Source organism: Micrococcus sp. PSi08, assembly GCF_054960655.1.
Genome location: NZ_JBHNYP010000002.1, coordinates 54,862 through 111,233, shown reverse-complemented (window position 1 = coordinate 111,233; position 56,372 = coordinate 54,862). Strand labels below are relative to the sequence as shown.

Sequence of the window (56,372 nt, the reverse complement as noted above, 5' to 3'; positions counted from 1 at the left end):
AAGGAGGTCCCCGCCGCGATCCAGAAGGCCGTGGAGGAGGCCAAGAAGTCCTTCTTCCGCGTCCCCCGCGTCGGCTCCACCATCCCGCACCTGGTGCAGGGTGAGGACGCCGCCGGCGTCGTGCTGCTCCGCCCGGCCTCCCCGGGTACCGGCGTGATCGCCGGCGGTCCGGTGCGCGCCGTGCTCGAGTGCGCCGGCATCCACGACGTGCTGTCCAAGTCCATGGGCTCCGTGAACGCGATCAACATCGTGCGCGGCACCGTGGACGCACTCAAGAAGCTGGAAGAGCCCCAGGCCGTCGCCGCCCGCCGCGGCAAGGCCCTGGACGAGATCGCCCCCCATGCGATGCTGCGCACCATGGAGAACGATCGCGCCCAGAAGAGCGCGAAGGCAGGTGCGTGAGCCGTGTTTGAGCCCACCCGCAAGAACATCCAGCCCTCGGACGCCACCCTGGTCATCACCCAGACCCGCGGCGTCACGGGCTCCAAGCAGAACCATCGGGACACCCTGCGCTCGCTGGGCCTGAAGCGGATCGGCCACCAGGTCACCCGCAAGGCCGATGCGGTGACGGTCGGCATGGTCAACACCGTGCCGCACCTGGTGTCCGTGGAGGAGGTCAACAATGGCTGACAACGACGCCATCAAGGTCCACGACCTGCGTCCGGCCCCCGGTGCCAAGACCGCCAAGACCCGCGTGGGTCGCGGTGAGGCGTCGAAGGGCAAGACCGCCGGTCGCGGCACCAAGGGCACCAAGGCCCGTTACCAGGTCCGTGCGGGCTTCGAGGGCGGCCAGCTGCCCCTGCAGATGCGTCTGCCGAAGCTCCGCGGCTTCAAGAACCCGTTCCGCACGGAGTACCAGGTCGTGAACCTGGACAAGCTCTCCGCGCACTTCCCCGAGGGCGGTGAGGTCACCGTGGACGCGCTCGTGTCCAAGGGCCTCGTCCGTCGCGGTCAGCCCGTGAAGGTGCTGGGCACGGGGGAGATCACCGCGGCCGTGCAGGTGAAGGCGAACGCCTTCTCCTCGTCCGCCGTGGAGAAGATCCAGGCCGCCGGCGGGTCCACCGAGACCCTCTGACACGCCGACCCATCGACCGAGGGCCCTGGCCCGGAGCAGGAGCTCCGGACCAGGGCCCTCGGTCCGTCCGTGTAGACTCGCACAGCGGCCGCCCCGGTGTGGCCGCCGTCTCGTGCCCCGCCCCGCGGCCGGCGCGCGCCCCACAGGACCACCGCAGGAGGACTCGTGCTCAAGGCCATCGCCCGGATCGTCCGGACGCCTGACCTGTTGCGGAAGATCGCCTTCACGCTCGGGCTCATCGCCGTCTACCGGATGGGCGCCTTCGTGCCGGCCCCCGGGGTGGACTACCCGGCGGTGCAGCAGTGTCTGGCAGCGGGCAACGCCCAGGGCGGCCTGTACTCCTTCGTGAACATGTTCTCGGGCGGGGCGCTCCTGCAGGTGTCCGTCTTCGCGCTCGGCATCATGCCCTACATCACGGCGTCGATCATCGTGCAGCTGCTGCGGGTGGTGATCCCGCGCTTCGAGCAGCTCCACCAGGAGGGCCCGCAGGGCCAGGCGACGCTGACGCAGTACACCCGCTACCTGACCCTCGCCCTCGCCCTGCTGCAGGCGACCACGATGGCCTCGCTGGCCCGCACCGGGGCCCTGCTCGGATGCAGCCTGCCGCTGCTGCGCGACGGCTCCATCCTCACGGTGCTGCTCGTGGTCATCGCCCTGACCACCGGATGTCTCATCGTCATGTGGTTCGGCGAGCGGATCACCGAGAACGGCGTGGGCAACGGCATGTCCCTGCTGATCTTCACCTCCATCGCGGCGGGCTTCCCGGCCGGCCTCGGCCAGGTGGTCCAGACGCAGGGCTGGCGCGTTTTCGCGATCGTCATGGGGATCGGCCTGCTCACCATGCTGGCCATCGTCTTCGTGGAGGAGTCGCAGCGCCGGATCCCGGTCCAGTACGCCAAGCGGCAGATCGGCTCGCGGACCGTGGGCGGGTCGAGCACCTACATCCCGGTCAAGGTGAACATGGCCAACGTCATCCCGGTCATCTTCGCCTCCTCCGTGTTGATGCTCCCGGGCATCCTCATCCAGTTCAACACGCCGCAGGACGGCAGTGCGCCGGCCCCGTGGATCACGTGGCTGAGCCGGTACTTCGGCTCCGGCGACCACCCGGTGTACATGGCACTGTACTTCCTGCTCATCATCGGCTTCACGTACTTCTACGTGTCCATCACGTTCAACCCGGTGGAGATCTCGGACAACATGAAGCGCTATGGCGGCTTCATCCCCGGCGTCCGCGCCGGACGGCCCACCGAGCGTTACCTGCAGTACGTCATCAGCCGCATCACGTTCGTGGGCGCCCTCTACCTCGGTATCGTGGCCATGATCCCGCTGATCGCCTTCGCGGTGATCGGCACCAGCCAGAACTTCCCGCTCGGCGGCACGTCCATCCTCATCATGGTGGGCGTCGGCCTCCAGACCGTGAAGCAGGTCAGCGCACAGATGGAGCAGCGCCACTACGAGGGCCTGCTGCGCTGAGCCCCGACCCGATCCCGCAACGCCGTCCGTATCGACAGTGAGGAACACACGATGACCCGCATGCTGCTCATGGGCCCTCCCGGTTCCGGCAAGGGCACCCAGGCCACTCGGATCGCCGACAAGCTGGGGATCGTCCCGATCTCCACCGGTGACATCTTCCGCCACAACGTGAAGTCGATGACGCCGCTCGGCGTCGAGGCCAAGAAGTACATCGACAACGGCGACTTCGTCCCCGATGAGGTCACGAACCGCATGGTCGCGGACCGCATCGCCCAGGCCGATGCGGAGCACGGTTTCCTGTTGGACGGCTACCCGCGCACGAAGGGCCAGGTCGAGGCGCTGGACGCCATGCTCGCCGAGTCCGGCCTGTCGCTGTCCGCCGTCGTCGAGCTGGAGGTGCCCGACGAGGAGCTCGTGGAGCGTCTGCTCAAGCGTGCCGAGATCGAGGGCCGCGCGGACGACACCCAGGAGGTCATCGAGCACCGCCTGGACCTGTACCACCGCGAGACCGAGTCCGTCATCCAGGAGTACGTGGAGCGCGGCATCGTCGCCCGCGTGGACGGCACCGGGCAGATCGACGACGTCACCGAGCGCCTGCTGCAGGCCGTGTACTCCGTGCGCGCCGCCACGGGCTCCCTGCCCGTGATCCAGCCGGGCGCGGAGTCCTGACCCCGTGATCGGCCGCCGCTCGCTCGAGCTCAAGACCGCCCCCCAGCTGCAGGCCATGCAGCGCGCGGGGGTGGTCCTGTCCGAGGCCCTGGACGCCACGTTGGCTGCGGCCGCGCCGGGCGTCACCACCGCGGAGCTGGACGCCGTGTTCGCGGGCGTGCTGGCCGAACGCGGTGCGACCTCCAACTTCTTGGGCTACTACGACTTCCCGGCCTCGATCTGCACCTCGGTCAACGACGAGGTCGTGCACGGCATCCCCGGGGACCGGGTCCTGCAGACCGGCGACGTGCTCAAGGTCGACGGGGGCGCGATCGTGGATGGCTGGCACGCCGACTCGGCCCGCACGGTGATCCTGGGCTCCTCCGAGGCCGGCACCGCAGACCCGGCCGACGAGCGCCTCTCGGCGATCACGCGGGAGGCACTCTGGGTCGGCATCGCGGCCTTCGCCTCCGCCACCCACGTCGGGGACATCGGGGACGCCATCGACGACTTCGTCTCCGCGCAGCCGGGTGAGGAGCTCGGCATCCTCGAGGAGTACGTGGGGCACGGCATCGGCTCGGCCATGCACCTGCCGCCGGACGTGTTCAACTACCGCACCGGCCACCAGGGGCCCAAGATCCGCCCCGGTCTGGCGCTCGCCATCGAGCCGATGCTGGTGCGCGGCTCCATCGACACCAAGGTGCTCGAGGACGACTGGACCGTGGTGACCCTCGACGGCGCCCGCGCGAGCCAGTGGGAGCACTCGGTCTGTCGGCATGACGGCGGCCTGTGGGTGCTCACCGCGCCCGACGGCGGCGCCTCCGAGCTCGCCCGGTTCGGCGTGGTCCCGGTTCCGCCGGGGGAGTGAGGGGGCCTGATCTGCCGGCCGTCCGTCCCGCCCGTCCGGCGGGCCGGGCGGCCGTCGTCGTCCGTGCTGGTTCTCAGACCGAGAATGCGGTATCATCGAACGTTGTTCGTGTGCGCGCACTCGTGTGCGCCCGCGAGCAGACCCGTTCCCGCCCCCTGACCGGCCCTCCGTGGCCGTGACCGGGGCATGACGATTGTGGAGGACATGGCTAAGAAGGAAGGTGTCATCGAGGTCGAGGGCACGGTGTCGGAGGCATTGCCGAACGCGATGTTCCGGGTCCGTCTGCAGAACGAGCACGTCGTGCTCGCCACGATCTCCGGAAAGATGCGTCAGCACTACATCCGCATCCTCCCCGAGGATCGCGTCGTGGTGGAGCTTAGCCCGTACGACCTCAACCGGGGTCGGATCGTGTACCGATACAAGTAAGAACCCCCGTCCAAGCGAGCGCAGGAGGAAGAGCCGTGAAGGTTCAGCCGAGCGTGAAGCGGATTTGTGACAAGTGCCAGGTCGTGCGCCGTAAGGGCCGCGTGCTGGTGATCTGCTCGAACCCGCGCCACAAGCAGCGCCAGGGCTGATCGCCTCCCCGGGAGCCCGGGGAGCGACGCCGTCGCGTTGACCACACCACCCACCGGCCATCAGGCCGAACAGCAGGGACAGCGGTCCACCCCGTGAGGGGAGGGCCCCCACCTCCGGCCGCAGGGGCCGGAGACCGACGACGGCGGACGCCCGCCGCGGAGCACGCCGGATCTTCCCCGGCGCCGCGACGACGGGTCCGCGTGGCCGAGTGCCGCGTCGTACGGGACGTCCCTGGTGCAGACCCCTGCTGCAGAAGAACAGGAGGACGGCCACATGGCTCGTCTTGCAGGCGTTGACATTCCGCGCGAGAAGCGCGTGATCATCGCACTCACGTACATCTACGGTGTGGGCAAGACCCGCGCTGAGGAGACCCTCGCCGCCACGGGCATCGACCCGAACGTCCGCGTGAAGGACCTCTCCGACGAGCAGCTGGTGCAGCTGCGCGACCACATCGAGGGCAACTACAAGGTGGAGGGCGACCTCCGCCGCGAGGTGGCCGCCGACATCCGTCGCAAGGTGGAGATCGGCTCCTACGAGGGCCTGCGCCATCGCCGCGGTCTGCCGGTGCGCGGCCAGCGCACGAAGACCAACGCCCGTACCCGCAAGGGCCCCAAGAAGACGGTCGCCGGCAAGAAGAAGTGATCCTGCACCGGCGGTGACCGCGTCCACGTCCGGACGCCCCGCCTGCAGCATCAGCACCAGCAGCTTTCCCGGAGGAGAATCACATGCCCCCCAAGACTCGCGCATCGGCTGCCCGCAAGCCGCGTCGCAAGGCCAACAAGAACATCACCGTGGGCCAGGCCCACATCAAGAGCACGTTCAACAACACCATCGTGTCCATCACGGACACCACGGGTGCCGTCATCTCCTGGGCCTCGTCCGGCGAGGTCGGCTTCAAGGGATCGCGCAAGTCGACCCCGTACGCCGCGCAGATGGCCGCCGAGCAGGCCGCCAAGCGTGCGCAGGAGCACGGCATGAAGAAGGTGGACGTCTTCGTGAAGGGTCCGGGCTCGGGCCGCGAGACCGCCATCCGCTCCCTGCAGGCCGCCGGCCTCGAGGTGGGGTCCATCCAGGACGTCACCCCCATGGCCCACAACGGCGCTCGCCCGGCGAAGCGCCGCCGCGTCTGACCTGAGCGCTGTGTCCGCGTCCGTCCCCGCCCGGGGCGGGCGCGGACAGGTCTGCGGACCTGCCCCCACCCCGTCCTCGTTTCCACCCACCGCGTGCGTCATATGGCGGACGCTCGCCGAAAGGAAATGTCCGTGCTCATTGCACAGCGCCCCACGCTGACCGAAGAGGTCGTCTCCGACCGTCGTTCCCGGTTCGTCATCGAGCCCCTGGAGCCCGGCTTCGGCTACACCCTCGGCAACTCCCTGCGCCGCACTCTGCTCTCGTCGATCCCCGGTGCTGCCGTGACCAGCATCCGCGTGGACGGCGTGCTGCACGAGTTCAGCTCCGTCAACGGAGTCAAGGAGGATGTCACCGAGATCATCCTCAACATCAAGAAGCTCTCCGTCTCCTCGGAGAACGACGAGCCCGTGGTGGCCTACCTGCGCAAGCAGGGGGCCGGCGTCGTCACCGCCGCGGACATCACCGCGCCGGCCGGCGTCGAGATCCACAACCCGGACCTGCACATCGCGACCCTGAACGCGAAGGGCAAGTTCGACATGGAGCTGACCATCGAGCGCGGTCGCGGCTACGTGACCGCCGCCCAGAACAAGTCCGCGGACGCGGAGATCGGCCGTATCCCGGTCGACTCCATCTACTCGCCGGTCCTCAAGGTGACCTTCAAGGTCGAGGCCACCCGTGTGGAGCAGCGCACCGACTTCGACCGTCTGATCCTGGACGTGGAGACCAAGGAGAACATGCTGCCGCGTGACGCGGTGGCCTCTGCCGGCTCCACCCTGGTCGAGCTGTTCGGCCTGGCCCGCTCGCTCAACGTCGAGGCCGAGGGCATCGACCTGGGTGACGAGCCCGAGGTCGTCGAGGGCTCCGCCGACCTGGCCCAGCCGATCGAGGAGCTCGAGCTCACCGTGCGCTCGTACAACTGCCTCAAGCGCGAGGGCATCCACACCGTGGGCGAGCTCGTGGGCCGTTCCGAGGCCGACCTGATGGACATCCGCAACTTCGGCGCGAAGTCCATCGACGAGGTCAAGGAGAAGCTCCAGGAGCTGGGCCTGTCCCTCAAGGACTCGCCGGCCGGCTACGACCCGCAGGCGCACGCGCGCCAGATGGACGACGACCCGTTCTCGGACTTCTGAGCCGATTCCGCACCACCTGACATCTTCGACCCGACGCCGCAGCCGGCTGAAGGGTCCCACCCGAGGAGAAACACCATGCCTACCCCCACCAAGGGTCCGCGTCTGGGCGGCAGCCCGGCCCACGAGCGCATCATGCTGGCGAACATGTCCGCCCAGCTGTTCGAGCACAAGTCGATCACCACGACGCTCACCCGCGCCAAGCGCCTGCGCCCGTACGCCGAGCGCCTGATCACCTTCGCCAAGAAGGGCGATCTGCCGGCCCGCCGCAAGGTGCAGGGTCTCATCGCCGCCAAGAACCGCACTAACAAGGCGGTCGTGCACGAGCTGTTCACCGTGATCGGCCCGGCGATGGCCGAGCGCAACGGCGGCTACACCCGCATCACCAAGATCGGCAACCGCCAGGGCGACAACGCGCCCATGGCCGTGATCGAGCTGATCATGGACCCGATCTCCGGCAAGCAGGCCGTGGTGCGTGAGGCCGAGCAGGCCGCCGCGTCCGCGCCGGCCGCGCCGGCCGAGTCCACCCCGGTGGAGGCCGTCGACCCGGCCGCCACCGAGGAGGTCACCGTGGCCGAGTCGCAGGAGGCCGCCGCCGAGATCGACGGCGCCGTGCCCACCAACGAGGACGGCTCGGCTCCGGCCGAGGCCACCATCAAGGGCAACGCCAGCTCGAAGAAGTACCACGTCCCCGGCTCGCGCTGGTACGACCAGACCACCGCCGAGGTCTGGTTCTCCACCGTCGAGGAGGCCAAGGCCGCGGGCTTCGAGCCCGCCGGTGGCGAGGCCGCCCAGAAGATGGCCTGACGCCATCGCGTGAGTCCGCGTCCGTCCCCGTGACGACGCCCCGGCGAGGGCCGTCCACCACCCGGTGGGCGGCCCTTCGCCGTCCCCGGCCCCGCCCCGACCCGCTTGAGGAGCAGCATGAGCGAGCAGCACCGCCCGGACGTCCCGCCGGCACCCGGGGATCCCGCATCCGTGCGAGTCCGCCTGGACCTGGCCTACGACGGCGGCGCCTTCCACGGCTGGGCTCGCCAGCCCGGTCTCGACTCGGTCCAGGGTGCGCTGGAGGACGGGCTCGAGCGGATCCTGCGCCGGCCCGTGCGCACGGTGGTCGCCGGCCGCACCGACGCGGGGGTGCACGCGCGCGGCCAGGTCGTCCACCTCGACCTGACCGAGACGGAGTGGGCGGGCCTGACCCGCGGCCGGCCCGGCCTGGAGCCGGCCACCTCCCTCACCCGCCGCCTCGGCGGGGTGCTCTCCGGGTGGGGCGGGGCCGTCGTCGTGCACGGGGCGCGGCGGGCTCCCGCGGGCTTCGACGCGCGGTTCAGCGCGCTGTGGCGCGAGTACGAGTATCGGATCGACGACGCTCCCACCGCGCGTGATCCGCGCACGCGGGGCTTCACCCACTGGCACGGCGCCGCCCTGGACGATCGCCTCATGGCCCTGGAGGCCGACGCCGTCCTCGGACTGCACGACTTCCTGTCCTTCTGCCGGCCCCGCGAGGGCGCCACGACCATCCGCGAGGTCCAGCACCTGGAGGTGCGACGCGATGAGGACGGCGTCGTGGGCATCCGGATCCGGGCCGACGCGTTCTGCCACAACATGGTCCGGGCGATCGTCGGGGCGCTGCTGCAGGTGGGGGAGGGGGCCCGCGAGCCCGGCTGGCTCGCGCACCGGGTGGCGAGGCCGGCCCGCGACTCCGAGGTGCGCCTCGCCCCGCCCGGGGGGCTGACGCTGCTCGCCGTCGGCTATCCCGACGAGGCGGAGGAGCTGCGCCGGCGCGCCGAGGGCACCCGGGCGAAGCGGACCCTGTGAGCCGGGGTCGCCCGCGGCGGCGGCTTTTGGCTCCGGGGCCCGCGTTCGGTAGGATGGGTGGACGTTGCGCATGCCCGCACCCGGATGCGTCGTGCCGCGAGTGGCTCAGTTGCATGGCCTTCAGCTCGCGCCGCACCCCCGGGGCATCGGGCCCGGACGCCTTCCAGCCCTCACCTGGGGGACCGGCGCGCACGGAGAACTGACAGCGCGAGCGCGCCGGAATCACGACCCGGCGGGCAGGTGCTGTGGACCACCACCGACCCTGAAGGCAGACAACGTGCGTACGTACTCTCCCAAGCCTGGTGACGCCGACCGTCAGTGGCACATCATCGATGCCACCGACGTCGTCCTCGGCCGCCTGGCCTCCCACACCGCCGCCCTCCTGCGCGGCAAGCACAAGCCGACGTTCGCCCCCCACATGGACATGGGCGACTACGTCATCATCGTGAACGCCGAGAAGGTCGCCCTCACCGGCGCCAAGCTCGAGAAGAAGCGCGCCTACCGCCACTCGGGCTACCCGGGCGGCCTGAAGTCGCAGTCCTACGCCGAGCTGCTCGAGACCAACCCGGTCCGCGCCGTGGAGAAGGCCGTCAAGGGCATGCTCCCGAAGAACTCGCTGGCCGCCCAGCAGCTCTCCAAGCTGAAGGTGTACAAGGGCGCCGAGCACCCGCACACCGCCCAGCAGCCCCAGACCTTCGAGATCGGCCAGGTCGCCCAGTGACCCCGGCGGGCCACTGACGCAGACCTTCCCTGAGGAGAACCATGAGCATCAACGAGAACGACGACGTGGAGCTGACGAGCTACACCTCTGAGTCCACCGCCACCGCCGAGGCCCCCGTCGCCTCCGAGCGCCCGGCCCTGACCGTGCCCGGCTCCGCCGTCGGCCGCCGCAAGGAGGCCGTGGCCCGCGTGCGCCTCGTCCCCGGCTCCGGCCAGTGGACCATCAACGGTCGCGCCCTGGAGAACTACTTCCCGAACAAGCTGCACCAGCAGGAGGTCTCCGACCCCTTCACGCTGCTGGAGCTGACCGGCGCCTACGACGTGATCGCCCGCATCCACGGCGGCGGTCCCTCCGGCCAGGCCGGTGCGCTGCGCCTGGGCATCTCCCGCGCCCTCAACGAGATCGACCGCGAGCACAACCGCCCGGCGCTCAAGAAGGCCGGCTTCCTGACCCGTGACGCCCGCGTCATCGAGCGCAAGAAGGCCGGCCTCAAGAAGGCCCGCAAGGCCTCGCAGTTCTCGAAGCGCTGATCCTGCGCCGCACGGTGTCCCCACCGTGCCCCCGCCGACGCCCCGTCCCGCTCCTCACGAGCGGGGCGGGGCGTTCGCCGTCTCCGTGGGCCGGCGGCACCTGACCCAGAGGCAAAACGATGACGCATGGCGACGACGCCTGACGGGCCGCTCGCCCGTCCGGTGCGCGGTCCGGTCGAAGACACCCTCAGGAGCCGCCGTGGCCGAGAACATGAGTCCTACGCCTGACCCCGCACCCGTGGCGAGCACGGCGTGGAGCACGCCGCGCAGGACCCCTTCGCCGTGACCCGTGACGACGCCGCCGAGGTGGACGAGATCCGGGAGCTCGGCCGCACGCTCGGCGGGGAGAAGAAGACCCCACCCCGGACCCGCAGGCCTGGCGTGAGGGCTACCCGTACAAGCCCAAGCTCAGCCTCAAGAGCGACGAGCGACGCAAGCGTGAGCTGCAGATCGAGCTGCTGAAGATGCAGCTCTGGGTCAAGCAGACCGGCCAGAAGGTCCTGATCATCGTCGAGGGCCGCGACGCCGCCGGCAAGGGCGGCGCCATCAAGCGCTTCAACGAGCACCTCAACCCCCGCGGCGCCCGGACCGTGACCCTGGAGAAGCCCACGGAGGAGGCCCCGCAGTGGTACTTCCAGCGCTACATCCAGCACCTCGAGTTCATGCGCGAGACCCCTGAGCTGGAGCGCATGCTCGTCAACTCCGGCGTGCACATCATCAAGTTCTGGTTCTCCGTGTCCCAGCGTGAGCAGCTCAATCGCTTCGCCGCGCGGGAGACCGACCCCGTGCGTCGCTGGAAGCTCTCGCCCACCGACCTGGCCTCCCTGGACAAGTGGGACGACTCCACGAACGCGAAGGAGGCCATGTTCTTCTACACGCACACGGCCGACGCCCCGTGGACCGTCGTGAAGTCGAACGACGAGAAGCGCGCCCGCCTCGAGGCCATCCGCCATGTGCGGCACACGCTGCCCTACCCGGACAAGGACGAGCGCATCGTCCACCGCCCCGCCCCGCAGGTCTGCGGCCCGGCCAACGAGCTGGCCGAGTACGGGGAGGTCTTCGGCGGATCGTTCCCGCGCGTGCGCTGACCGGGCCGCACACGACGGCGCCCCTCATCTTCCGGTGAGGGGCGCCGTCGTGTGCGGGGCGGGTGCGGGTTCAGCCGCGCTCCTCCTCCAGGTACTCCGGGGTGACGTGTGCGTCGTCGAAGAGGTTGTCCGCCCCGAAGTCCTCCGAGACGTGGTACTCGCCCGAGGCCAGGGAGAGGCGGACGTCCTCGCGCAGGATCGGCAGCTTGGCGTAGAACGCGTCGCCGCAGCAGCTGGTGGCGGTGACGTCGCGGTGGCCGATGATGCGGGACGGCGGCAGCTCGTACTGCTGGCAGATGTAGGCGGCGAGCGGCACCAGGCCGGCGTAGAGGCTCTGCGGCGGCGGGTTGAGCATGTACAGCCCCTCGCACTCGATGCCGAGCGCATACGCGTTGAAACCGAGCGCGTGGACGCCGAGCATGAACGTCTGTCCGCCCTCGAGCGCGTGCCGGGAGCCGTGGCGGCCCTCCATCGCGAAGCCGCCGCGGGAGACGGTGAAGTGCTGCCCGGTGTCGCCCCAGTCGTTCGCGGAGCCCATGTGCGCGTTCTGGATCACCTGCGCGATGCTCTCCGCCGCCTCCCGGGAGCCGTCCGTGACGTTCGGAGTGGTGGTGTGGTGGATCACCAGGTAGGAGGGGCGCTCGTTCAGGGTCTGCAGGTAGTAGTTGGGCTGCATGGCGCCCCACTGCGCGGTGGTGATGATGTCCGGGGCGGGCAGGCGGGTGGCCTGCTCGTCGCCCTCCGAGCTCTGCTCGGCCTGCTCATCACGCCCGCAGCCGGCCACGCCGGCGGCGATCGCCAGGCCCGTGCCGCCCAGCACGCTGCGGCGCGTCCAGGAACGGGAGGGCGGGGGCGGGGTCACGTCGGGCATGGATCGAGGTCCTTCGGGTTCGGGGCGGGGCCTCCCGGGCGGGTGTGAGCGGACGGGCGCGCGGCCGCGGGGGCTCGACCGGTTCGATGCTACCGCCCCCCGGCCCGTTTCGTGACCCTCCCGTGATGCAGGCCGCAGGGGTGGCCCCTACACTGACTGATCATGTCGAGATTGTTCGGAACCGATGGCGTCCGTGGCCTGGCCAACGAGACCCTCACCGTGGAGTTGTCCGTCCAGCTGGCCCAGGCCGCCTCGCCCGTCCTCGGCGCGGAGGCCTTCGACGCCGGCCGACGCCCGGTCGCCGTCGTGGCCCGGGACCCGCGCATCAGCGGTGAGTTCATCGCGGCCGCCGTGCAGGCGGGCCTGGCGTCCTCCGGCGTGGACGTGTGGGATGCGGGTGTGCTGCCGACCCCCGCCGCCGCCTATCTCGTGGGGGACCTGGACGCCGACTTCGGTGTGATGATCTCCGCCTCCCACAACCCGGCCCCGGACAACGGCATCAAGTTCCTCGCGCGCGGCGGCGAGAAGCTGACCGACGCGCAGGAGGACGAGATCATCCGTCACCTCGAGGGCGTGACGCCGCGGCGGCCCCAGGGCGCGGACGTGGGCCGCGTGCGCGTCTTCGCGGATGCCGAGGACCGCTACGTCCTCCACCTCCTGCAGACCCTCCCGCACCGGCTGGACGGGCTCAAGGTCGTCCTGGACTGCGCACACGGCGCGGCCGCCGGCTGCTCGCCCGAGGCGTTCCGCGCCGCCGGCGCGGAGGTCGTGGTGATCGGCGCGTCCCCGGACGGGCTCAACATCAACGACGGCTACGGCTCCACCCACCTCGAGAAGCTCCAGGCGGCCGTGCGCGAGCACGGCGCGGACCTGGGCATCGCGCACGACGGCGACGCCGACCGGTGCCTCGCCGTGGACGAGCGCGGCGAGGTCGTCGACGGCGACCAGATCATGGGCGTCATGGCCGTGGCCCTCAAGGACCGCGGCGTCCTGCGGGATGACACCCTGGTCGTGACCGTCATGTCCAACCTGGGCCTGAAGCTGGCCATGGGCCGGGAGGGCGTCCAGCTCGTCGAGACCCAGGTGGGCGACCGCTACGTCCTGGCCGGCATGAAGCTCGGCGACTACTCGCTCGGCGGCGAGCAGTCCGGCCACGTGATCTTCTCGGACCACGCCACCACCGGTGACGGTGTCCTCACCGGCCTGCAGCTCGCCTCGCGCGTCGCCGAGACCGGCACCCCGCTCTCCGAGCTGGCCGCGGTGATGGACCGGCTGCCCCAGGTCCTCGTGAACGTGCGCGGCGTGGACAAGTCCCGCGCCGCCGAGGACGAGGCCGTCCAGGCGGCGGTGGCCGAGGCGGAGGCCCGCCTCGGCGAGACCGGCCGCGTGCTGCTGCGCCCGTCGGGCACGGAGCCGGTCGTGCGCGTCATGGTCGAGGCCCCGGACGAGGAGACCGCCGGCCGGGAGGCCCAGGTGCTGGCCGACGTCGTGCAGCGCGAGCTGCGCCTGCACGACTGACCGGACCGATGACGTCGGACGCGGCCCCCCGGCCCCGCCGCTGGACCCTGTTCGCGGGGCTGCTCGCGGGGCTGGCGGTCCTGTGGTCGGCCGCGTTCCTCGCCGTGGACGCGCCCGTGTGCGCGCGGCAGAGCGCCCCCGTGGAGTGGTTGCCGTGCCTGGATCCGGACCGGCAGGACTCGGAGGTCGCCCCGGACGCCGGGTCCAGCGCGGACCGGACGACGTCGCGGCCCTGAGGGCACGGCCCCCGCGCTGCCGAGGGCATGAAGGAAGGGCCCGGGGCGACTCGTGTGAGTCGTCCCGGGCCCTTCGGCGTCGGACAGGGGGAGATCAGAGGGTGGTGGTCCCGGAGGTGGGGCCGCCGCGGCGCTCGGCGAGCAGGTCGCGGATCTCGGTGAGCACGGCGACGTCGGCGGCCACCTCCTCCTCGGCGGGGTCGATGCCGAGGCGGCGGTTGCGGGCCTCGATCATCTTGTTCATCGGCATCACGATGGCGAAGTACACGGCCGCGGCGATGAGCAGGAAGTTGACGATCGCGGTGAGCAGCACGCCGAACTTCACGTCGTTGCCGTTGACCGTCAGCACGGCGAACGAGTCGAAGTTCGGCGAGCCCACGGCGGCGGCGATGAGCGGCATGAGGACCGCCTCGACGAGCGCGTTCACGATCTTGCCGAAGGCGGCGCCGATGATGACGGCGACGGCAAGGTCGAGGACGTTGCCCTTCATGATGAAGTCTTTGAATCCCTGGAGCATGGGGAGAATCCCACGTGTCACGAAGGCGGCGCGGTACACCGTCGAGCGAGTCGTGCGTCTCAGTCCGCGTAGTCCGGCGCCGGCGGCAGACCCCGCGCGGTCTCGAGGACGCCGCCGGCCGCCTCGACCCGGGCCGCCTCCGCGGACCCGACGTAGCGCAGATGCCAGGGCTCGTGGGCGAAGCCCGTCACGTCCTCGGCTCCGGCGGGATAGCGGATGACGAACCCGTACTCGGCGGCGTGCGCGGCCACCCAACGGCCCGCGGCGGTGTCGCCGAAGCACGCTTCCAGGTCACACGCGGGGGTCGCGGCGTCGCCCACGTCCCAGGCCAGGCCGGTCTGGTGCTCGGAGTACCCCGGACGAGCGGAGACGCGGTCGGCCTCGGCGTGGCCCAGCTCGTCGACCCAGTGGCCGTACGTCCGGACCTGGTAGTCGTACGAGCGGTAGGCGCTCAGGGTGGTGAGGCGGTGACCCGCCGCCGCGGCGGCATCCAGCAGGTCACCGGCCGCCGTCGCGGCCTCCGCCCGCAGGGGCAGCTCGCTGCCGGGCACGGCCACCAGATCCGAGGGCGCCCAGTCGGGCGGGGCCACGGGGCGGGTCTTGTTCACGACGACGTCGAGGGCGGCCGGGTCGGCGTGCGTGCCCGACGACGGCGCCGTGCTCGAGGCGGCGCGGGACGACGCGGCCGCGCTCGAGGAGCCGGAAGCCGGCGTCGCCGAGGACGGGCCCGCGGCGGGCGTGCCGCAACCGGCCACGAGCAGCGCGAGCGCGGCCAGCGCGGCGAGAGGGAGGGTGCGACGCATGGATCAGACCTTCCTCAGCAGCACGCGGGTCACCTCGTGTTGCGCGTTCTTCGTGAGCACCAGCCGGGCGCGCCCGCGGGTCGGGCGCACGTTCTGCTCGAGGTTCGGGCCGTTGATGGAGTCCCAGATGGACTCGGCCGTCGCCTGAGCCTCGGCGTCCGACAGGGAGGAGTACCGGTGGAAGTAGCTGCGCGGGTCGGCGAAGGCCCCCGAGCGCAGACCCATGAACCGGTCGATGTACCAGGACCGGATCCAGGACGCGCGCGCGTCCACGTACACCGAGAAGTCGAAGAAGTCGGAGACGGAGAGCCCGGCGGTGCCGTCGGCCCGGGTGCGCGGCGGGGCCAGCACGTTGAGTCCCTCCACGATCAGCACGTCGGGACGGTGCACCACCTGTTCCTCGCCCGGCACGATGTCGTAGGTGATGTGCGAGTACACGGGCGCGCGCACCTCCTGCGCCCCGGACTTGACGTCCGCCATGAAGCGCAGCAGCGCGCGGCGGTCGTAGGACTCGGGGAAGCCCTTGCGGGACATGATGCCGCGCTCGTGCAGCACCGCGTTGGGGTGCAGGAAGCCGTCCGTGGTGACCAGCTCGACGCGCGGTGTGGTCGGCCAGCGGCGCAGCATCTCCTGGAGCACGCGCGCCGTCGTCGACTTGCCGACGGCGACCGACCCGGCCACCCCGATCACGTACGGGGTGCGCCCCGTCCGCTCGCCGAGGAACGCGTTGGTCGCGCTGCGCAGGGCCGCGGAGGCCTCCACGTTGATGCTCAGCAGGCGCGAGAGCGGAAGGTAGACCTCGGCAACCTCGCGCAGGGACAGATGCTCGCCGAGGCCGCGCAGACGCTCCACGTCCGCCTGGTCGAAGGGCTGCGCCATCTCCGAGGCGAGACGGGCCCAGGTCTGGCGGTCCAGCTCCACGAAGGGGGAGCGCTGGTGGCCGTCGGGCACGGCGTCCGCGGGCTCCTCGGGGCCCACGAGGGGCAGCTCGGAGGTCGGGGGGGTGTAGGTCACCCGATCCATTATGGCCGCGGCCCGCCCGGAGCGGGCCCCCGCGTGACGTCACAGGGCCCGGATAGGATCGGCCCATGCGCGTTCTCGTGACCGGCGGTGCCGGATACCTCGGATCCCACACCGTGCTCACGCTGCTCGAGGCGGGCCACGACGTCCTCGTCCTGGACAGCCTGGTCACGGCGACGACGACGTCGCTGGAGCGCGTCGCCGAGCTCGCCGGAACGCGTCTGGGCGGGTCGCGGCTGCGCCTGCACGTGGCCGACATCCGCCGCCCCGAGGACTACCGCGGGGCGCTCGCGGACTTCGGCCCGGCCGCACTCGTGCACTTCGCCGGGCTGAAGTCGCCCACCGAGTCGATGACCCGCCCCGCCGCCTACTACGACGTGAACGTGGGCGGCACGGCCGCCGTCGCCGAGGCCGCGCTCGCGGCCGGCGCCCGCACGGTCCTGTTCTCCTCCTCCGCGACCGTGTACGGCGACCGCGCGCCGGTGCCGGTCGCCGAGGACGCCGCCACAGACCCGGTCTCGCCCTACGGGCACTCCAAGCTCATGGCGGAGCAGGTGCTGCGCGACGTCTGCGCCACGGTCGACGGCGGCGGGCTGGCGATGCTGCGCTACTTCAACCCGGTCGGCGCGCATCCCTCCGGGCGGCTGGGCGAGGACCCGAGCGGGGTGCCGGCGAACCTCATGCCCTTCGTGGCGCGGGTGGCCTCCGGCGCGTACCCCGAGCTGCGGGTGTTCGGCGCGGACTTCGACACGCGCGACGGGAGCGCCGTGCGCGACTTCATCCACGTGATGGACCTCGCGGAGGCGCACGTGGCCGGGCTCGAATGGCTCGCGGCCCGCGTGGCGACCGGGGGCGGTACGACGACCCGGGTCTGGAACATCGGCCGGGGCGAGGGCGTCACCGTGTTCGAGATGGTGCGCGCCTTCGAGGCGGTCACGGGCGGCCGCATCCCCTACCGCGTGGTCGAGCGCCGGCCCGGGGACATCGCCGAGTCGTGCGCCGCCGTGGACGCGATCGGCGCCGAGGTGGGCTGGCACGCCCGGCGCGATGTGACCGCGATGGTGCGGGACCTCTGGGCCTGGCAGGAGGCCAATCCCGCGGGGTTCTCGTCCCGGACGGAGTGAGCCGGCCCGCCGTGCGCGGAAGACGGGTCCGGCCCGGTATTCTCATGCGCATGTGCGGAATCGTCGGATACATCGGCCAGCCCCAGTCGGATCGTGAGCACGGCGCTCTCGACGTCCTGATGGAGGGCCTGCGCCGTCTCGAATACCGCGGATACGACTCCGCCGGTGTGGCCGTGGTGGACGGCGGTCAGCTGTACCACCGGAAGAAGGCGGGCAAGCTCGCCAACCTCGCCGAGGAGCTCGCCGAGCACCCCATCCCCACCGGCCTCGTCGGCATCGGCCACACCCGGTGGGCCACCCACGGCGGCCCCACCGACCGCAACGCCCACCCGCAGGTGGCGGACGAGGGCCGCCTGGCGCTGATCCACAACGGCATCATCGAGAACTACGCCGAGCTGCGCGAGGAGCTGCTCGCCAAGGGCGTCGAGTTCCTCTCCGAGACGGACACCGAGGTGGCCGCCCACCTCCTCGCCGACGTCTACCGGAACGCGGCCGGCCAGGACCTGACCCGCGCCATGCAGCTGGCCTCCCAGCGCCTCGAGGGCGCCTTCACCCTGCTGGCCGTGCACGTGGACCACCCGGACCGCGTGGTGGCCTCGCGCCGCAACTCGCCGCTCGTCGTCGGCCTGGGCGAGGGGGAGAACTTCCTCGGCTCGGACGTCTCCGGCTTCATCGACTTCACCCGCGAGGCCATCGAGCTCGAGCAGGACCAGGTCGTGACGATCACGGCCGACGCCGTCGAGATCTCGGACTTCCGGGGCGGCCCCGCCGACGGCAAGCGCTTCACCGTGGACTGGGACGCCTCGGCCGCGGAGAAGGGCGGCTTCGAGACCTTCATGGAGAAGGAGATCCACGACCAGCCCCAGGCCGTGCAGGACACCCTGCTGGGCCGCACGGACGCCGCCGGCGCCCTGATGCTGGACGAGCTGCGGATCGACCCCGAGGAGCTCAAGGCCGTCGACAAGATCATCGTCCTGGCGTGCGGCACGTCCGCCTACGCGGGCACGGTGGCCAAGTACGCCATCGAGCATTGGTGCCGGATCCCCGTGGAGGTGGAGCTCTCCCACGAGTTCCGCTACCGCGACCCGATCATCGACCCGCACACCCTCGTGGTGTCCATCTCCCAGTCCGGCGAGACCATGGACACCCTCATGGCGGTCCGCTACGCCAAGGAGCAGGGCGCCCGCACCGTGTCCATCTGCAACACCAACGGCTCCACGATCCCGCGCGAGTCGGACGCCGTGCTCTACACGCACGCCGGCCCGGAGATCGCCGTCGCCTCCACCAAGGCGTTCCTGGCGCAGATCACCGCCGCCTACCTGCTGGGCCTGTACCTGGCCCAGCTGAACAAGAAGCTGTTCAGCGGCCAGATCAAGGACATCCTGGCGGACCTCGGGGCGATCCCCGGCAAGATCGAGGAGATCCTCGCCGGCAAGGACCAGGTCAAGGAGCTCGCCCGCTCGATGGCCGACGCCACCTCCGTCCTGTTCCTCGGCCGCAACGTCGGCTACCCGGTGGCCATGGAGGGCGCGCTCAAGCTCAAGGAGCTCGCCTACATCCACGCCGAGGGCTTCGCCGCGGGCGAGCTCAAGCACGGCCCGATCGCCCTGATCGACGACGGCCAGCCGGTCTTCGTGGTCATGCCCTCGCCCCTGGACCGTCACTCGCTGCACGCCAAGGTGGTCTCGAACATCCAGGAGGTCCGCGCCCGCGGCGCCCGCACCTTCGCCGTCGCCGAGCGCGGCGACGCGGCCGTGCGCGGCCAGGCCGAGGTCGTCTTCGAGGTCCCCGAGACCCAGCCGATGCTCATGCCGCTGCTGACCACGGTCCCGCTGCAGATCTTCGCCCTCGAGCTCGCCACGGCGAAGGGCTACGACGTGGACCAGCCGCGCAACCTCGCCAAGTCCGTCACGGTGGAGTGATCCGCTCCGGCTGAACGACGACGGCGCCCGCCCCCTCTCCGGGGACGGGCGCCGTCCGCTTTCTGGGTTCCTGCCCCCGGCGCCCGGGTCCCCGTCGCTGTGGCGTCGCGGGCTAGAGTGTGACCACACCCGCCTGGGTGACCGCCGTCACACTTCTCGAAAGGACGCCTCGATGCGCCCCACCCGCCGCCAGTTCGCCCAGGGCATGGCCGTCGGTCTCGCCGGCCTCGTGCTGCCCCCCGCCGTCGCCTCCTCCGCCGTCGCCGCCCCGCAGGGTCCGAACCCGCGCTCCGGCCGCGGCCTGGACGAACGGGCGATCCAGGACGCCCTCGACGCCGTCGTGCAGTGGCCTGCCGTCGGCGCCGTCTGCTCCGTGGTGGGCCCGGCCGGCCGCTTCGACACCGCCTCCGGCACCCGCGGCCTGCACGCGAACGCCCCGGCGCGGGCGAACTCCGTGGCCCGGATCGCCTCGGTCACCAAGGGCATGGTCGCCACCGTCGCCCTGCAGGAGGTCGAGCACGGCACCCTGTCCTTGGACTCCACGATCGGCGACGTCCTCCCGGGCCTGTGGCCTGACATCGAGGACCGGGTCACCCTCTCGATGCTCCTGAACCACACCTCCGGCATGCCGGACGCCATCTGGGTGATCATGCGCGGCCAGTCCCTCTTCGAGCTGGACTTCGACGAGCTCGCGGACGTCGTCTCCCGCTCCTACGGCCAGCGTGAGCTCGTCGAGCTGGCGAAGCAGGCCGACTGGTGGTTCGAGCCCGGCACCGACTACGGCTACTCCAACACGGGCTACGTCGTGGTGGAGATGATGGTCGAGGCCGTCACCGGTCGCCGGATGCCCGAGCTCATCCGGGACCGCGTCTTCCGCCCGGCCGGCATGCACCGCACCCGCCTCGAGCACGGCACCCTCGTCCGCGGCGCGGAGATGCAGGACGCGGCCGTGCGTCCGCACGAGGCCAAGGCCCTCGAGACCATCGATCAGTCGATCTTCGCCTCCGCCGCCGCGGTGAACACCACCGCCGCGGACGTCACCCGCTTCTATCAGGCCCTCATGCGGGGCGAGCTGGTCTCGCAGCAGACCGTGGACCTCATGGTCACCCCCGTCGGCCCGGCCGCCCAGGCCGGCTACGGCTACGGCCTGTTCCTGGTCGCGGACCCGGCGCCGGAGCACGCCGGCGAGGTGCTGGTCGGCCACGACGGCGCCGGCTTCGGCTCCGTCTCCCTGGCCCTGTGCTCCCGCGCCGGCGAGCGTGCGTTCGCGTTCACCTACATCGGCCGGCCGTACTGGCAGGAGGGCTGGGACGAGGTGTTCGCGAAGGAGCTGGCGCTGATGCGCACCGCGTTCGTGGTCAATGCCGCAGACGCCCCGGCCTCCCGCGACCGCCTGGTCCGCGGCGGCGCAGCCGCCTCGCGCCGTGCCGTGGCGGACATGGCCGCCCGCGGAGCCCGACTCGTCTGAGCGGATCGACGTCCCGGCATGGTGTCTGCCCGCGCCAGTAGACTCCCCGAGGAGGCCCGCCGCACCCGGCGGGCCGCACGACGAGACCCCGGAGAGTCATGCACACAGTGGAGATCGGCCAGCCGTACCCCCTCGGGGCCACCGTGGACGAGACCGGCACCAACTTCGCCCTCGCGGTCTCCCGCGAGGTGGAGGCGGTCGAGCTGTGCCTCGTCGCCGACGACGGCACGGAGACGCGCATCCCTCTCGAGGAGCGGCACGGCACCACATGGCACGCCCACGTGGCGGGCATCGGCCACGGGCAGCGCTACGGCTACCGCGTGCACGGCCCCTGGGACCCCGCCCGCGGCCTGTGGCACAACCCGGCCAAGATCCTCGTGGACCCGTACGCGCGGGCGTTCACCGGCGACTACGAGTGGGGCCAGCAGCACCACTCGTACGACTTCGACGAGCCGGACCGCATCGACACCTCGGACAACCTGGGCACGAGCATGCTCGGCGTCGTCGTCGCCGAGGACTTCGACTGGGGCGATGACGCCCCACCCGCCGTCGAGCTCACGGACACGGTGATCTACGAGACCCACGTCAAGGGCATGACCAAGCTGCACCCCGCCGTCCCCGAGGAGCTGCGCGGCACCTACGCGGGCATGGCCCACCCGGAGGTGGTCCGCCACCTGACCGAGCTCGGGGTGACCGCCGTCGAGCTGATGCCCGTGCACCAGTTCGTCAACGACGCCACCCTGCAGGAGAAGGGGCTGAGCAACTACTGGGGCTACAACACGCTCGGCTTCTTCGCCCCGCACGCCGCCTACGCCTCCTCCTCGGAGGTGGGCGGCCAGGTCCGCGAGTTCAAGCAGATGGTGAAGGACCTGCACGCCGCTGGTCTCGAGGTGATCCTCGACGTGGTCTACAACCACACGGCCGAGGGCAACGACAAGGGCCCCATGCTCAGCCTGCGCGGGCTGGACAACGCCGGCTACTACCACCTCGTCGAGGGCGACGAGCGGCACTACATGGACTACACGGGCACCGGGAACTCGGTGGACCTCTCCAGCCCCAAGGCCCTCCAGCTGGTCATGGACTCCCTGCGCTACTGGGTCACCGAGATGCACGTGGACGGCTTCCGGTTCGACCTGGCCACCACCCTCACCCGGGTGGAGGGGGAGCAGGGCCCGGACATGTTCTCCGGGTTCTTCGACGTGGTCCGCCAGGACCCGGTGCTGCGCACCGTCAAGCTCATCGCCGAGCCGTGGGACGTGGGCTGGGGCGGCTACCAGGTGGGCAACTTCCCCGGCCTCTGGTCCGAGTGGAACGGCATGTACCGGGACGCGGTACGCGACTTCTGGCGCGGCGAGCCCGGCACCCTCGGCGAGTTCGCCACCCGCCTGACCGGCTCGGCCGACCTCTATGAGGGGGACGGGCGCGGCCCCGGTGCGTCCGTGAACTTCGTCACGGCCCACGACGGCTTCACGCTGCGCGACCTCGTCTCCTACAACGAGAAGCACAACGAGGCCAACGGCGAGGACAACAACGACGGCGAGGCGCACAACCGCTCGTGGAACTGCGGCGTGGAGGGGGAGACCGACGACCCCGAGGTCGTGACGCTCCGCGCCCGCCAGCGCCGCAACTTCCTGGCCACCCTGCTGATCAGCCAGGGCGTGCCCATGATCAGCCACGGCGACGAGCTGGGCCGCACCCAGGGCGGCAACAACAACGTCTACTGCCAGGACAACGAGATCTCGTGGATCGACTGGTCCGCCATGGACGACTCGCTCGTGGCGTTCACCCGCGACCTGATCGCGCTGCGCCGTGACCACGCGGTGTTCCGCCGTCGCCACCACTTCGACGGTCGCCCCGCGGCCCGCGACATCGAGGCGCCCCTGCCGGACATCGTGTGGCTCGAGCCGGACGCGACCGCCAAGACGGAGGACGACTGGGGCGCCGAGGCCCGGTCGATCGGCTTCTACCTCAACGGGCACACGCTCCCCCGCGGGGACGAGGAAGGGGAGGAGCCCTACCGGGACTTCTACGTCCTCATGAACGCGTGGTGGGAGCCCGTGCCGTACACCCTGCCCGGGCCCACGTTCCCGGCCGAGTGGGAGGTCGTCGTGGACACCTCGTCCCACGTCGCCCCGAGCGGCTCGCACCCCCGCGTGCGTGCCGGGGACGTGCTTGAGCTCCCGGCCCGCTCCACCGTCGTGCTGCGGCAGGTCCCCGAGGGCGCATGAACGAGCGGGTCGACCGGGGGCGCGTCCGCCGTGGCCTGCCGCGGTGGGCGCGGGCCCTCTGCGCCACCGTGGCGACCCTGGCGGCGCTGGGACTGGCCTTCGGCGCGGGATGGGCCACGCACGCCGTGACGGACCCGCACCCGGACGACGCACCGCGCGTGGACGCCCTCCTCGTCCTCTACAGCCAGCCCCGCGTCTACGACGCCGCGATCGAGCTCGCCGCGTCCGGTGTCACCGACCGGCTCTTCGTCTCCGCGTACCTGGGGCCGGACGGGCACGAGAAGCTGTGCGGCGGCCCGGAGGAGCGCGACCCGCGGCTGGAAGGCGTCACCGTCGAGTGCTTCGCGCCCGATCCGGTGACCACCCAGGGCGAGGTCGTCCACGCGGCCGACCGCATGCGCGAGCTGGGCCTGCACCACCTGGGCGTGCTCACCTTCCACCAGCACGTGGAGCGTGCGCGGCTGCTGGCGGAGCGGTGCCTCACACTCGAGGAGGGCCGTGTGTCCCTGTACGCGTTCGACGCCGGCTTCGACCGGCTCGGCCGCCTGCAGCACGGCGTCTACGGCGTGCTGGCCTACGGGAAGGCGATGCTCACGCCGGGCTGCGACCAGCAGCTGCCCGGCGTGCTGCAGTGGCCGCTCGACCTGGCCAAGCGACTGCGCGGGCAGCCCGTCGGGGACGAGGCCGGCGCCGTCGTCGTGGGCGCCCGGCGGGCGGGGGCGGCGTGATCGTCGGCGTGGGGGTGGACGTGGTGGACGTCCCGCGGTTCCGGGCGCAGCTCGAGCGCACCCCGGCGCTGCGCGCACGCCTGTTCACCGAGGACGAGCGGGACCTGCCGCTGCGCTCGCTGGCCGCGCGCTTCGCCGCCAAGGAGGCGATCGCCAAGGCCATGGGCGCCCCGCCCGGGATGATGTGGCACCACTGCTGGATCCCGCGCCCGGACCACGGCGACGGCCGCCCCACCGTGCACCTGACCGGCACCGTGCAGGCCCAGGCCGAGGCCCTGGGCATCACCCACTGGCACCTCTCCCTCAGCCATGACGGGGACGTCGCCACCGCCTACGTGGTCGCCGAACGCCGCGCGGCCGAGGAGGAGTCCGCATGACCGCCGATGACCTGACCCGCATCGCCGTGACCGGCTCGGCCGTGCGCACGGCCGAGGAGCCCCTGCTCGCGGCCGGGCGCGGCCCGGAGCTGATGCGCGCCGCCGCCTGGGCCCTGGCCGAGCACGCCGCCGCCCTGCTGCGTGAGCGCGGCCCCGTGGCCGGGGCGACCGTGGCCGCCCTCGTCGGCCCCGGCAACAACGGCGGGGACGCGCTGTTCGCCCTCGCCTTCCTGCGCCGCCGGGGCGTGGCCGCGGTCGCCGTGCCCGTCCGCCGGGACGACGACGGCGCCCCGCGCTGGCACGCCGAGGGCTGGGCTGCGCTGCGGGCGGCCGGGGGACGACGTGCCGACGCGGTGCCGCCCGAGGCCGCGCTCGTGGTGGACGGCGTGCTCGGCACGGGCTTCACCGGCGAGTATGAGCTGCCCGCCGCGGCGCGCGCCCTGCCGGCGGACGCGCTCGTGCTGGCGTGCGACGTGCCCTCCGGTGTGGACGCGGACACCGGCGAGGTGCGGGGGGAGGCCCTGTCCGCGGACGCGACCGTGACGTTCGGCGCCCTCAAGTCCGGCCTCGTCCTCGGGGAGGGGGCCGCGCGCGCGGGCGTCGTGCACGTGGTGGACATCGGGCTGGGACCGCACCTGCCGACGTCGCCGGCCACGCGGCTGGGCGTGATGGACGAGGCCGCCGCACGGGCCGCCCACCCGGCCCCCGCGGCCGAGGCCCACAAGTACACGCGCGGCGTGGTGGCCGTCGTCGCCGGATCGGAGCGCTACCCGGGGGCCGCCGTGCTCGCGAGCGCGGGCGCGCTGCAGGCGGGCGCGGGCATGGTGCACCACGCCGGCCCGCAGACCACCCGGGACCTGGTGCTCGCCGCCCACCCCGAGGCGCTGGTCTCGGCGGAGGGGCCCGAGCCGTCGCGCGCGGACGCCTGGGTGGCCGGTCCCGGCCTGGACACCGAGCACGACGCGCGGCGGCGCTGGGCCGGCGTCCTCGCCGCGCTCGAGGAACGGCCGGAGGCGGCCCTGGTCGCCGACGCCTCGGCCCTGGACCTGGTCACCGCCGCCGAGCTGCGGTCGCTGCGCGCGGCCGGCACGCCCGTGGTCCTGACGCCGCACGCCGGGGAGTGGTCCCGGCTGCGCGAGCGCGTCCCCGCGGACGGCGACGACGCCGCCGACCCGCTCGCGGCGCTGCGGGCGTGGACCGCTGCGCACGGGGCCACCGTCCTGCTCAAGGGCCCGCGCACCCTCGTGGTCGCCCCGGACGGCGAGGCGTGGGTCGTGACCGGCGGCGGGCCCGAACTCGCGATGGGCGGCACCGGCGACGTGCTCTCCGGGGCGATCGGTGCCGTCCTGGCCGCGGACGTGGCGCGGCGCTCGCGGGCGCGCCGGGCCGGGGAGGATCCCGGCCCGGCGCCCACGGCCCGGCTCGCGGCCGCCGCCGCCTGGCTGCATGCCCAGGCCGGGGCCGGCCAGGCCCGCGCCGGGCGGATCACCACGGCCACGCTGCCGACCGCGCTGGGCGCGCGCGTCGCGCGCCTGTGGTGGCCGGACGACGCCGAGCCGGAGGCCGTCCGATGAGCCGCGCCGACGTCGACCCGGCGGACACCGAGCGCGCCGCACGCATCGACCTGGCGGCCGTCCGGCACAACGTGGGCGTGCTGCGGGAGCGGATCCGGCGCCCCGACGGCAGCCGGCCGCTGCTGACCGCCGTCGTCAAGGCCGACGCCTACGGCCACGGCGCGGTGGCCGTCGCCCGTGCTGCCGCGGCCGCCGGCGCGGACCGGCTCGGGGTGGCCCACGTGCGCGAGGCCCTGGCCCTGCGCGCGGCGGGGGTGCCCCTGCCCGTGCTCGCGTGGCTGCACACCGGGGCCACGGACTTCGCCGCCGCGGTGGAGGCGGAGGTGACCCTCGGCGTCTCGGGCTGGGACCTGGACGCCGTCGCCGACGCCGTCCGCGGGCTGCGGGCCCGTGGCGGGGCCGGACCCGAGGCCCGCGCGGTCCTGCATCTGAAGGCGGACACCGGCCTGGGCCGCCACGGCTGCACGCCCGAGCGGTGGCCCGCCTTCGTGGCGCATGCCGCCGAGCTCGAGGCCGCGGGCCTCGTGCGGGTGGAGGGCGTGTTCTCCCACCTCGGCGTGGCGGACGAGCCGGACCGGGCCGCCGAGACCACGGCGCAGCTGCTGCGGTTCGAACGGATGGCCGCCGAGGCCGCCGAGACGCTCGGCCACCCGCTGCTGCGCCACCTGGCCAACACGCCCGCCGCCCTCGCCCGGCCGGACACGCACCTGGACATGGTGCGCGTCGGCCTGGGCCTGTACGGGCTCTCCCCGTTCGCGGACGTCACCGCCGCCGAGTTCGGACTGCGCCCGGCCATGTCCCTCGTCACCGTCCTGGCCAACGTCAAGGCAGTCCCCGCCGGGCAGGGCGTGTCCTACGGATTCCGCCACGTCACGGCGGAGCCCACCACCCTCGGGCTCGTGCCCGTCGGCTACGCCGACGGCGTCCCGCGCGTCGTCGAGGGCACGCGCGTCCAGGTCGGCGGCCGGACCGTCCCCGTGGTGGGCCGCATCGCGATGGACCAGTTCGTGGTGGACCTCGGCCCGGACGCCGCGGACGCGCCCGGCGACGCCGTCGAGCTGTTCGGACCGGCCTCCGGCATTCCGGTGGAGGAGTGGGCCGCGGCCGCCGGGACGATCAACTACGAGCTGGTGACCCGCATCGGAGGCCGCGTGGACCAGCAGCACGTGGACCCCACGTCGACCCAGGAGGCCCGCCCATGAGCGACCACGAGTTCCCCGCCCCCGGCCCGACCCTGCCCGAGCCCGTGCTGACGGCGACGGTCCCGCTCGAGGGCGCCGACGGTACCCGGGCGTTCGGCCGCGCCCTCGCCGGGGTGCTCCGCGCCGGCGACGTGCTGATCCTCACGGGCGACCTCGGCGCGGGCAAGACGACCTTCACCCAGGGGCTGGCCAGCGGATTCGGCGTGGCCTCCGGCGTGGTCTCGCCGACGTTCGTCCTCTCCCGCGTCCACCCCGCCCCGGCCGACGCCCCGGCGGGCACCCCGGACCTCGTGCACGTGGACGCGTACCGGCTGCGCTCGGCGGGGGAGCTCACGGACCTCGACCTGGACGCGAGCGTGGACCGCTCCGTGACCGTCGTCGAGTGGGGCCGGGGCATGGCCGAGTCCCTCGCCGGGTTCCCCGAGGACCCGGACGCCTCGTGGCTGGACATCGAGATCGTCCGGGCCCGCGGGGGTGAGGACGCTCCCGCGGCCCCGGCGGGGGAGGGCGACGACGGCATCGTCACCGACTTCTCCGACGAGGACGGAGGCCAGGCCGATGAGCTGCGCTCGGCCGTCGTGACCGGCCGCGGCCCGCGCTGGGCCGGCGTCGTGCTTCCGTAGACTGGCCGCCATGGCCCTGCTCCTCGCGATCGACTCCTCCGCCGCCGCCTCCGTCGCCGTCCTGCGGGACGGTGAGGAGCTCGCGCGCTGGGCCACGGACGACACCCACGCCCACGCCGAGGTGCTCGCCCCCGCGGTGCAGACCGTGCTCGGCGAGGCCGGCGTCACCGGCACCGCGCTGGACGCGCTCGCGGTCGGCGTCGGCCCCGGACCCTTCACGGGACTGCGCGCGGGCCTGGCGACGGCGGCCGCCCTCGGCCTGGCCTGGGACGTGCCCGTGCACGGGGTCCGCAGCCTCGACGCGCTCGCCCACACGGCCGGCGTCGACGCCTTCCGCCACGGGATCGAGGAGTTCGTGGTCGCCACGGACGCCCGCCGCCGCGAGGTCTACTGGGCCCACTACGCGCAGGTCGGCGGGCAGCCGACCCTGCTGCACGGCCCCTTCGTCTCGCCGGCGGACGAGGTCACCCCGCTGCCTGTCTACGGCGCGGGGGCCGGGCTCTACCCCGAGGCGCTGCGCGCGGTGCCGGACTGGGAGACGGCCACGCCGTCCGCCGTCGGGGTGGGGCAGGTGGCCGAGCTCGCCCTGCGGCGCGGCCGCGGCCTCGTGCCCGCCGAGCCGCTCTACCTGCGCGAGTCCGACGCCCAGGTCCCCGGCCCCCGCAAGCGGGCGGGCGCGTGAGCCCGGCCGAGCCGGCCCCGACCGACGACGGGCGCCCCGCCGAGGACGAGCACGGGCTGCCGCCCGGGTACCTGCTGCGCCCCATGACTGTGTGGGACATCCCCGAGGTGCTCGCCCACGAGGCCACGCTCTTCCCGCTCGACGCCTGGCCCGCGCACTTCTACGAGGAGGAGCTCGCCCAGACCGGCCCCGCCGGTGGACGGGACGCGCACGGCCGCCCGCCCACCCGGGACTACCGCGTGGTCGTCCGCGATGTGGCCGCGCCCGGCTCCGCGGACGACGACGGCCCCGCCCCCGGCGAGATCGTCGGCTACGGCGGGATCATGGTGGTCGGCGACGTCGCCGACGTGCAGACCGTGGGCACGGTCGCGGCGGCGCAGGGGCGGGGGATCGGAGCGGCCCAGCTGCGCTGGATGGCCGCGGAGGCCGCGGCGCGCGGTGCGAGCTCGCTCATGCTCGAGGTCCGGGCCTCCAACGCCGCCGCCCGGCGGGTCTACGCGCGCCACGGATTCCAGGAGCTGCATGTGCGCCGCCACTACTACCCGGGCGGCGAGGACGCCGTGATCATGCGCAAGGCCCTGTGACCCGTCCGCTCACTAGACTGGAGCCCATGCCCACCGCCACCGCAGCCCCCCTCGTGCTCGGCATCGAGTCCTCCTGCGACGAGACCGGCGTCGGCGTCGTCCGCGGCACCGCCCTGCTGGCCCACGAGGTCGCCTCCTCCGTCGAGGAGCACGTGCGCTTCGGCGGCGTGATCCCGGAGATCGCCGCCCGCGCCCACCTCGAGGCCCTCGTGCCCACGATCCGCCGCGCCCTGGACACCGCCGACGTCACCCTCGCGGACCTCGACGCGATCGCCGTCACCTCCGGCCCGGGTCTGGCGGGCGCGCTCATGGTGGGGGTCGCAGGGGCGAAGGCGCTCGCCACGGCCCTCGACACGCCCCTCTACGGCATCAACCACCTCGTGGCGCACGTGGGCGTCGGCATACTGGACGGCGTGCGGCCCGCGCAGTGGGACGACCTGCCCGCGGACTTGGGCGCGCTGCTCGTCTCCGGCGGGCACACCGAGATCCTGCGCGTGGGCCGGATCAGCTCCGAGGTCGAGCTGCTGGGCTCGACCATCGACGACGCGGCCGGCGAGGCGTATGACAAGGTCGCCCGGCTCATCGGGGCGGGCTATCCCGGGGGCCCCGTGATCGACCGGCTCGCCGCCCAGGGCGACCCGACGGCCTTCCGCTTCCCGCGCGGGCTCACCGCGGGCAAGTTCGTCGGCAGCGCCGAGGAGCCCGGCCCGCACCGGCACGACTGGTCCTTCTCCGGGCTGAAGACAGCCGTCTCCCGCGCCGTGGAGCAGTTCGAGGCGCGCGGCCTCGAGGTGCCGCGCGCGGACATCGCCGCCTCCTTCCAGGAGGCCGTCGCGGACGTGATCACCGCCAAGGCCGTCCGCGCCTGCCGCGAGCACGGGCTCACCCACCTGATGCTCGGCGGCGGCGTCGCGGCGAACTCGCGCCTGCGCGCCCTGCTCTCCGACCGGTGCCGCTCCGCCGGCATCGAGCTGACCGTCCCGCCCGTGAACCTGTGCACCGACAACGGGGCGATGGTCGCCGCGCTCGGCGCACGCCTGGTGCGCGACGGCGTCGCCCCCTCCGACGCGTGGTTCGGCGCGGACCCGGGACAGCCGGTCGAGGTCGTCAGCGTCTGACCGCGCCCGGTCTCTTGCCGCCACGCCCACGCGTTCCGTAGACAGGGCCCATGACCGGCCATGAGCACCCCCGCCCCGAGTCCACCTCCGCCGCCGTAGACGAGCAGATGCTGGAGGACTTCCTCAATCAGCACCTGCTCGGCTCCCGCTCCGGTGTGAAGGCGTTCCGCGCGGCCGAGCAGACCTGGGCCGGCACCTCGCAGGAGGCCGCGCTGCGCCGCCTCGGCGACGCCGTCCAGGACGACCAGGACCGCCTCGAGGCGCTCATCGGCGAGCTGGGCCTCCGCACCCCGCTGGTGGACCGGGCCGCCGGAGCGGCGGCCGAGGTCGGTGGACGCCTCAACCCCGTGAACGCGCTGCGCACGCGCGGCTCCGGCTGGACGCAGATCGAACTGGACCTGCTGCAGGGCATGCTCCAGGCCAAGTCCGCGATGTGGCACGTCCTCGAACAGCTGGCTCCGCACCTGCCGGCGGTCGACGCCGCCGAGATGCACGCCCTGCGCGAGAACGCCGCGGACCAGCAGCGCGAGGTCCAGCGCATCACCTCCGCCACCCTCGAGGGCCGGTTCCTGACCGGCTGAGGCCCGGGCTACTCCTCGCCCGTCTGATGCTCCCCGGACCGGCCGCCGTGCACCTCGGCGGGCAGCTCGGCCACCGGGGCGACGACGACGTCCTGCAGCTTCCAGTCCAGGTCGGCGATCGCGTCCCGCAGCGCGCAGCAGCGGCTCACCGTCACATCCGCCCCCTCGTGCGGCACCACGAACATCTCGACGTGGAACACGTGGCCCTCGTCCCGGACGCGGGCGCCCGCGTGGCGCACCCACGGCTCCGCCCAGGCGACCCGCTCGGCACGGTCGATGAGCGGGTGCGGCCGGGCGCCTTCGATCGTGGCGGCGCGACGGTCCGCCAGGTTCGTGACGGCCTCCTTCAGGTTCTTCCAGCCGTCCAGCACGATGCTCACGCCCACGAAGATCGCCGCAGCGGAGTCCGCCCACCACCAGCCCAGGCCGATGCCGGCCACGCCGACGATGGTCGCCACGCCCGTCTGCCAGTCCGCCTTGTTCATGTCCGCGTCCGCGTACAGCACGCGGTCGTGGAGCTGCTCGGCCAGCCTGAGCTTCTTGTGGCCGAGGATCATGGGCCCCGGCACGGACAGGGCCATCACGGCCATCATGAACCAGCCCTGCCACACGGTGTGCCCGAACAGGTGGAACGTGCCGATGGGCGGGTGCTCCGCCGTCACCAGGCCCAGGAGGGAGTCGCAGACGAGGACCACGCCCATCACGGACAGGGCGACGGCGGCCACGAGGTGCCCCACCCCGACGGACCGGTGAGAGCCGTAGGGCCGGGCCCGCGTCGGGGCCATGCGGGCCACGCGCAGGGCGACGAGGAACGCGATCGGCGGGATCAGGGAGAGCAGGTCCTCGATCCACGCGGCCCGCATGGCCTGCGAGGAGCCCATCACGACCGCCACGAGGACGATCGTGACCACGATCACCCCCAGCGTCGCCCATTCGAGCCGCTTGGCCTGCTGGACCACGCGCTCGATCTCCGGGGGCAGCTCCGTGGCGCCGAACCGGCGCCCGCTCGGCCCCCTCTCGCGGGTGTCCTGCCGCGTCATCGGGCAGCCTCCGCTGCGCGCTGGTCGAAGTACGCCTCGAGGGCCGTGAGCATCTGATTCTCACCCAGGGGCACGGCCATCACGAGCTTCACCGGCTCGCCGTCCGGACCCTGCGCCTCGGCGTAGTCGCGGGTGATGCTCGCGTGCGACGTCCACGGGGACGCCGAGGTCAGGCCGCCGGCCACCAGGTCCACGTCGCCCTTCTCCAGTGCGGTCATGAGCGCCTCCTCCCCGGCCACGGTCCACTCGACGCGTGCGTCGTGCGCCGCGGCGAAGCCGCGGATCAGGTCGGGCTCGGGGCCGACGGGCTCGGCGCCCGAGACGTCCACGTGAGGCGGGTGGTGCACGACGCCGACGCGCAGCACCCCGCCCGTGACGCGGTCCAGGGTGCCGTCCGGGTCGGCGGGATAGCCGGAGGAGGTGCAGGCGGTGAACCCGAGGGCGGCGCTCCCGAGCAGGCCCGTCAGGGCGGCCCGGCGGGTGAGGGTCCTCGTCCTCATTCCGTGGGCGAGTGCGAGCGGTGCCCGGCGTTGCCGAGGCCTTCGGCGCCGTCGAGATGGTCGAGCACGAGGCGGACCGCCTCCCGGGCGTCGGTGGTCTCGGACCAGCCGGTCGCGGCGCGCAGGGCCGTGGTGTCCATGATGGGCACCGCCGCCGCCATGTCCACCCACCCCGGGTCGGTGGGCTGCAGCCGTGCCCGGTAGGTCAGCGCCGCGGCCGCTCGGAACAGGCCCACGGGCAGCTCCAGGATGCGGCGCGCCCCGAGGACGGTGCCCATGGTGTGCGCGTCCAGCACGGGTTCGGCGGCCACATTGAAGGCCCCGCCCGCGCGGTGGGCGATCACGCGCCAGTACGCGTCCGCCACGTCCTGGGCCGTGAGCGCCTGGAATCGCAGGCCCCGCGGGAACGGCAGCACCGGAGCGCGCAGGCGGGCGACCAGCCGGGCGGGGACGAGGTCGCCCAAGAAGTAGTCCTTGATCTCGGGCCCGGCGGCGGACTGGAAGATCAGCCCGGGGCGCAGCCGGGTCACGAGCATCTCGGGGTGCTCGGCCTGCACGCGGTCGAGGATCGACTCGACCTCGGCCTTCTGTGCGGCGTAGTGCGAGGTGGGGACCCCGGTGGTGGGATGGGACTCGGCCACGGCGCGGCCCTTCGGGCCGGGCCCGTACGCGCCCACCGAGGACGCGTAGACCAGGTGCGGCACGCCCGCCTCGGCCACGGCCCGGAACACGCGCTCGTTGCCGGCCACGTTGACGGCGCGCAGGTGGTCGCGGTCGCGGTTGGGGCGGATCACCCACACCAGGTCGACGACGGCGTCCGCGCCGGCGACGATGTCGTGCAGCCGCCCCGCCGCCGTGGGCTCCGCGACGTCCAGGCGGTGCCACTCGACGCCGTCGTAGGGCGCTCCGGCCCGGTCCGGGCCGCGCCGACTCACGCCCACGATCGAGCTCACCTCGTCCGCGGCCTGGAGGCGGTGCAGGACAGCGGTGCCCACGTTGCCGGTGGCGCCCAGGACGACGATCCTCACGGCTTCAGGACCACCTTGACGCAGCCGTCCTCCTTCTTCTGGAACGTCTCGTAGAGGGCGGGGGCATCCTCGAGCGGGGCGGTGTGCGTGGTCAGGTCGAGCACGCCGAGGGGGTCGGACGGGTCGTCGAGCAGGGGCAGCAGGTCGTCCACCCAGCGACGGACGTTGCACTGGCCCATCGTCAGGGTGACCTGCTTGTCGAACAGGGTGAGCATCGGCATCGGGTCCTTCATGCCGCCGTAGACCCCGGAGAGCGACACCGTGCCGCCGCGCCGGACCGCGTCGATCGCGGTGTGGAGGGCGCTCAGGCGGTCGACGCCGGCGGTCTTCATGGCCGCCCGGCCGAGCGCGTCGGGCAGCAGGCCCACGGCGGTGTGGGCCGCATGCCCCGCCGGGGAGGCGTGCGCCTCCATGCCGACCGCGTCCACGACCCCGTCGGGGCCGCGGCCGCCGGTGCGCTCGCGGAGCACCTCGGCCTCGCCGCCGTCGGCGTCCAGGACCTCGATGCCGTGCCGGGCCGCCATCGCGCGGCGCTCGGGGACCGGGTCGACGCCGATCACCCGGTACCCCAGGTGCACGCCGATGCGTGCCGCCAGCTGGCCGATGGGGCCGAGGCCGAGCACTGCGAGCGTGCCGCCGTCGGGGACGTTCGCGTACTGGACCCCCTGCCAGGCGGTGGGGACGACGTCCGAGAGGAACAGCCACTGCTCATCCGGGCCGGTGTGCGGCACCTTCACGGGGCCGTAGTCCGCGTGGGGCACGCGCAGCAGCTCGGCCTGCCCGCCGGGGACGGAGCCGTAGAGCCGGGAGTAGCCGAAGAGTGCGGCGCCGGAGCCCTGCTCCCGCACCTGGGTGGTCTCGCACTGGGACTGCAGCCCGCGCTGACACATCCAGCACCGGCCGCAGGAGATGGTGAAGGGCACGACCACCCGGTCACCGGGCCGGATGTGGGTGACCTCGGACCCGACCTCGCGGACGATGCCCATCGGCTCGTGGCCGATCACATCCCCCGCGTCCATGAACGGCCCCAGGACCTCGTACAGATGCAGGTCCGACCCGCAGATGCCGGTCGAGGTGACCTCGATGATCGCGTCCGTCGGCTCCTGGATCTGAGGATCCGGGACGTCCTCGACGGTGACGTTGCGCTTTCCCTGCCATGTGAGTGCTCGCATGATGCGACCGTAGACGCGCCGGGCGGGGCGGCGGAAGCCTGCAGGGGCGGCGGGGCCGCCACCTCGCCGGGGGAGCGGCCGCTCAGCCGGTGCGGCCGTCCAGCGACGCGCGGGTGCGGGCGGCGGCGTCCAGCACGACCGCGCGCAGCGGGGCCACCGCGTCATCCGCGTCCTCACCCGCGGCCGGCGGGCCGGCCAGGGCCTGTGCCTCCACGCGACGCTGACGCGCGGCGCCGCCGTCGTCGATCATCGCCTGGACGCCGGCGAGCTCCGCCGCGCAGCCCAGCCGCTCGGCGACCGGGGTCAGTCGCTCGATCTCCGCCGGCAGGTGCTCCGCCAGCGGGACCTGGGTGCCCCGGGCGTCCACGATCACGGTGGCGTCCATGCCGTACCGGGCGGCGCGCCACTTGTTCTCCTGCACGTGCCACGGCGGCAGGACCTCGACCGTCTCACCGCGCTCCAGGCTCGCGGACAGGTCGTCCACGAGGCACTGCGTGTAGGCGGTCACGGCGGCGATCTCCTCGAGCGTGGCCAGGCCGTCGCACGCGCGCATCTCCACCGTGCCCAGGCGGGGCACGGCCCGCACGTCCCAGCGGCACTCGGTGACGTCCGCGATCATGCCCACCTGCTCCATCTGGGCCACGCAGCGCTCGAAGTCCTCCCACTCCTGGAACTGGAACGGCAGGCCGGCCGTGGGCAGCTGCTGGAACAGGAGGGTGCGCTGGGACTGGTAGCCCGTGTCCGTACCCGCCCAGAAGGGGGAGGAGGCCGAGAGTGCGAGCAGGTGCGGCACGCGGTTGACCAGGCCGTTCACCACCGGCATGGCCTTGGAGACGTCGTCCAGGCCCACGTGCACGTGCACGCCGAAGATCAGCAGCTGCCGACCCCAGTACTGGGTGAGATCCAGCATGCGGTCGTAGCGCTCACTGGGCGTCGAGGGCTGCGCGATCGCGTCCGCGAACGGGTGCGTGCCCTGGCAGAACAGGGAGATGCCCCGCGCAGCCGCGGCGTCGGCCACGCGCGCGGCGATCCGGCCGAGGTCCGCCGTCGCGGCGTCGACGCGCTCGTGCACGCCCGTGACGAGCTCCACCGTGTTCTGCAGCAGCTCGCTGGTCATGTGCGGGTTCACGTCGTCCTCGGCGAGGCCCTCGGTCGCATGCAGGGTGCGCAGCAGGTCCGGGGCCTCGGAGCGCAGCTCGCCGGACACGGCATCCACGAGCGCGAGCTCCCACTCGATTCCGAGAGTGGACTGCGCGGAGTCGGCGAAGGGCAGAGTCATGCCGCCCATCCTAGAAGCCCGTGCCGGGTCTGCGCCCGGGGTCCACGCTTCGGACCTAGGGTGGGGCGCATGGCCCGCCCCCGCCCCGCCTCCCGCCCGCCGCGCCCCACGGCCGCCGCCTCGGAGGCGGACGACACCGCCCTGGCCCCCGTCCTCGAGCCGGAGGGCCGCGCACTGCTCGACTCCCTCGCCGGGTACCGCGAGGCCGACGCGCTCGCGGTCTCCTCCCGCCTGCGCGCCGCGGGGCACCCGCCCGAGCGCGTGGCCGCCGCGCTGACCCAGGCCGCGCTGCGGTCCCGGGCGGAGGCCCGCCTCGGGCCGGAGGCGCGCCGGATGCTGTTCACGCGCGACGGCCTGGAGCAGGCCACCCGCCCGCTGGTCGCGGGCCTGCATGCGGACCGGCTGGCGGCCGCGGGGGCCCGGCGCGTCGCCGACCTCGGCTGCGGTCTCGGCCTGGACGCGCGCGCCTTCGCCGACCGGGGCCTGGACGTCGTGGCGGTGGAGCGGGACGCCGTCGTCGCCGCGGCCGCCGAGGTGAACCTCGCCGGCCACCGCGGAGCGCGTGTGGTGCACGGCGACGCCGTGGCCTGGGCCCGCGCCCACGTGCCCGCCGAGGCGGACGCGGTGTGGCTGGACCCCGCCCGCCGTCAGGTCGGCGGGGGCGGGTCCGCGCGCGTGTTCGACCCCGAGGCGTTCTCCCCGCCCCTGAGCGTCGTGACGGACATCGCCGCGACGGGCGTCCCGCTCGGTGTCAAGCTCGGCCCGGGGCTCCCGCACGAGGCCGTGCCGGCGGGCGCCGAGGCCGAGTGGGTGAGCGTCGACGGCGACGTCGTGGAGGCCGCCCTGTGGTTCAACGCGGCGGCCCGCCCCGGGGTGCGGCGGGCGGCGCGCGTCATGACCGTCCGGGGCGGGGAGACGACGACGGCGCAGCTCGTCTCCGGCGCGGACTTCGGCGACTCGCCCGAGGTCGAGGCCGTGGGGGAGGAGGGCATGGCGGGGCTCGTCGGCGCGGTCCTGCACGAGCCGGACGGCGCCGTCATCCGGGCCGGACTCGTGACGGACCTGGCCGCGTCCTGGCCCGTGCCGACGCGGCAGCTGGACCCCCACCTGGCCTACCTCGTCGCGCCCGAGCCCGTGCACGACGGCCTGGCCCGCGCCCATCGGATCGAGGCGGTGCACGGTTTCCACCTGGCCTCCCTGCGGCGCTGGGCGAAGGAGACCGGGGTGGGCCGGCTGGACGTGAAGAAGCGGGGCATCCGCGAGACGCCCGAGGAGGTGCGTCGCGCCGTCCTCGGCGGGGCGAAGCCGGGCCGGCGTGGCGGGGCCGGACGGCACGCCACCCTCGTGCTGGCGCGCGTGGGTCGGTCGCGGTTCGCCCTCGAGGTGACGCCGTTGGACTGACGGGGCTCGAGGCCGCGGGCCCCGGGCGGCGGGAGCCGTCGAACCCCCGTTGGGGGATTACGGCACCCTCGTGTACGGTATTCGACTGAGGCAAGGCTCACCTCCACGGGAGCGCGCCCACCACCCCGACTGCTCATCCCGGGGCAGCCCCGCCGCCCAGAAGGAGAACCATGCCGCGTTCCGTCAGCGCCCCCCGCCTCGCCCGTCTCGCCCTGACCTCGGTGGCGGCCCTCGCCCTCGTCGGCTGCTCCGCCGGCGGCGCGGCCACGGGCTCGTCCTCCGCGAGCGCCTCCGGCGAGTCCTCGGCCTCCGCGAGCGCCGCCGGCGGCTCCTCGGCCGCCTCGGGCGGCATCGCGACCGGGGTCACCGTCACCGACATGTCCGGCGCCGAGGTCACCCTGCCGGAGGAGGTCGACTCCGTCATCGCCACGGACAACCGCACCTTCCGCACCCTGGACGACTGGGGAGTCGAGCTGTCGGCCGCACCGAAGCAGATCATGTACAAGGGCGAGGGCGGGCCCTCCTACCTCCAGGACGACTCGGTCGCCGACATCGGCAACCACCGGGAGCCGGACATGGAGCTGTTCGTCACGGCCGAGCCGGACGTCGTGTTCAACGGCCAGCGGTTCAACGAGCGCAAGGCCGAGATCGACGAGCTGACCGGCGACGCCGCCGTCGTGGACACGGACTTCGACGTCACGCAGACCCCCATGGACGAGGGCCTGAAGGAGCTGACCACCCTGCTGGGCGAGGCCACCGGCCACGAGGCCGATGCCGAGAAGCTCATCGCCGACTTCGACGCCGCCACCCAGCGCGCCAAGGACGCCTACGACCCCGAGCAGACCGTCATGGGCCTCATCGCCTCGGGCGGAGAGCTGTCGTACGTCGCGCCCAGCACCGGTCGCGCCATCGGCCCGTTCTTCGACATGCTGGAGCTGACCCCGGCCCTCGAGCAGTCGGGCACCGACAACCACCAGGGCGACGACATCTCCGTCGAGGCCATCGCGAAGTCGAACCCGGACTGGCTGATCGTCATGGACCGCGACGCCGCCATCGGCGAGGAGAACGCCACCGCCGCCGAGCTGATCGAGCGCTCCGAGGCCCTCCAGGACGTGACCGCGGTGAAGGAGGGCAACATCGTCTACCTGCCCGCCGACTTCTACGTCGCCGAGGACATCCAGAACCACACCACCGTCATGGAGGACCTCGCGAAGGCCTTCGAAGGCGCGCAGTGACTCTCGACGTGCGTCACCACGTCGCCGACGCCCCGCCCCGGCTCGAGGAGCCGGGGCGGGGCGACCGCGTGTGCTGGGTCCCGCCCGCCGTCCTGCGGCCCGAGCGCACCCGCTGGCAGCGCACCTGGCCGCTGCTGGTCGGCGTCGTGGTGACCGCGGCCCTCATCGTGGTCTCGCTGTTCGTGGGCGTGTACGACGTCGGCGCGGAGGGCGGACGCGAGATGTTCGCCATCACGCGCGTGCCGCGCACGGTCGCCCTCGTGCTGGCCGGCGCCTCGATGGCGATGTGCGGGCTGATCATGCAGCTCATGACGCAGAACCGCTTCGTGGAGCCCAGCACCACGGGCACCACCGAGTGGGCCGGCCTCGGCCTGCTGGTGACCATGGTGCTCGTGCCGGGTGCGGGCCTGGTGACCCGGATGGTCGGGGCCATCCTCTTCGCCTTCGTCGGCACCCTCGTCTTCTTCCTCTTCCTGCGGCGGGTGCGCCTGCAGTCCTCCCTCATCGTGCCGATCGTGGGCATCATGCTCGGCGCCGTCGTGGGCGCCGCGTCGACGTTCCTCGCCCTCCAGACGGACATGCTGCAGCAGGTGGGCGCGTGGTTCGCGGGCTCGTTCACCTCCGTGGTCCGCGGCCGGTATGAGCTGCTCTTCCTCGTGCTGATCGTGTGCGTGGCGGTCTTCGTCATCGCGGACCGCTTCACCGTGGCCGGCCTCGGCAAGGACGTCGCCACGAACGTCGGCCTCAACTACGACGCCGTGATCCTCACCGGCGTGGCCATGGTGGCCGTGGCCACCGGCGTGGTCACCGTGGTGATCGGGGCCCTCCCGTTCCTGGGGCTCGTGGTCCCCAACCTCGTGTCCATGGTGCGCGGCGACAACCTGCGGACGAACCTGCCCTGGGTGGTCATGGTCGGCGTGTGGATCGTGATCGTCTGCGACCTGATCGGGCGCACCGTGATCGCCCCGTTCGAGGTGCCCATCTCGCTGATCCTGGGCCTCGTGGGCGCGATCGTGTTCCTCGCCCTGCTGCTGAGGCAGGCCAAGCATGGCTGAGCCGCTCGCGACCGCCCCGGGTCGCATCCCCGCCCCGCCCGGCGGCGCCACCGCGGCCGGGCCCGTCGAGGCCGACGCCCCGCGCCGGTCCGGCGCGTTCGTCACCGCCGCCGACCGCCGGAGGTATGCGGTCGTCGTCGCCGTGCTGGCCGCCGTCGCCGTGCTCTCCACCGCCGGGATCCTGCTGTGGGGCAACGAGGCCGAACCCGGTTCGCGCGCGTTCTGGATGATCGCGCGGATGCGCGTGGAGTCCCTGGGCGTGATCGGCATCGTGGCACTGTGCCACTCCTTCGCGACCGTCACCTTCCACACGGTGACGGGCAACCGCATCATCACGCCCTCGATCATGGGGTTCGAGGCGCTCTACACCGCCGTGTCGACCGTCGCCGTGTACGTGCTGGGAGCCGCCGGCGTCGCGGTGCTGACCGGGGTGGGGCCGTTCCTCGCCCAGGCCGCGCTCATGGTGGCGCTGGCGACGGCCCTGTACTCGTGGCTGCTCTCCCGGCCCTACGGCAGCGTCCATCTGATGCTGCTCGTGGGCGTGGTGCTGGGCGGCGGGCTGGCCGCGCTGAGCACGTTCATGCAGCGACTGCTGGACCCGAACTCGTTCGACCTGCTGAGCGCGCGGCTCTTCGGCAACATCTCCAACGCCCGGACCGAGTACGTGGCGATCGCCGCGCCCATCGCCGTCGTCGTGTGCGCGCTGCTGTGGCTGCGCTCCCGCCGCCTGAACACGGTGGCGCTCGGCGCCGACGCCGCGACCAACCTGGGCCTGCCCCACCGGCGCGAGCTCATGGTGACGCTGCTGCTGGTCTCCGTGCTGATGGCCATGACCACCGCGCTCGTGGGCCCGATGACGTTCCTCGGCTTCCTCGTGGCGACGCTGGCGTACAGCCTCGTCGACACCCACGACCACCGGTTCATCCTCCCGGTGGCGGCGCTGGCCGGGTACGCGGTGCTCACGAGCGCCTACTTCGTGCTGCGGCACGTGTTCTACGCGGGGGGTGCGGTCACGGTGGTCATCGAGCTGATCGGCGGCATCACCTTCCTGGTCGTCGTGATGAGAAAGGGACGTCTGTGATCGAGCTGCGCGGCGTGGTGAAGCGCCACAGCGACGAGGTGTGCATCGGACCCGTGGACCTGGACATCCAGGCCGGGGGAGTGACGGCGCTCGTGGGGCCCAACGGGGCGGGCAAGTCCACGCTGCTGACGATGATCGGCCGGCTGCAGGACGCCGACGCCGGGACGATCGCCGTGGGCGGGCACGACATCACCACGACGCCGTCCCGGAAGATCGCGCAGACCCTGTCCATCCTGCGGCAGGAGAACCACTTCGTGACGCGGCTGACCGTGCGGCAGCTCGTGGGGTTCGGGCGCTACCCGTACACGCGCGGCCGGCTGACCCTGGAGGACGAGCGGCACGTGTCCGACGCGATCGACTTCCTCAACCTCGGCCCGTTCGAGAACCGGTACCTCGACCAGCTCTCGGGCGGCCAGCGGCAGCGGGCGTACGTGGCGATGGTGCTGGCGCAGAACACCGAGTACGTGCTGCTGGACGAGCCGCTGAACAACCTGGACATGCAGCACTCGGTGCAGATGATGCAGCAGCTGCGTCGGGCGGCCGACGAGCTGGGCCGGACCGTGGTGATCGTGCTGCACGACATCAACTTCGCCGCCCACTACGCCGACCGGATCGTGGCCATGGGCGACGGCCAGGTGGTGGAGACCGGCACCCCGGCCGAGATCCTGCGCCCTGAGGTGCTGGAGCGGATCTTCAAGACCCCCTGCAGCGTGGTGGACGGACCGCACGGGCCGCTGGCCGTGTACTACTGAGCGGGGCGACGGTGAGGCCGGCCCGGGTCGGTCCGGGCGGGGGTCGGGTGCCCGGCCGACGCGAGCGTTCCGTGGGCAGAACCCGCCGGGTCTCGCCTTCCGGGGGCAGAACCCGCGTGTTTCCAGGTTCCGTGGGCAGAAGCACCCTCGCTTCTGCCCACGGAACCCCTGCGCATGGACGGCAGGGCCATACGCGACGACGACGTCATGCATCCCAGCCGTTCGAGACCTGTGCCCGTCGTCTGAGGACGGCCTCGATCACCCGCGCGTATCCCTCGCCGACGTCCCGGCCCGTGACGTGCAGGGTCATCTGCCCACGCTCCGCGTAGTACTGGTCTCGCCGGGCGTCCCGGGCGTGTTGCTCGGCACTCCGGTGCACCTCGCCGTCGTACTGGAGGACGAGCCGGCAGTCCTCGAACCACAGATCGGCCTCGGGGGCGTCCCGCCGCCCGGGGTCGAACACGTGCTGCAGAGCCGGCTCGCCCAGCCCCGCCTCGACGAGCGCCAGCCTCAGCCGGGTCTCCTGCGGCGAGTCGGCACCCACCCGTACGCGCTCGAGCGCCGCCGTCGCCCGCGGTCTTCCGACGAACCGCCCGAGCGGCCGCATCGCCTCGTGCAGCGCGGTGACCGTGGTGATGGGAGGCCGCCGGCCGCGCGGAGACCAGGGGTGACGGACCAGGTGGTCACCCGCCGACACGAGGGATGCCTCGTCCCAGGGGTGGCCGATCGAGCACAGATCGAGCCAGGTCCGTTCCGGCGTCGTCACCCGTAGCCCGAGCACGGAGGTGACGTGGCCGGCGGGCAGGGGTCTGCGGTGCTCCATGACGCCGGGGATCCGCGCCCGTGCGGTGCCGCGGTGCAACGTGATCTCGACGGCGGCGCGTCGCGTGGCCCCGCCCGGGGGAAGCGGGAGGCCGTGGAGGTGCGCCGCCGTCTCGTGGGAGAGGACGGCGTCGGGACGGGACCGCAGGAGGGCGGTCAGCAGGTCGAGGCCGACCCCGTGGTGCGGCGGCGGGAGCCCAGCCGACTCCCAGGTGCGCAGCGGCATGTCACGGCGACGGTGGATGCCGCGGGCGAGGCGGAGGACGTCGGACCGCCGCACCCGGCTGGGCGGTAGACCGCGTTCGAGCACGTCGCGGGTGGTGAAGACGGGGACGAGGGGGAGGTCGGGAGCGAAGGGCATGGGTCGACCCTGACGCGGTCGGTCCGACGGCGGCCGGGCGGGCCGCGTGTCTGTGCACAACGGCGCGGGGTGGGCCGGCTGTGCAGGACTCGGCGACGGCCGGTTGTCCCGTCGGGACGACGTCGTCATGGCTCGGTGGGCAGAACTGCGAGGAGTTCCGCCCACGCAACATCCGTGGGCGGAAGAGAGGGCGCTTCTGCCCACGGAGATCGAAAACCTGCGGATGCTGCCCACGCGATGGGCGGGGGTGCGGTTTCTGCCCACGGAGGGTGGCGGGGGGCAGGGTGGGGAGTGGGGGAGGGACAGGATCCCGGCCGCAGTCGTGACCACTCCGTGTGCCCCCGGGCCCGGAACCCGCCCGGCCCGCCGCCCCACCGCATCGTGCCACCGACCTCCGCCCTCGGCGGACGGCGGGGACACGGCTGGCACTCATGTTGAAGGAGTGCCAAAACCCGGAGTAGAATCGGGGCTGGCACCCGGGGGTACCTGGTGCCAATGCCCGAGGTGGACCGTCCGGCACCGCGACGACGGAGGGTCTGACGCCCGTGGCGCACCCGCAGACCACAGCATCAGCGGACCGGCGAGCCCGCCGGAGCCGCACGTCGACGAAGAAGGAGTGTGCAGCATGTCTGTCTCCATCAAGCCCCTCGAGGATCGCATCGTTGTCCGCCCCCTGGAGGCCGAGCAGACCACCGCGTCGGGCCTCGTGATCCCGGACACCGCCAAGGAGAAGCCGCAGGAGGGCCAGGTCGTGGCCGTGGGCCCGGGCCGGGTCGCCGAGAACGGCAACCGCGTGCCGGTCGACGTCGCCGAGGGTGACGTGGTGCTGTACTCCAAGTACGGCGGCACCGAGGTCAAGGTCGGCGGCGAGGAGTACCTGGTGCTCTCCGCCCGCGACGTGCTGGCCGTCGTCACCAAGTGACCCCACCGCGACGGGCCCGGTGAGCGGCACGCACCGCACCGGTGCGCGCGCCCCGGGCCCCTCGCGTCTCCGCACCCCCTGACTCCCTGAACGAAAGGAGCGTCCGTCATGGCCAAGCAGCTGGCTTTCAACGACGACGCACGCCGCGCCCTCCAGGCCGGCATCGACAAGCTCGCCGACACCGTCAAGGTCACCCTCGGCCCCAAGGGCCGCAATGTGGTGCTCGACAAGGCGTGGGGCGCCCCCACCATCACCAACGACGGCGTCACGATCGCCCGTGAGGTGGAGCTGGAGGACCCGTACGAGAACATGGGCGCCCAGCTCGCCAAGGAGGTCGCCACCAAGACCAACGACATCGCAGGCGACGGCACCACCACCGCCACCGTGCTGGCCCAGGCGCTCGTGAACGAGGGCATGCGCCAGGTCGCCGCCGGCGCCGCGCCGGGCGAGGTCAAGAGGGGCATCGAGGTGGCCGTGGCCGCCGTCGAGCAGCGCCTGCAGGAGAACGCCCGCCCGGTCGAGGGCAAGGAGGTGGCCCACGTGGCCGCCATCTCGGCCCAGAACGACGAGGTCGGCGAGCTGCTGGCCCGCGCGTTCGACACGGTCGGCACCGACGGCGTCATCACCATCGAGGAGTCCTCCACGACCTCCACCGAGCTGGACGTCACCGAGGGCATGCAGTTCGACAAGGGCTTCCTGTCCCCGTACATGGTCACCGACGCCGAGCGTCAGGAGGCCGTGCTCGAGGACGCCTACGTCCTGATCAACTCGGGCAAGATCTCCAACGTGCAGGAGCTGCTGCCCCTGCTGGAGAAGGTCGTGCAGGCCAACAAGCCGCTGTTCGTGATCGCCGAGGACATCGAGGGCGAGGCCCTGTCCACCCTCGTGGTCAACAAGATCCGCGGCACCCTGAACGTCGTGGCCGTCAAGGCTCCGGGCTTCGGCGACCGCCGCAAGGCCATGATGCAGGACATCGCGATCCTCACCGGCGCCCAGGTCGTCTCCCCGGACCTCGGCATGAAGCTCGAGCAGGCCGACCTGGACGTGCTCGGCTCCGCCCGCCGCATCACCGTCACCAAGGACGAGACCACCATCGTCGACGGCGGCGGTGCGCCCGAGGACGTCGAGGCCCGGATCGCCCAGATCAAGGCCGAGGCCGCCGCGACCGACTCCGACTGGGACCGCGAGAAGCTCCAGGAGCGTCTCGCCAAGCTCTCCGGCGGCATCGGCGTGATCCGCGTGGGCGCCGCCACCGAGGTGGAGCTCAAGGAGCGCAAGCACCGCATCGAGGACGCCGTGTCCTCGACCCGCGCCGCCCTCGAGGAGGGCATCGTGGCCGGCGGCGGCACCGCGCTCATCAACGCGCTGACCGTGCTCGACACCGACGCCGACGTCCAGGCCCTGACCGGTGACGCCGCCGTGGGCGTGGACATCGTCCGCAAGGCCCTGAAGCAGCCGCTGCGCTGGATCGCCCAGAACGCGGGCGAGGACGGCTACGTGGTGGTCTCCAAGGTCGCCGAGCTGGAGCCGAACCACGGCTTCAACGCGAAGACCGGCGTCTACGGCGACCTGATCGCCGACGGCGTGATCGACCCGGTCAAGGTGACGCGCTCCGCGCTGGCCAACGCCACCTCCATCGCGGCCCTCGTGCTGACCACCGAGACCCTCGTGGCGGACAAGCCCGCCGACGAGGACGAGGCCGGCCACCAGCACTGACCCCTGAGTCGGCCCTGACACGGCCGGCTGTCGACGACGGCCCCTCACCCGCCCGGGTGAGGGGCCGTCGTCGTCCGGGCGGGAGACGCCGGCCGTCCGGGGTGCCCTCTATGGTGTGCCCATGGACACACCCACGCCGCCCCGTCCCACCGGGTCCCACACGACCCGGACCCCGGCCCGGCCACGGCTGCGCCGCTTCGTCCGCGAGTTCTCCTATCCGCACGGCATCCACCCGGCCCTCGTGCCGGGCGTGTCCGTGGAGGACCGCCGGGTGCGCTACGGCGTGGACCGGGTGATCCTCGCCGTCGTCGGCCTGCTGGTGGTCGGCTTCGTGGTGTGGGGTGTGCTGCAGCCGGACGCCGTGCTGGCCGTCTCGAGCGCGGCCCTCGACTGGGTGATGGTCCACGCCGGCTGGCTGTTCGTCCTGCTGGCCATCGGGATGGTGGTGTTCCTGCTGGTCCTGGCGTTCTCCCGGTACGGCGAGATCCCGCTGGGCCTGGACGGGGAGAAGCCCGAGTACTCCACGGCGAGCTGGTCGGCCATGCTCTTCGCGGCCGGCATCGGCATCGGCATCATCTTCTTCGGCCCGTACGAGCCGCTGACCTACTACCTGGCCCCGCGCCCGGGGGCGTACGAGGCGGGGAGCGAGGAGGCGGTGACGGGCGCGCTGGCCCAGGCCGCGCTGCACTGGGGCGTGAACGCGTGGGCGATCTACGCGATCGTCGGCCTGTCGGTCGGCTACGTGTCCTACCGCCGGGGCCGGGTGCCGCTGATGAGCTCGATCATCGCGCCGCTGTTCGGCGACTCCCCGCGCAGCGACTCGGTCGGCGCGCGCCTGATCGACGGGCTCGCGATCATCGCCACATTGTTCGGCACGGCGGCCTCGCTGGGCATCGGCGCCCTGCAGATCGGCCGCGGCGTGGAGATCGTCTCGGGGTGGTCGGCGCCGGGGAACACGGTGGCGCTGGGGATCATCGTGGTGCTCACGATCGGCACCATCGTCTCGGCGGTGTCCGGTGTGGCCCGCGGCATCCGGTGGCTGTCCAACATCAACATGCTGCTCGCCCTCGGCCTGGCGCTGTTCTTCTTCGTCGTCGGCCCGACGGCGTTCCTGCTGAACATCGTGCCCGGCGTCCTGATGGACTACGTCTCCTCCGCCCCGGACGCCCTCGGCGCCTCGATGGCCGAGGGGGAGGACATGCAGGAGTTCCTCTCCAACTGGACGATCTTCTACTGGGCGTGGTGGGTCAGCTGGGCCCCGTTCGTGGGCGTGTTCATGGCGAAGATCTCGAAGGGCCGGACCATCCGCCAGTACGTCCTCGGCGCCCTGTTCATCCCGGCCGCGGTGATCGTGGGCGCGTTCACGATCATCGGCGGCACCACCATCTGGCTGCAGCGGACCCGGGGCTCCTTGGCGCCGGACGGCACGGCCGCCTCGCTGCCTGCGCCGGCGGAGATCTTCTGGGTGGTCCTGGACCAGCTGCCCGGCGGCGGGCTGGTGGCCCCGGTCGTGATCGTCATGCTGGCGGTCTTCTTCATCACGACGGCGGACTCCGCCTCGATCGTGAACTCGCAGCTCTCGCAGCGCGGCGACCCGGCCCCACGCCGCATGATCACGGTGTTCTGGGCACTGTGCATGGCGGGCATCGCCGTCGTGATGCTGCTGACCGGCGGCGACACCGCGCTCACCGGCCTGCAGAACCTCATCACCATCACGGCGCTGCCGTTCACCGTGGTGCTCGTCCTCATGGCGGTCGCGCTCCAGCGCGAACTGGCCAACGACCCCTTCGCGATCCGTGACCGGTACCAGAGGGCCGCCGTCGAGAAGGCGACGGTGCGGGGCCTGGTGGAGTACGGGGACGACTTCGCGTTCACGGTGGAGCGCACCCCACCGGGCAGCTGGTACGCGGCCGGCGAGGGGTTCGACTCCACCGCCGCCGAGATCACCGACTGGTACCGCCGCACGGACGAGGACGGGAACCCCGTGGACTACGACTACGTGCTGGGCGAGTACCTGGACGAGGGGGACGGGGACGGCCCGGACGGGCCCGCCGGAGCAGGCCCGTCCGGTCGCTGACTCAGGCGCGCGGCGTCGGGGAGCCGACGAGCTCGGCGCGGGAGTCGGCGGTCGCGTGGGCGCGGGCCTCGACGATCTCCTCCTCGTCCTCGCCGAAGATGTCGCCGCGCGGGGCGTCGTAGCGGTCCCGGTCGAGGATGCCCTCCTGGGAGGCCACGAGGGCGGGGATGAGGGCCTGGCCGGACACGTTGAGGGCGGTGCGGCCCATGTCCACGATCGGGTCGACGGCCAGGAGCAGGGCCATGCCCTCGAGGGGCAGCCCGGCGGTGGACAGCGTGAGCGTGAGCATCACGGTGGCGCCGGTGGTGCCGGCGGTCGCGGCCGAGCCCAGCACGGACACGAGCGCCACGAGGGCGTACTGGCTCAGGCTCATCTCGATCCCGTAGAACTGGGCGATGAACACGGCGGCCACGGCCGGGTAGATCGCGGCGCAGCCGTCCATCTTGGTGGTGGCGCCCAGCGGGACGGCGAAGGAGGCGTAGCCGGTGGGCACGCCGAAGTTGCGCTCGGCCACCCGCTGGGTGACGGGCAGCGTGCCGAGGGAGGAGCGGGAGACGAAGCCGAGCTGGAACGCCGGCCACACGCCGGTGAAGAACTGCTTGACGGAGAGCCCGTGCAGGCGCGCCAGCAGCGGGTACACCACGAGCATCACGAGGGCCAGGCCCACGTAGACCGCCACCACGAACTTGGCCAGCGTGCCCATCGTGGACCAGCCGTACGAGGCCACGGCGTTGCCCAGCAGGCCGATGGTGCCGATCGGTGCCAGGCGGATGATCCACCACAGCAGCTTCTGGATGATCGCGAGCACCGAGCGGGAGAACGTGAGGAACGGGGCGGCCTTCGCGCCGACCTTGAGCGCGGCCACGCCCACGACGATCGCGATCACGAGGATCTGGAGCACGTTGAACGTGGGGGAGGAGGCCAGCGCACCGTCCTCGCCCGCCGTGGTCTTGACGGTCAGGCCGAGGAAGTTCGCCGGCACCAGGGAGGTCAGGAAGTCGAGCCAGCCGACGTCCTTGGCCTGGTACGACGCCGGCGCGGTCTGGCCGGTGCCCACGCCCGGCTGCAGCACGACGCCGACGGCGAGGCCGATGAGCACCGCGATCAGGCTCGTGATGGCGAACCACAGCAGGGTCTTGGCGGCCAGGCGGGCCGCGTTGGTCACCTGGGCCAGGTTGGCGATGGAGGCGACGACGGCGAAGAAGACCAGCGGGACGACCGCGGCCTTCAGCAGGCTGATGTAGATGCTGCCGACGGTGGCCAGCGTCTCGCCGAGCCAGGTCGGGTGCTCGGAGGTGTGCCCCGTCGCGCGGGCGATCAGGCCCAGGACGAGGCCGAGGACGAGGGCGGCGGCGATCTGCCAGCCGAAATTCGACGTCCAGGCGGGGAGCCGACGTCGGGGCGCCGGTGCGGGGGAGGACTGTGCGGTGCTCATCCGGGGAGGTTAGGCGGTCCATTACCACGACGCCGAAACGGATTGCGCCATGTGACGTGGTGGTGACGTCCGTCTCGCCCCCGCGTGGCCCAGCGCGGGGGTCCTGTGACGTGGCCCGCACCCGGGTCGCCGGTTTGGCCCCCGGGCATAGAATCGCGGAAACACCCGTCCCGAAAGGCCCCTTCGTGACCATCACCAGCACCGGTCCCAGCCCCGAGCCCGTCCACTCCTCCTCGGATCCCTTCGGCTTCTTCGGCCTCACCTATGACGACGTCCTGCTGCTGCCCAACGCCACCGACGTGATCCCCGCGGACGCGGACCCGGGCACCCGGCTGACCCGCAACATCCGCTTGAACATCCCCATCGTCTCCGCGGCGATGGACACCGTGACCGAGGCCCCGCTGGCCATCGCCATGGCCCGCCAGGGCGGCATGGGCATCATCCACCGCAACCTGTCCATCGAGGACCAGGCCCGCCACGTGGACACCGTGAAGCGCTCCGAGTCGGGGATGATCAAGGACCCCGTGACCATCGGCCCCGACGCCACGCTCGCGGACCTGGACGAGCTGTGCGCCCAGTACCGCGTCTCGGGCCTGCCGGTGGTGGCCGAGGACATGACGTTGCTGGGCATCATCACCAACCGCGACACCCGCTTCATCCCGCGCGAGGAGTGGGCCACCCGCACGGTGGACACCGCCATGACCCGCATGCCGCTGGTCACCGCGCAGGAGGGCGTCTCGCGCGCCGAGACGATCCGCCTGTTCTCCCAGAACCGCGTGGAGAAGTTGCCGCTCGTGGACGATGCGGGCCGCCTGACCGGCCTGATCACCATCAAGGACTTCGACAAGGCGGAGCAGTACCCGGACGCCGCGAAGGACGACGAGGGCCGCCTGCGCGTCGGCGGCGCCGTCGGCTTCTTCGGCGACGGCTGGGAGCGCGCCATGGCGCTCGTCGAGGCGGGCGTGGACGCCCTCGTGGTGGACACCGCGAACGGCCACACGCACGGCGTGCTGGACATGATCGCGCGCCTGAAGAAGGAGAAGGCGGCCGCGCACGTCGACGTCATCGGCGGTCAGGCTGCGACCTACGCGGGCGCCAAGGCGATCGTCGACGCCGGCGCGGACGCCGTGAAGGTGGGCGTGGGCCCGGGCTCGATCTGCACGACCCGTGTGGTGGCCGGCGTCGGCGTCCCGCAGATCACCGCCATCTACGAGGCGGCCAAGGCCACGCGCCCCGCGGGCGTCCCGCTGATCGCCGACGGCGGCCTGCAGCACTCCGGTGACATCGGCAAGGCCCTCGTGGCCGGCGCCGACTCGGTGATGCTCGGCTCCCTGCTGGCGGGCACCGCCGAGTCCCCGGGCGACCTCGTGTTCTACCAGGGCAAGCAGTTCAAGACCTACCGCGGCATGGGCTCCCTGGGCGCCATGCAGACCCGCAACGGCACGCGCTCCTTCTCAAAGGACCGCTACTTCCAGGCGGACGTGCCGGACGAGGACAAGCTGATCCCCGAGGGCATCGAGGGCCAGGTGCCCTTCCGGGGCCCGGTCGCCTCGGTGGTCCACCAGCTCGTGGGCGGCCTGCGCCAGACGATGTTCTACACGGGCGCGTCCACGGTGGCCGATCTCAAGGAGAACGGCCGCTTCGTGCGCATCACCGCGGCGGGCCTGAAGGAGTCCCATCCGCACGACATCATGATGACCGTCGAGGCCCCGAACTACCGTTCGCGCTGACCCGCACGTCGGGTCCGGGGGAGCCCCGGACGGGGGCGGCGCCGACGACACGGTCGGCGCCACCCCCGTGGCGCCTGGGCTAGGCTGGCCCGGTGACGAACCAGATTGAGATCGGCCGCGGCAAGCGCGGCCGCCGGGCCTTCTCCCTCGACGACGTGTCCGTGGTGCCTGCGCGGCGCACCCGGGATCCCCAGGACGTCAGCCTCACGTGGCGCATCGACGCCTACACGTTCGACATGCCCGTGATCGGTGCGCCCATGGACTCCGTGATGAGCCCGGAGACCGCCATCGCGATGGGGCGGCTGGGCGGTCTCGGCGTCCTCAACCTCGAGGGCCTGTGGACCCGCCACGAGGACCCGCGCCCGCTGCTCGAGGAGATCGCCGCCCTCGAGGCCGGCCCGGCCGGGACCGAGGCCACCCGCATGCTGCAGGAGGCCTACGCGGCCCCCATCCGCCCCGATCTGATCACCGAGCGCCTCGCACAGATCCGCGAGGCCGGCGTCGTCGTCGCGGGCTCGCTGACCCCGCAGAACACGCAGGAGTTCTACCGCACCGTCGTGGCGGCGGGCGTGGACCTGTTCGTCATCCGCGGCACCACCGTCTCGGCCGAGCACGTCTCCTCCACCCAGGAGCCGCTGGACCTCAAGCAGTTCATCTACGAGCTGGACGTGCCCGTGATCGTGGGCGGGGCGGCCGGCTACACGCCGGCCCTGCACCTGATGCGCACCGGCGCGGCCGGCGTGCTCGTCGGCTTCGGCGGCGGCGCGTCCACCACCACGCGCCGCGCCATGGGCATCCGTGTGCCGATGGCCACGGCCATCTCGGACATCGCCGAGGCGCGCCGCGACTACATGGACGAGTCCGGCGGCCGCTACGTGCACGTGATCGCCGACGGCGGCGTCTCCACCTCGGGGGAGATCGTCAAGGCGATCGCCATGGGCGCGGACGCGGTCGTCCTGGGCGCCGCCCTGGCCCGCGCCACCGACGCCCCCGGCGGCGGCTGGCACTGGGGCCTCGAGGCCGTCCACCCGGAGCTGCCGCGCGGGCACCGCACCCACGTGGGCCAGGTGGCTCCGCTCGAGGAGGTCCTGTGGGGGCCCGGCCGCCACGCGGACGGCACGTCCAACCTGATGGGCGGTCTGAAGCGTGCCATGGCCACCTGCGGCTACACCGAGCTCAAGGACTTCCAGAAGGTGGAGGTCCTCGTGACCCCCACCCAGACCGTCTGATCCCCGCCGCCGCGTGGCGGCACCCCGACCGGAAGAGTTGATACGGCGTGCTGCGCACCGCCCTCAAGCCCGTCTGGCTGGCCACCCTGGTGCTGGCCCTCGTGGCGGCCGCGGTCTTCGTGGCGCTGTCCAAGTGGCAGTTCGAGTCCGCGGAGACGAATGCGCCGCCGCCGCGCACCCAGACCGAGAACGCCGTGCCGTTCCTGGAGCACGTGCGCCCCTACGAGGCCCTGCTGGGCTCGCAGGCCGACCAGGTGGTCACGGTCGAGGGGGAGTTCGTGCCCGGCACGGACGTCCTGGTCGGCCCGCGCCTGCTGAACGGCCGCGACGGCTACTGGACGGTCACGGCCCTGCGGGTGGCCGGCGCCCCGGACGGCGAGGTCGTCCCGGTGGTCCGCGGCTGGTCGGCCGACGCCGACGTCGTGGACCCCGCGCCCGCCGGGCAGGTCACCGTCACCGGGCGCCTGCTGCCCCCGGACGGGCCCCTGCCGCGTGAGGCCGCGGCCGAGGACACCGCCGACCGGCTCCTGTACCGCAGCCTGGCCCCGGCCCAGCTGGTGAACGTGTGGGACGAGCCGTCCTACGCGGCGTACGTCGCGGCGTTCGAGATGGCCGACGCCGCGGGCGCCGAGACGGGCGCGGCCGGCCCCGGCGGGCTCGAGCCGGTGTGGGTGGCCCCGCAGCCGGAGGAGACCCAGATCATCTGGCTCAACGTCTTCTACGCCGTGGAGTGGATGCTCTTCGCCGGCTTCGCCCTGTTCCTGTGGTGGCGGTTCGTCCGCGACGACCACGTCCGGGACGAGCACGAGCGCCGGCTCGACGAGGAGTGGGCCGCGCAGTGGCGCGCCGAGGAGCTCGAGCGGCGCCGGGCGGCCGCGCGCGAGGCCAAGGAGCGGGCCGTCGCGGCACAGTCCGCGGCGCACCCACGCCAGGACCACGACGACGACGGGGCCGCGCGCCCCGACCCCCGCGACCCGGGCCCCCGTGGGCCCCGAGAGGAGCAGAGCCGATGAGCACCCAGCACCCCGGCCCCCAGCCGGTGGACCCGGCGAGCCTGCCGGATCCCGAGGACATCACGGAGGCCGACCTGCCCGAGCCGCCCCCGCGGCCAGGCCGGGAGCATCGCCGTTTCGCCGGCACCCAGCAGCAGATCCGCTCCGCCACCCGCCTCTACGTGGTGTGCGCGTGGATCACCGGCATCATGCTCCTGCTGCTCGTGGCGGAGATGGTGCTGAAGTACGGCATGCACGTGGAGCTCTACGCGGGCGGCACCACCCTGGACGGAGAGGCCAACGGCCTGGGGCTGCACCCCACGGACAGCGTGACCGGGGGAGTGAACCTGTCCCTGTTCATCCTCATCGCCCACGGCTGGATGTACGTGGTGTACCTGCTCGCCTCGTTCCGCCTGTGGTCCCTGATGCGCTGGGAGCCGCTGCGCCTGCTGGCGATGGCCGGCGGCGGCGTCGTGCCGTTCCTGTCCTTCGTGGTGGAGAAGCGCATGACCCGCGTGGTCCGGGACGAGCTGCACCGCTTCCCGGACGCCGCGCGGCGCTACTGAGCGCCTCGACTATCCTGGACGGGTGACGCAGAATGCCCCCCACCCCGACACCCCCGCCCCGCTCAGCGACGTGATGCCCACGGTGCTGGTGCTGGACTTCGGCGCCCAGTACGCACAGCTCATCGCGCGTCGTGTGCGCGAGGCCAACGTCTACTCCGAGGTCGTGCCCGCCTCCACCCCGGCGGCGCAGATCCTGGAGCGCAAGCCCGCGGCGCTGATCCTCTCGGGCGGGCCGTCGTCGGTGTACGAGCCCGGCGCCCCGCAGCTGGATCCGGCGCTGCTCGAGGCCGGGGTGCCCGTGCTGGGCCTGTGCTACGGCTTCCAGTCGATTGCGCACGCCCTCGGCGGCACCGTGGCCAAGACCGGCACCCGGGAGTACGGCTCCACCCGCCTGGACTCGGTGGACGCCGACTCCGTGCTGTTCGCGGGCCAGGACCTCGAGCAGGTCGTGTGGATGTCCCACGGGGACGCCGTGACGCAGGCGCCCGAGGGCTTCGCCGTGACGGCCTCCACCGCGGGCGCCCCCGTCGCCGCGTTCGAGGACCGCGAGCGCCGCATCTTCGGCGTGCAGTGGCATCCCGAGGTGGGCCACTCCTCCCACGGTCAGCGGGTGCTCGAGCAGTTCCTGCACGTGGGTGCGGGCCTGGGCGCGGACTGGACGGCCAGCGGCGTGATCGAGGAGCAGGTCGAGCGCATCCGCGAGCAGATCGGGGACAAGCGGGCCATCTGCGGCCTGTCCGGCGGCGTGGACTCCGCCGTGGCCGCGGCCCTCGTGCAGCGCGCCATCGGCGACCGCCTCACCTGCGTCTACGTGGACCACGGCCTCATGCGCGAGGGCGAGTCCGCCGAGATCGAGCAGGCGTTCGGCGAGGCCCACGGCGGCGCCCGCCTCGTGATGGTGGACGCGCGCGAGGACTTCCTGTCCGCGCTGGCCGGCGTCACCGACCCCGAGGCCAAGCGCAAGATCATCGGCGAGCGGTTCATCCGCACCTTCGAGAAGGCGCAGGCGGACATCGTCCTCGAGTCCGAGCACGACCCGGACGCCACCGAGGTCCGCTTCCTCGTGCAGGGCACGCTCTACCCGGACGTCGTCGAGTCCGGCGGCGGGGACGGGGCGGCCAACATCAAGTCCCACCACAACGTGGGCGGCCTGCCGGACGACATCGAGTTCGAGCTGTGCGAGCCGCTGCGCGAGCTGTTCAAGGACGAGGTCCGCGCCGTGGGCGCCGAGCTCGGCCTGCCCGAGGGCATCGTGCACCGCCAGCCGTTCCCGGGCCCGGGTCTGGGCATCCGCATCATCGGCGAGGTCACCCAGGAGCGCCTGGATCTGCTGCGCCGCGCGGACGCGATCGTGCGCGCCGAGCTCACCGCGGCCGGGCTGGACCGCCAGATCTGGCAGTGCCCGGTGGTGCTGCTCGCGGACGTGCGCTCCGTGGGCGTGCAGGGTGACGGCCGCACCTACGGCCACCCGGTCGTCCTGCGCCCCGTCACCAGCGAGGACGCCATGACGGCGGACTGGGCGCGGATCCCGGACGACGTCCTGTCCCGCATCTCGAACCGCATCACCAACGAGGTCGACGGTGTCAACCGCGTCGTGCTCGACGTGACCAGCAAGCCGCCGGGCACCATCGAGTGGGAGTGAGCGGCGCGTCCGGCGCCGCATCCGGCCGCCCCTGACCGGGGCGGCCGTCCGCACGAAGACCGCCTGGACCCAGGCGACGGAGGAAGGACCGCACGCACGTGACCGAGCAGGAGTTCCCGCGCCTGGCCCGCGCCCGCGCCGCCGCACGCCCCGACGAGGGGCAGACCCGCCCCGACCCGGCCGCCTGGGTGTCCTCCCTGGGCTCGGGCGCCGAGAACGACACGATGCTGCGGTTCGCGCCCTCGGCGGCCAACAGCATCGACCTCACGGAGGCGAACTCCTCCGGCGTCTCGCAGCTGCTGCTGGGGCGGCGCACCCGCCTGTCCACCCTGCTGCCGGCCGGCCCGGAGCTGGACGCGGCGCACGAGGTCTCCCTCGGCCTGCGCGCCAAGGTCCGCGAGCTGGCGGAGGAACGCGGCATCGACGTCGGCGCGCTCGCCGTGGGCGTGGCCACGTGGACGGCCGAGGAGGACGGTCGGCGGGAGCGCCGCTCCGCCCCCGTGCTGCTGGCCCGCGTGGCCCTGACGGTGCGCCGCGGCGCCCGGGGCCGGGACGAGCTGGAGGTCCAGATCACCGAGCCGGCCCGCCTGAACCCGGCGCTCGTGCGGAACCTGCGCCGGCACCACGGCATCGCCCTGGACCCCGAGGCGTACCAGCAGGCCGCCTACGCCACGGCGCGCCTCGAGCCCGCCCCCGCGTTCGCCCGCCTGCGCGAGGAGACCGCCGCGATCGCGGACCTGCACATCCAGGATTGCCTGCTCGTCTCCACGTTCGCGGACCTCGGCGAGACCGCCTCCCTGCCCGCCTCCCTCGAGGATCTGCCGGTCGTGCAGGCCCTGTACGACGCCGGGACCGGCATGGTGCCCCGCCCGGCGGCGCTGCAGCCCACGGGCGCGCCCGCGGAGGATGACGTCGCCCCGGCGGACGAGCGCCTCGTCGTCGACGTCGACGCCGCCCAGGCACGCGTGCTCGAGCACGCCGCGGCGGGGGAGTCCCTCGTGGTGGCGGCCGCCCCCGGCACCGGGCAGACCCAGACCGCCGCCGCCCTGGCCGCGCGCCTGGCCTGGGAGGGTCGGCGCGTGCTGGTCGTGGCCGAGCGCTCCGCCGCCCTGGCCGACGTGCTCGACCGCCTCGAGGAGGCGGACCTGCGCTCGATCGCGCTGGACGTGCCCGCCAACGCGGACCCCGAGCTGCTCCGCCGCCAGCTCGTGCAGGCCGTCCTGCGCTCCGAGCGGGCCGTGGACCCCGACACCGCCCGGGACGAGGCCGCCCTGACCGAACGACGGCGCCGGCTGCAGGAGCACGTCGGCTCACTGCACCACGTCCGCCCCCGCTGGGGCTGCTCGCCGTTCCAGGCGATGCAGGCCCTGGCCGCCCTGACCGGGCTCGAGACGCCGCCGGCCACCACCGTGCGCCTCAAGCGCTCCGTGCTGGACTCCACCGTGAACCGGCAGGCCGTGGGCGAGCAGCTCGTGCGCGCCGGGGAGCTCGGCGCGTTCTCGGCCGCCGCCACCGAGAGCCGCTGGTTCGGCGCCCGCGTGCGCAACGTGCAGGAGACCGAGGCCGCCTCGGAGCTGGCCGACGAGCTGGCGGCCGCCCTGCACACCACCCGGCGCGCCGTGGACACCGCCGCCGCCCAGGCCGGCCTGCGCCCCGAGCGCACGGTGGCCGGCTGGGCGGAGCAGGCGGACCTCTACCGCCGTGTGGCCCGCACCCTCACCGAGTTCACCCCCGAGGTGTTCTCCCTCGACGTGCCCCAGCTGGTCGCGGCGACCGCCACCAGCTCGTGGCGGCGCCTCCACCTGGTCGAGATGTCCTCGGTGACCCGGTCCCGCCTGCGCCGCGCGGCGAAGGACGCGGTCCGCCCGGGCGTGCAGCCCACGGACCTGCACGGCGCCCTCGTGGACGCCGCCGCCGTCCTGGAGGACTGGAACCGCCACGCCGCCGAGCCGGGCACGCCCCCGCAGGTGCCGGACCAGGGCGAGCACGTGATGGGCCAGGTCGGCCAGGTGCGCGAGCGCCTGCGCCGGCTCGAGGGCGTCCTCGCCCCGGAGGCCGTGGCCGAGGCGCCCTTGGAGGAGCGGGACGTGGACGACCTCGTGGCCG

General features: G+C 72.9%; 55 protein-coding genes and 1 pseudogene (2 of these 56 only partly in view). 45 read left to right on the top strand and 11 right to left on the bottom strand.

The features are described 5' to 3' along the window. From rpsE to ACFI33_RS01245, 16 genes and pseudogenes are all read left to right on the top strand, one after another. Positions 1–402 carry the 3' portion of a 30S ribosomal protein S5 gene (gene rpsE, locus ACFI33_RS01320; protein ID WP_002857500.1) on the top strand. It extends 348 nt beyond the left edge of the window, so the window shows 402 of its 750 coding nt (coding positions 349–750); its start codon lies off the left edge, out of view; its stop codon occupies positions 400–402. A gap of 3 nt (positions 403–405) precedes the next feature. Further along, complete coding sequence (rpmD, locus tag ACFI33_RS01315; protein WP_002857502.1) at positions 406–630, top strand: 50S ribosomal protein L30; 225 nt, start codon at positions 406–408, stop codon at positions 628–630. Then, positions 623–1,075: a 50S ribosomal protein L15 gene (gene rplO / locus ACFI33_RS01310; protein ID WP_002857504.1), complete on the top strand. Its 453-nt coding sequence runs from the start codon at positions 623–625 to the stop codon at positions 1,073–1,075. Before rpmD ends, rplO begins: the two co-directional genes overlap by 8 nt. A 165-nt stretch (positions 1,076–1,240) precedes the next feature. Then, positions 1,241–2,548 (top strand): preprotein translocase subunit SecY, encoded by a 1,308-nt coding sequence (gene secY / locus ACFI33_RS01305; protein ID WP_012751035.1) that lies wholly within the window; start codon positions 1,241–1,243, stop codon positions 2,546–2,548. A 51-nt stretch (positions 2,549–2,599) separates the two neighbouring features. Beyond that, positions 2,600–3,217, top strand: coding sequence for an adenylate kinase (locus ACFI33_RS01300; RefSeq protein ID WP_127434965.1), 618 nt, complete (start codon positions 2,600–2,602; stop codon positions 3,215–3,217). A gap of 4 nt (positions 3,218–3,221) precedes the next feature. Next, positions 3,222–4,064, top strand: coding sequence for a type I methionyl aminopeptidase (gene map, locus ACFI33_RS01295; RefSeq protein WP_127434964.1), 843 nt, complete (start codon positions 3,222–3,224; stop codon positions 4,062–4,064). A 204-nt stretch (positions 4,065–4,268) separates the two neighbouring features. After that, positions 4,269–4,490, top strand: coding sequence for a translation initiation factor IF-1 (infA, locus tag ACFI33_RS01290; protein WP_010080397.1), 222 nt, complete (start codon positions 4,269–4,271; stop codon positions 4,488–4,490). A 35-nt stretch (positions 4,491–4,525) separates the two neighbouring features. Next, entirely contained in the window at positions 4,526–4,639 is a 114-nt protein-coding gene (rpmJ, locus tag ACFI33_RS01285) for a 50S ribosomal protein L36 (protein ID WP_002857509.1), read from the top strand. A 274-nt stretch (positions 4,640–4,913) separates the two neighbouring features. Then, entirely contained in the window at positions 4,914–5,282 is a 369-nt protein-coding gene (gene rpsM, locus ACFI33_RS01280) for a 30S ribosomal protein S13 (protein WP_073116801.1), read from the top strand. 83 nt (positions 5,283–5,365) lie between these two features. Continuing rightward, on the top strand, positions 5,366–5,770 hold the full coding sequence (rpsK, locus tag ACFI33_RS01275; RefSeq protein WP_002857513.1) for a 30S ribosomal protein S11: 405 nt from the start codon (positions 5,366–5,368) through the stop codon (positions 5,768–5,770). A gap of 132 nt (positions 5,771–5,902) precedes the next feature. Further along, positions 5,903–6,901 carry a DNA-directed RNA polymerase subunit alpha gene (locus tag ACFI33_RS01270; protein ID WP_063188724.1) on the top strand — a complete coding sequence of 333 codons (999 nt, stop codon included), beginning with the start codon at positions 5,903–5,905 and terminating at the stop codon, positions 6,899–6,901. Positions 6,902–6,976: 75 nt separating this feature from the next. Next, entirely contained in the window at positions 6,977–7,705 is a 729-nt protein-coding gene (gene rplQ, locus ACFI33_RS01265; protein ID WP_041103274.1) for a 50S ribosomal protein L17, sunset domain variant, read from the top strand. A gap of 117 nt (positions 7,706–7,822) precedes the next feature. Then, the gene (locus ACFI33_RS01260; RefSeq protein ID WP_063188719.1) at positions 7,823–8,716 is read left to right on the top strand and encodes a tRNA pseudouridine synthase A; all 894 of its coding nucleotides are present in this window, start codon (positions 7,823–7,825) and stop codon (positions 8,714–8,716) included. A 277-nt stretch (positions 8,717–8,993) separates the two neighbouring features. Beyond that, positions 8,994–9,437 carry a 50S ribosomal protein L13 gene (gene rplM / locus ACFI33_RS01255; RefSeq protein ID WP_036337972.1) on the top strand — a complete coding sequence of 148 codons (444 nt, stop codon included), beginning with the start codon at positions 8,994–8,996 and terminating at the stop codon, positions 9,435–9,437. Positions 9,438–9,478: 41 nt separating this feature from the next. Beyond that, the gene (gene rpsI / locus ACFI33_RS01250; protein WP_002857521.1) at positions 9,479–9,967 is read left to right on the top strand and encodes a 30S ribosomal protein S9; all 489 of its coding nucleotides are present in this window, start codon (positions 9,479–9,481) and stop codon (positions 9,965–9,967) included. 252 nt (positions 9,968–10,219) lie between these two features. Beyond that, positions 10,220–11,055 (top strand): annotated as a pseudogene (locus ACFI33_RS01245) (polyphosphate kinase 2 family protein). 70 nt (positions 11,056–11,125) lie between these two features. Here ACFI33_RS01245 and ACFI33_RS01240 read toward each other — a convergent pair. Next, complete coding sequence (locus tag ACFI33_RS01240) at positions 11,126–11,926, bottom strand: peptidoglycan recognition protein family protein (RefSeq protein WP_063190069.1); 801 nt, start codon at positions 11,924–11,926, stop codon at positions 11,126–11,128. 162 nt (positions 11,927–12,088) lie between these two features. Between ACFI33_RS01240 and glmM the strand changes: the two genes are divergently transcribed. Next, positions 12,089–13,444, top strand: a complete 1,356-nt coding sequence (gene glmM / locus ACFI33_RS01235; RefSeq protein ID WP_029248315.1) for a phosphoglucosamine mutase — start codon at positions 12,089–12,091, stop codon at positions 13,442–13,444. 8 nt (positions 13,445–13,452) lie between these two features. Further along, on the top strand, positions 13,453–13,680 hold the full coding sequence (locus tag ACFI33_RS01230) for a hypothetical protein (protein ID WP_010080407.1): 228 nt from the start codon (positions 13,453–13,455) through the stop codon (positions 13,678–13,680). A 94-nt stretch (positions 13,681–13,774) separates the two neighbouring features. Here the strand turns inward: ACFI33_RS01230 and mscL are convergent, their stop codons facing one another. Genes mscL through coaA form a run of 3 tightly spaced genes read right to left on the bottom strand, consistent with a single transcriptional unit; the run spans position 13,775 to position 16,014 of the window. After that, a complete protein-coding gene (gene mscL, locus ACFI33_RS01225) occupies positions 13,775–14,197 on the bottom strand; it encodes a large conductance mechanosensitive channel protein MscL (RefSeq protein ID WP_044659423.1) in 423 nt (140 codons plus the stop codon). A 59-nt stretch (positions 14,198–14,256) separates the two neighbouring features. After that, positions 14,257–15,000: a M15 family metallopeptidase gene (locus ACFI33_RS01220; RefSeq protein ID WP_336575238.1), complete on the bottom strand. Its 744-nt coding sequence runs from the start codon at positions 14,998–15,000 to the stop codon at positions 14,257–14,259. Between the two features lie 3 nt (positions 15,001–15,003). Continuing rightward, positions 15,004–16,014: a type I pantothenate kinase gene (coaA, locus tag ACFI33_RS01215; protein ID WP_044659424.1), complete on the bottom strand. Its 1,011-nt coding sequence runs from the start codon at positions 16,012–16,014 to the stop codon at positions 15,004–15,006. A 74-nt stretch (positions 16,015–16,088) separates the two neighbouring features. Between coaA and galE the strand changes: the two genes are divergently transcribed. The 13 genes from galE to ACFI33_RS01150 all read left to right on the top strand — a co-directional run bounded on the left by galE (position 16,089) and on the right by ACFI33_RS01150 (position 30,231). Next, positions 16,089–17,144, top strand: a complete 1,056-nt coding sequence (gene galE / locus ACFI33_RS01210; RefSeq protein ID WP_049146067.1) for a UDP-glucose 4-epimerase GalE — start codon at positions 16,089–16,091, stop codon at positions 17,142–17,144. A 50-nt stretch (positions 17,145–17,194) separates the two neighbouring features. Then, positions 17,195–19,066, top strand: a complete 1,872-nt coding sequence (glmS, locus tag ACFI33_RS01205) for a glutamine--fructose-6-phosphate transaminase (isomerizing) (protein ID WP_095353614.1) — start codon at positions 17,195–17,197, stop codon at positions 19,064–19,066. 172 nt (positions 19,067–19,238) lie between these two features. After that, positions 19,239–20,534: a serine hydrolase domain-containing protein gene (locus tag ACFI33_RS01200; protein ID WP_127435216.1), complete on the top strand. Its 1,296-nt coding sequence runs from the start codon at positions 19,239–19,241 to the stop codon at positions 20,532–20,534. A 98-nt stretch (positions 20,535–20,632) separates the two neighbouring features. Next, positions 20,633–22,762: a glycogen debranching protein GlgX gene (glgX, locus tag ACFI33_RS01195; RefSeq protein ID WP_060973418.1), complete on the top strand. Its 2,130-nt coding sequence runs from the start codon at positions 20,633–20,635 to the stop codon at positions 22,760–22,762. Next, positions 22,759–23,490: a hypothetical protein gene (locus ACFI33_RS01190; RefSeq protein WP_127445839.1), complete on the top strand. Its 732-nt coding sequence runs from the start codon at positions 22,759–22,761 to the stop codon at positions 23,488–23,490. Before glgX ends, ACFI33_RS01190 begins: the two co-directional genes overlap by 4 nt. Beyond that, entirely contained in the window at positions 23,487–23,867 is a 381-nt protein-coding gene (locus tag ACFI33_RS01185; protein ID WP_010080417.1) for a holo-ACP synthase, read from the top strand. The genes ACFI33_RS01190 and ACFI33_RS01185 overlap by 4 nt, the downstream gene beginning before the upstream one ends. Continuing rightward, on the top strand, positions 23,864–25,441 hold the full coding sequence (locus ACFI33_RS01180) for an NAD(P)H-hydrate dehydratase (protein ID WP_336575239.1): 1,578 nt from the start codon (positions 23,864–23,866) through the stop codon (positions 25,439–25,441). The genes ACFI33_RS01185 and ACFI33_RS01180 overlap by 4 nt, the downstream gene beginning before the upstream one ends. Next, positions 25,438–26,643, top strand: coding sequence for an alanine racemase (gene alr / locus ACFI33_RS01175; RefSeq protein ID WP_336575240.1), 1,206 nt, complete (start codon positions 25,438–25,440; stop codon positions 26,641–26,643). The genes ACFI33_RS01180 and alr overlap by 4 nt, the downstream gene beginning before the upstream one ends. Continuing rightward, on the top strand, positions 26,640–27,266 hold the full coding sequence (gene tsaE / locus ACFI33_RS01170) for a tRNA (adenosine(37)-N6)-threonylcarbamoyltransferase complex ATPase subunit type 1 TsaE (RefSeq protein WP_127435640.1): 627 nt from the start codon (positions 26,640–26,642) through the stop codon (positions 27,264–27,266). Before alr ends, tsaE begins: the two co-directional genes overlap by 4 nt. 10 nt (positions 27,267–27,276) lie before the next feature. Further along, positions 27,277–27,948, top strand: a complete 672-nt coding sequence (gene tsaB / locus ACFI33_RS01165) for a tRNA (adenosine(37)-N6)-threonylcarbamoyltransferase complex dimerization subunit type 1 TsaB (protein ID WP_336575241.1) — start codon at positions 27,277–27,279, stop codon at positions 27,946–27,948. Next, positions 27,945–28,532, top strand: coding sequence for a GNAT family N-acetyltransferase (locus ACFI33_RS01160; protein WP_462623664.1), 588 nt, complete (start codon positions 27,945–27,947; stop codon positions 28,530–28,532). Before tsaB ends, ACFI33_RS01160 begins: the two co-directional genes overlap by 4 nt. A 26-nt stretch (positions 28,533–28,558) precedes the next feature. Further along, positions 28,559–29,650 (top strand): tRNA (adenosine(37)-N6)-threonylcarbamoyltransferase complex transferase subunit TsaD, encoded by a 1,092-nt coding sequence (tsaD, locus tag ACFI33_RS01155; protein WP_127435380.1) that lies wholly within the window; start codon positions 28,559–28,561, stop codon positions 29,648–29,650. A 50-nt stretch (positions 29,651–29,700) separates the two neighbouring features. Beyond that, positions 29,701–30,231 (top strand): hypothetical protein, encoded by a 531-nt coding sequence (locus ACFI33_RS01150; RefSeq protein WP_036338020.1) that lies wholly within the window; start codon positions 29,701–29,703, stop codon positions 30,229–30,231. Between the two features lie 8 nt (positions 30,232–30,239). Here the strand turns inward: ACFI33_RS01150 and ACFI33_RS01145 are convergent, their stop codons facing one another. From ACFI33_RS01145 to ACFI33_RS01125, 5 genes are all read right to left on the bottom strand, one after another. After that, positions 30,240–31,271 carry a cation diffusion facilitator family transporter gene (locus tag ACFI33_RS01145; RefSeq protein ID WP_127435379.1) on the bottom strand — a complete coding sequence of 344 codons (1,032 nt, stop codon included), beginning with the start codon at positions 31,269–31,271 and terminating at the stop codon, positions 30,240–30,242. Continuing rightward, positions 31,268–31,771, bottom strand: a complete 504-nt coding sequence (locus ACFI33_RS01140; protein WP_036338026.1) for a transglycosylase SLT domain-containing protein — start codon at positions 31,769–31,771, stop codon at positions 31,268–31,270. The genes ACFI33_RS01145 and ACFI33_RS01140 overlap by 4 nt, the downstream gene beginning before the upstream one ends. Then, positions 31,768–32,799 carry an NAD-dependent epimerase/dehydratase family protein gene (locus tag ACFI33_RS01135; RefSeq protein ID WP_036338029.1) on the bottom strand — a complete coding sequence of 344 codons (1,032 nt, stop codon included), beginning with the start codon at positions 32,797–32,799 and terminating at the stop codon, positions 31,768–31,770. The genes ACFI33_RS01140 and ACFI33_RS01135 overlap by 4 nt, the downstream gene beginning before the upstream one ends. Beyond that, positions 32,796–33,971: an alcohol dehydrogenase catalytic domain-containing protein gene (locus ACFI33_RS01130; protein ID WP_158183906.1), complete on the bottom strand. Its 1,176-nt coding sequence runs from the start codon at positions 33,969–33,971 to the stop codon at positions 32,796–32,798. The genes ACFI33_RS01135 and ACFI33_RS01130 overlap by 4 nt, the downstream gene beginning before the upstream one ends. A gap of 82 nt (positions 33,972–34,053) precedes the next feature. Beyond that, positions 34,054–35,250 carry a glutamate--cysteine ligase gene (locus ACFI33_RS01125; protein ID WP_127435573.1) on the bottom strand — a complete coding sequence of 399 codons (1,197 nt, stop codon included), beginning with the start codon at positions 35,248–35,250 and terminating at the stop codon, positions 34,054–34,056. 69 nt (positions 35,251–35,319) lie between these two features. Between ACFI33_RS01125 and ACFI33_RS01120 the strand changes: the two genes are divergently transcribed. The 5 genes from ACFI33_RS01120 (at position 35,320) to ACFI33_RS01100 (ending at position 40,774) form a co-directional block, all read left to right on the top strand. Beyond that, positions 35,320–36,651 (top strand): THUMP-like domain-containing protein, encoded by a 1,332-nt coding sequence (locus ACFI33_RS01120; protein ID WP_462623659.1) that lies wholly within the window; start codon positions 35,320–35,322, stop codon positions 36,649–36,651. A gap of 170 nt (positions 36,652–36,821) precedes the next feature. After that, on the top strand, positions 36,822–37,886 hold the full coding sequence (locus tag ACFI33_RS01115) for a siderophore ABC transporter substrate-binding protein (protein WP_127435090.1): 1,065 nt from the start codon (positions 36,822–36,824) through the stop codon (positions 37,884–37,886). Beyond that, entirely contained in the window at positions 37,883–38,941 is a 1,059-nt protein-coding gene (locus tag ACFI33_RS01110) for an ABC transporter permease (RefSeq protein ID WP_080694961.1), read from the top strand. The genes ACFI33_RS01115 and ACFI33_RS01110 overlap by 4 nt, the downstream gene beginning before the upstream one ends. Next, positions 38,934–40,022: an iron chelate uptake ABC transporter family permease subunit gene (locus tag ACFI33_RS01105; RefSeq protein WP_127435089.1), complete on the top strand. Its 1,089-nt coding sequence runs from the start codon at positions 38,934–38,936 to the stop codon at positions 40,020–40,022. Before ACFI33_RS01110 ends, ACFI33_RS01105 begins: the two co-directional genes overlap by 8 nt. Then, positions 40,019–40,774 carry an iron ABC transporter ATP-binding protein gene (locus tag ACFI33_RS01100; RefSeq protein WP_002857584.1) on the top strand — a complete coding sequence of 252 codons (756 nt, stop codon included), beginning with the start codon at positions 40,019–40,021 and terminating at the stop codon, positions 40,772–40,774. Before ACFI33_RS01105 ends, ACFI33_RS01100 begins: the two co-directional genes overlap by 4 nt. A gap of 205 nt (positions 40,775–40,979) precedes the next feature. Here ACFI33_RS01100 and ACFI33_RS01095 read toward each other — a convergent pair whose 3' ends face one another. After that, positions 40,980–41,957: a hypothetical protein gene (locus ACFI33_RS01095; RefSeq protein WP_036384981.1), complete on the bottom strand. Its 978-nt coding sequence runs from the start codon at positions 41,955–41,957 to the stop codon at positions 40,980–40,982. Positions 41,958–42,582: 625 nt separating this feature from the next. Between ACFI33_RS01095 and groES the strand changes: the two genes are divergently transcribed. The 3 genes from groES (at position 42,583) to ACFI33_RS01080 (ending at position 46,672) form a co-directional block, all read left to right on the top strand. Beyond that, positions 42,583–42,879 (top strand): co-chaperone GroES, encoded by a 297-nt coding sequence (gene groES, locus ACFI33_RS01090; protein ID WP_002857590.1) that lies wholly within the window; start codon positions 42,583–42,585, stop codon positions 42,877–42,879. A gap of 108 nt (positions 42,880–42,987) precedes the next feature. Next, positions 42,988–44,595 carry a chaperonin GroEL gene (groL, locus tag ACFI33_RS01085; RefSeq protein ID WP_036340907.1) on the top strand — a complete coding sequence of 536 codons (1,608 nt, stop codon included), beginning with the start codon at positions 42,988–42,990 and terminating at the stop codon, positions 44,593–44,595. Between the two features lie 121 nt (positions 44,596–44,716). Further along, a complete protein-coding gene (locus ACFI33_RS01080) occupies positions 44,717–46,672 on the top strand; it encodes a BCCT family transporter (RefSeq protein WP_127435088.1) in 1,956 nt (651 codons plus the stop codon). Between the two features lies 1 nt (position 46,673). Here ACFI33_RS01080 and ACFI33_RS01075 read toward each other — a convergent pair whose 3' ends face one another. After that, a complete protein-coding gene (locus ACFI33_RS01075; RefSeq protein WP_127435087.1) occupies positions 46,674–48,107 on the bottom strand; it encodes a dicarboxylate/amino acid:cation symporter in 1,434 nt (477 codons plus the stop codon). A gap of 185 nt (positions 48,108–48,292) precedes the next feature. Between ACFI33_RS01075 and guaB the strand changes: the two genes are divergently transcribed. The 6 genes from guaB to ACFI33_RS01045 all read left to right on the top strand — a co-directional run. Further along, positions 48,293–49,837 (top strand): IMP dehydrogenase, encoded by a 1,545-nt coding sequence (gene guaB / locus ACFI33_RS01070; protein WP_127435086.1) that lies wholly within the window; start codon positions 48,293–48,295, stop codon positions 49,835–49,837. A gap of 92 nt (positions 49,838–49,929) precedes the next feature. Further along, on the top strand, positions 49,930–51,066 hold the full coding sequence (locus ACFI33_RS01065) for a GuaB3 family IMP dehydrogenase-related protein (protein WP_036317609.1): 1,137 nt from the start codon (positions 49,930–49,932) through the stop codon (positions 51,064–51,066). Between the two features lie 47 nt (positions 51,067–51,113). After that, entirely contained in the window at positions 51,114–52,079 is a 966-nt protein-coding gene (locus tag ACFI33_RS01060; RefSeq protein ID WP_462623651.1) for an SURF1 family protein, read from the top strand. After that, positions 52,076–52,624 carry a DUF3817 domain-containing protein gene (locus tag ACFI33_RS01055; protein WP_036340922.1) on the top strand — a complete coding sequence of 183 codons (549 nt, stop codon included), beginning with the start codon at positions 52,076–52,078 and terminating at the stop codon, positions 52,622–52,624. Before ACFI33_RS01060 ends, ACFI33_RS01055 begins: the two co-directional genes overlap by 4 nt. A gap of 22 nt (positions 52,625–52,646) precedes the next feature. Further along, positions 52,647–54,266: a glutamine-hydrolyzing GMP synthase gene (gene guaA / locus ACFI33_RS01050; RefSeq protein ID WP_153239438.1), complete on the top strand. Its 1,620-nt coding sequence runs from the start codon at positions 52,647–52,649 to the stop codon at positions 54,264–54,266. Positions 54,267–54,364: 98 nt separating this feature from the next. Further along, positions 54,365–56,372 carry the 5' portion of a DUF4011 domain-containing protein gene (locus ACFI33_RS01045; RefSeq protein WP_101965832.1) on the top strand. It continues 1,757 nt past the right edge of the window, so the window shows 2,008 of its 3,765 coding nt (coding positions 1–2,008); the start codon lies at positions 54,365–54,367; its stop codon lies beyond the right edge, outside the window.

Excerpts from the sequence above, each read along its gene's own strand:
- rplO (WP_002857504.1), top strand. The coding sequence starts at position 623 with ATGGCTGACAACGACGCCATCAAGGTCCACGACCTGCGTCCGGCCCCC.
- rplQ (WP_041103274.1), top strand. The coding sequence starts at position 6,977 with ATGCCTACCCCCACCAAGGGTCCGCGTCTGGGCGGCAGCCCGGCCCAC.
- ACFI33_RS01300 (WP_127434965.1), top strand. The coding sequence starts at position 2,600 with ATGACCCGCATGCTGCTCATGGGCCCTCCCGGTTCCGGCAAGGGCACC.
- ACFI33_RS01075 (WP_127435087.1), bottom strand. The coding sequence starts at position 48,107 with ATGAGCACCGCACAGTCCTCCCCCGCACCGGCGCCCCGACGTCGGCTC.
- glgX (WP_060973418.1), top strand. The coding sequence starts at position 20,633 with ATGCACACAGTGGAGATCGGCCAGCCGTACCCCCTCGGGGCCACCGTG.
- glmM (WP_029248315.1), top strand. The coding sequence starts at position 12,089 with ATGTCGAGATTGTTCGGAACCGATGGCGTCCGTGGCCTGGCCAACGAG.
- ACFI33_RS01120 (WP_462623659.1), top strand. The coding sequence starts at position 35,320 with ATGGCCCGCCCCCGCCCCGCCTCCCGCCCGCCGCGCCCCACGGCCGCC.
- ACFI33_RS01240 (WP_063190069.1), bottom strand. The coding sequence starts at position 11,926 with ATGCCCGACGTGACCCCGCCCCCGCCCTCCCGTTCCTGGACGCGCCGC.
- ACFI33_RS01140 (WP_036338026.1), bottom strand. The coding sequence starts at position 31,771 with ATGAGGACGAGGACCCTCACCCGCCGGGCCGCCCTGACGGGCCTGCTC.
- tsaD (WP_127435380.1), top strand. The coding sequence starts at position 28,559 with ATGCCCACCGCCACCGCAGCCCCCCTCGTGCTCGGCATCGAGTCCTCC.
- groES (WP_002857590.1), top strand. The coding sequence starts at position 42,583 with ATGTCTGTCTCCATCAAGCCCCTCGAGGATCGCATCGTTGTCCGCCCC.
- ACFI33_RS01260 (WP_063188719.1), top strand. The coding sequence starts at position 7,823 with ATGAGCGAGCAGCACCGCCCGGACGTCCCGCCGGCACCCGGGGATCCC.
- ACFI33_RS01190 (WP_127445839.1), top strand. The coding sequence starts at position 22,759 with ATGAACGAGCGGGTCGACCGGGGGCGCGTCCGCCGTGGCCTGCCGCGG.
- tsaB (WP_336575241.1), top strand. The coding sequence starts at position 27,277 with ATGGCCCTGCTCCTCGCGATCGACTCCTCCGCCGCCGCCTCCGTCGCC.
- ACFI33_RS01080 (WP_127435088.1), top strand. The coding sequence starts at position 44,717 with ATGGACACACCCACGCCGCCCCGTCCCACCGGGTCCCACACGACCCGG.
- ACFI33_RS01220 (WP_336575238.1), bottom strand. The coding sequence starts at position 15,000 with ATGCGTCGCACCCTCCCTCTCGCCGCGCTGGCCGCGCTCGCGCTGCTC.
- ACFI33_RS01055 (WP_036340922.1), top strand. The coding sequence starts at position 52,076 with ATGAGCACCCAGCACCCCGGCCCCCAGCCGGTGGACCCGGCGAGCCTG.
- rpsM (WP_073116801.1), top strand. The coding sequence starts at position 4,914 with ATGGCTCGTCTTGCAGGCGTTGACATTCCGCGCGAGAAGCGCGTGATC.
- groL (WP_036340907.1), top strand. The coding sequence starts at position 42,988 with ATGGCCAAGCAGCTGGCTTTCAACGACGACGCACGCCGCGCCCTCCAG.
- mscL (WP_044659423.1), bottom strand. The coding sequence starts at position 14,197 with ATGCTCCAGGGATTCAAAGACTTCATCATGAAGGGCAACGTCCTCGAC.
- ACFI33_RS01130 (WP_158183906.1), bottom strand. The coding sequence starts at position 33,971 with ATGCGAGCACTCACATGGCAGGGAAAGCGCAACGTCACCGTCGAGGAC.
- infA (WP_010080397.1), top strand. The coding sequence starts at position 4,269 with ATGGCTAAGAAGGAAGGTGTCATCGAGGTCGAGGGCACGGTGTCGGAG.
- tsaE (WP_127435640.1), top strand. The coding sequence starts at position 26,640 with ATGAGCGACCACGAGTTCCCCGCCCCCGGCCCGACCCTGCCCGAGCCC.
- ACFI33_RS01180 (WP_336575239.1), top strand. The coding sequence starts at position 23,864 with ATGACCGCCGATGACCTGACCCGCATCGCCGTGACCGGCTCGGCCGTG.
- ACFI33_RS01150 (WP_036338020.1), top strand. The coding sequence starts at position 29,701 with ATGACCGGCCATGAGCACCCCCGCCCCGAGTCCACCTCCGCCGCCGTA.
- ACFI33_RS01230 (WP_010080407.1), top strand. The coding sequence starts at position 13,453 with ATGACGTCGGACGCGGCCCCCCGGCCCCGCCGCTGGACCCTGTTCGCG.
- rpsI (WP_002857521.1), top strand. The coding sequence starts at position 9,479 with ATGAGCATCAACGAGAACGACGACGTGGAGCTGACGAGCTACACCTCT.
- ACFI33_RS01200 (WP_127435216.1), top strand. The coding sequence starts at position 19,239 with ATGCGCCCCACCCGCCGCCAGTTCGCCCAGGGCATGGCCGTCGGTCTC.
- ACFI33_RS01125 (WP_127435573.1), bottom strand. The coding sequence starts at position 35,250 with ATGACTCTGCCCTTCGCCGACTCCGCGCAGTCCACTCTCGGAATCGAG.
- ACFI33_RS01145 (WP_127435379.1), bottom strand. The coding sequence starts at position 31,271 with ATGACGCGGCAGGACACCCGCGAGAGGGGGCCGAGCGGGCGCCGGTTC.
- alr (WP_336575240.1), top strand. The coding sequence starts at position 25,438 with ATGAGCCGCGCCGACGTCGACCCGGCGGACACCGAGCGCGCCGCACGC.
- ACFI33_RS01095 (WP_036384981.1), bottom strand. The coding sequence starts at position 41,957 with ATGCCCTTCGCTCCCGACCTCCCCCTCGTCCCCGTCTTCACCACCCGC.
- galE (WP_049146067.1), top strand. The coding sequence starts at position 16,089 with ATGCGCGTTCTCGTGACCGGCGGTGCCGGATACCTCGGATCCCACACC.
- ACFI33_RS01115 (WP_127435090.1), top strand. The coding sequence starts at position 36,822 with ATGCCGCGTTCCGTCAGCGCCCCCCGCCTCGCCCGTCTCGCCCTGACC.
- ACFI33_RS01105 (WP_127435089.1), top strand. The coding sequence starts at position 38,934 with ATGGCTGAGCCGCTCGCGACCGCCCCGGGTCGCATCCCCGCCCCGCCC.
- rpsK (WP_002857513.1), top strand. The coding sequence starts at position 5,366 with ATGCCCCCCAAGACTCGCGCATCGGCTGCCCGCAAGCCGCGTCGCAAG.
- glmS (WP_095353614.1), top strand. The coding sequence starts at position 17,195 with ATGTGCGGAATCGTCGGATACATCGGCCAGCCCCAGTCGGATCGTGAG.